The organism is Fortiea sp. LEGE XX443 (assembly GCF_015206815.1).
Lineage (GTDB): Bacteria > Cyanobacteriota > Cyanobacteriia > Cyanobacteriales > Nostocaceae > Nostoc_B.
The window spans coordinates 1-47,272 of record NZ_JADEXZ010000047.1; the positions used below are offsets into that span (position 1 = coordinate 1).

General features: G+C 40.7%; 41 protein-coding genes, 1 tRNA gene and 1 pseudogene. 21 read left to right on the plus strand and 22 right to left on the minus strand.

Going from position 1 to position 47,272, the window contains the following annotated elements; all coding sequences use genetic code 11:
- Nucleotides 1-256 precede the first annotated feature (256 nt).
- Both hrcA and IQ259_RS17275 read right to left on the minus strand, forming a co-directional pair.
- Entirely contained in the window at nucleotides 257-1,354 is a 1,098-nt protein-coding gene (gene hrcA, locus IQ259_RS17270) for a heat-inducible transcriptional repressor HrcA (RefSeq protein WP_193886931.1), read from the minus strand.
- Nucleotides 1,355-1,703: 349 nt separating this feature from the next.
- Nucleotides 1,704-2,063, minus strand: coding sequence for a rhodanese-like domain-containing protein (locus tag IQ259_RS17275; RefSeq protein ID WP_193886933.1), 360 nt, complete (start codon nucleotides 2,061-2,063; stop codon nucleotides 1,704-1,706).
- Between the two features lie 127 nt (nucleotides 2,064-2,190).
- Between IQ259_RS17275 and IQ259_RS17280 the strand changes: the two genes are divergently transcribed.
- The 5 genes from IQ259_RS17280 to IQ259_RS17300 all read left to right on the plus strand — a co-directional run bounded on the left by IQ259_RS17280 (nucleotide 2,191) and on the right by IQ259_RS17300 (nucleotide 7,582).
- Nucleotides 2,191-3,822: a DUF3352 domain-containing protein gene (locus IQ259_RS17280; RefSeq protein ID WP_193886935.1), complete on the plus strand. Its 1,632-nt coding sequence runs from the start codon at nucleotides 2,191-2,193 to the stop codon at nucleotides 3,820-3,822.
- Nucleotides 3,823-4,013: 191 nt separating this feature from the next.
- Nucleotides 4,014-4,505 (plus strand): hypothetical protein, encoded by a 492-nt coding sequence (locus IQ259_RS17285; protein WP_193886937.1) that lies wholly within the window; start codon nucleotides 4,014-4,016, stop codon nucleotides 4,503-4,505.
- 147 nt (nucleotides 4,506-4,652) lie between these two features.
- Entirely contained in the window at nucleotides 4,653-5,177 is a 525-nt protein-coding gene (locus IQ259_RS17290) for a hypothetical protein (RefSeq protein WP_193886939.1), read from the plus strand.
- A gap of 73 nt (nucleotides 5,178-5,250) precedes the next feature.
- Nucleotides 5,251-7,218: a VgrG-related protein gene (locus tag IQ259_RS17295; RefSeq protein ID WP_193886941.1), complete on the plus strand. Its 1,968-nt coding sequence runs from the start codon at nucleotides 5,251-5,253 to the stop codon at nucleotides 7,216-7,218.
- 76 nt (nucleotides 7,219-7,294) lie between these two features.
- Entirely contained in the window at nucleotides 7,295-7,582 is a 288-nt protein-coding gene (locus tag IQ259_RS17300) for a PAAR domain-containing protein (protein ID WP_193886943.1), read from the plus strand.
- Between the two features lie 137 nt (nucleotides 7,583-7,719).
- Here the strand turns inward: IQ259_RS17300 and IQ259_RS17305 are convergent, their stop codons facing one another.
- The 9 genes from IQ259_RS17305 to IQ259_RS17345 all read right to left on the minus strand — a co-directional run bounded on the left by IQ259_RS17305 (nucleotide 7,720) and on the right by IQ259_RS17345 (nucleotide 20,106).
- Complete coding sequence (locus tag IQ259_RS17305) at nucleotides 7,720-9,135, minus strand: glycoside hydrolase 100 family protein (protein ID WP_193886945.1); 1,416 nt, start codon at nucleotides 9,133-9,135, stop codon at nucleotides 7,720-7,722.
- Between the two features lie 346 nt (nucleotides 9,136-9,481).
- Nucleotides 9,482-10,927 (minus strand): glycoside hydrolase 100 family protein, encoded by a 1,446-nt coding sequence (locus IQ259_RS17310; RefSeq protein ID WP_193886947.1) that lies wholly within the window; start codon nucleotides 10,925-10,927, stop codon nucleotides 9,482-9,484.
- Between the two features lie 613 nt (nucleotides 10,928-11,540).
- On the minus strand, nucleotides 11,541-12,716 hold the full coding sequence (locus tag IQ259_RS17315) for a M20 family metallopeptidase (RefSeq protein WP_193886949.1): 1,176 nt from the start codon (nucleotides 12,714-12,716) through the stop codon (nucleotides 11,541-11,543).
- A gap of 260 nt (nucleotides 12,717-12,976) precedes the next feature.
- Nucleotides 12,977-13,540: a pentapeptide repeat-containing protein gene (locus IQ259_RS17320; RefSeq protein WP_193886950.1), complete on the minus strand. Its 564-nt coding sequence runs from the start codon at nucleotides 13,538-13,540 to the stop codon at nucleotides 12,977-12,979.
- 285 nt (nucleotides 13,541-13,825) lie between these two features.
- Nucleotides 13,826-15,583: a protein kinase gene (locus IQ259_RS17325; RefSeq protein WP_193886952.1), complete on the minus strand. Its 1,758-nt coding sequence runs from the start codon at nucleotides 15,581-15,583 to the stop codon at nucleotides 13,826-13,828.
- Between the two features lie 179 nt (nucleotides 15,584-15,762).
- Nucleotides 15,763-17,364, minus strand: coding sequence for a peptide ligase PGM1-related protein (locus IQ259_RS17330; RefSeq protein WP_193886954.1), 1,602 nt, complete (start codon nucleotides 17,362-17,364; stop codon nucleotides 15,763-15,765).
- A gap of 325 nt (nucleotides 17,365-17,689) precedes the next feature.
- Nucleotides 17,690-18,598 (minus strand): vWA domain-containing protein, encoded by a 909-nt coding sequence (locus IQ259_RS17335; protein WP_193886956.1) that lies wholly within the window; start codon nucleotides 18,596-18,598, stop codon nucleotides 17,690-17,692.
- Nucleotides 18,599-18,766: 168 nt separating this feature from the next.
- Nucleotides 18,767-19,288, minus strand: a complete 522-nt coding sequence (locus tag IQ259_RS17340; protein ID WP_193886958.1) for a hypothetical protein — start codon at nucleotides 19,286-19,288, stop codon at nucleotides 18,767-18,769.
- 74 nt (nucleotides 19,289-19,362) lie between these two features.
- Nucleotides 19,363-20,106 (minus strand): hypothetical protein, encoded by a 744-nt coding sequence (locus IQ259_RS17345; RefSeq protein ID WP_193886960.1) that lies wholly within the window; start codon nucleotides 20,104-20,106, stop codon nucleotides 19,363-19,365.
- Nucleotides 20,107-20,718: 612 nt separating this feature from the next.
- Here IQ259_RS17345 and IQ259_RS17350 point away from each other — a divergent pair.
- Nucleotides 20,719-21,657 (plus strand): phosphoribulokinase, encoded by a 939-nt coding sequence (locus tag IQ259_RS17350; RefSeq protein WP_193886962.1) that lies wholly within the window; start codon nucleotides 20,719-20,721, stop codon nucleotides 21,655-21,657.
- A 79-nt stretch (nucleotides 21,658-21,736) separates the two neighbouring features.
- Here the strand turns inward: IQ259_RS17350 and IQ259_RS17355 are convergent, their stop codons facing one another.
- Nucleotides 21,737-22,519 carry an ABC transporter permease gene (locus tag IQ259_RS17355; protein ID WP_193886963.1) on the minus strand — a complete coding sequence of 261 codons (783 nt, stop codon included), beginning with the start codon at nucleotides 22,517-22,519 and terminating at the stop codon, nucleotides 21,737-21,739.
- A gap of 322 nt (nucleotides 22,520-22,841) precedes the next feature.
- Here IQ259_RS17355 and IQ259_RS17360 point away from each other — a divergent pair, with 322 nt between their 5' ends.
- From IQ259_RS17360 to IQ259_RS17385, 6 genes are all read left to right on the plus strand, one after another.
- Nucleotides 22,842-23,465, plus strand: a complete 624-nt coding sequence (locus IQ259_RS17360; protein WP_193886965.1) for an exopolysaccharide biosynthesis protein — start codon at nucleotides 22,842-22,844, stop codon at nucleotides 23,463-23,465.
- Nucleotides 23,466-23,523: 58 nt separating this feature from the next.
- Nucleotides 23,524-24,063 (plus strand): hypothetical protein, encoded by a 540-nt coding sequence (locus IQ259_RS17365; RefSeq protein WP_193886967.1) that lies wholly within the window; start codon nucleotides 23,524-23,526, stop codon nucleotides 24,061-24,063.
- A 280-nt stretch (nucleotides 24,064-24,343) separates the two neighbouring features.
- Nucleotides 24,344-24,604 carry a hypothetical protein gene (locus tag IQ259_RS17370; protein ID WP_193886969.1) on the plus strand — a complete coding sequence of 87 codons (261 nt, stop codon included), beginning with the start codon at nucleotides 24,344-24,346 and terminating at the stop codon, nucleotides 24,602-24,604.
- A 107-nt stretch (nucleotides 24,605-24,711) separates the two neighbouring features.
- Nucleotides 24,712-25,689 carry a sucrase ferredoxin gene (locus tag IQ259_RS17375; RefSeq protein ID WP_193886971.1) on the plus strand — a complete coding sequence of 326 codons (978 nt, stop codon included), beginning with the start codon at nucleotides 24,712-24,714 and terminating at the stop codon, nucleotides 25,687-25,689.
- Nucleotides 25,690-26,009: 320 nt separating this feature from the next.
- Complete coding sequence (locus IQ259_RS17380; RefSeq protein ID WP_193886973.1) at nucleotides 26,010-27,812, plus strand: WD40 repeat domain-containing protein; 1,803 nt, start codon at nucleotides 26,010-26,012, stop codon at nucleotides 27,810-27,812.
- A 393-nt stretch (nucleotides 27,813-28,205) separates the two neighbouring features.
- Complete coding sequence (locus tag IQ259_RS17385; RefSeq protein WP_193886975.1) at nucleotides 28,206-28,436, plus strand: hypothetical protein; 231 nt, start codon at nucleotides 28,206-28,208, stop codon at nucleotides 28,434-28,436.
- Nucleotides 28,437-28,615: 179 nt separating this feature from the next.
- Here IQ259_RS17385 and IQ259_RS17390 read toward each other — a convergent pair whose 3' ends face one another.
- From IQ259_RS17390 to IQ259_RS17400, 3 genes are all read right to left on the minus strand, one after another.
- Entirely contained in the window at nucleotides 28,616-30,328 is a 1,713-nt protein-coding gene (locus tag IQ259_RS17390; protein ID WP_193886977.1) for a diflavin flavoprotein, read from the minus strand.
- 207 nt (nucleotides 30,329-30,535) lie between these two features.
- On the minus strand, nucleotides 30,536-32,254 hold the full coding sequence (locus IQ259_RS17395; RefSeq protein ID WP_193886979.1) for a diflavin flavoprotein: 1,719 nt from the start codon (nucleotides 32,252-32,254) through the stop codon (nucleotides 30,536-30,538).
- 353 nt (nucleotides 32,255-32,607) lie between these two features.
- Nucleotides 32,608-33,129 carry a GNAT family N-acetyltransferase gene (locus IQ259_RS17400; protein WP_193886981.1) on the minus strand — a complete coding sequence of 174 codons (522 nt, stop codon included), beginning with the start codon at nucleotides 33,127-33,129 and terminating at the stop codon, nucleotides 32,608-32,610.
- 460 nt (nucleotides 33,130-33,589) lie between these two features.
- Here IQ259_RS17400 and IQ259_RS27230 point away from each other — a divergent pair.
- From IQ259_RS27230 to psbM, 7 genes and pseudogenes are all read left to right on the plus strand, one after another.
- Nucleotides 33,590-33,811, plus strand: a pseudogene (locus IQ259_RS27230) (IS4 family transposase); the annotation flags it as partial.
- 326 nt (nucleotides 33,812-34,137) lie between these two features.
- The gene (locus tag IQ259_RS17405) at nucleotides 34,138-34,890 is read left to right on the plus strand and encodes a MotA/TolQ/ExbB proton channel family protein (protein ID WP_193886983.1); all 753 of its coding nucleotides are present in this window, start codon (nucleotides 34,138-34,140) and stop codon (nucleotides 34,888-34,890) included.
- A gap of 20 nt (nucleotides 34,891-34,910) precedes the next feature.
- Nucleotides 34,911-35,585, plus strand: coding sequence for a biopolymer transporter ExbD (locus IQ259_RS17410; protein WP_193886985.1), 675 nt, complete (start codon nucleotides 34,911-34,913; stop codon nucleotides 35,583-35,585).
- 252 nt (nucleotides 35,586-35,837) lie between these two features.
- Complete coding sequence (locus IQ259_RS17415) at nucleotides 35,838-36,203, plus strand: phage holin family protein (RefSeq protein WP_193886987.1); 366 nt, start codon at nucleotides 35,838-35,840, stop codon at nucleotides 36,201-36,203.
- Nucleotides 36,204-36,449: 246 nt separating this feature from the next.
- Entirely contained in the window at nucleotides 36,450-36,587 is a 138-nt protein-coding gene (locus tag IQ259_RS17420) for a photosystem II reaction center protein K (protein WP_006195022.1), read from the plus strand.
- A gap of 194 nt (nucleotides 36,588-36,781) precedes the next feature.
- Nucleotides 36,782-37,078 carry a 2Fe-2S iron-sulfur cluster-binding protein gene (locus tag IQ259_RS17425; RefSeq protein ID WP_193886989.1) on the plus strand — a complete coding sequence of 99 codons (297 nt, stop codon included), beginning with the start codon at nucleotides 36,782-36,784 and terminating at the stop codon, nucleotides 37,076-37,078.
- A gap of 121 nt (nucleotides 37,079-37,199) precedes the next feature.
- Nucleotides 37,200-37,304 carry a photosystem II reaction center protein PsbM gene (gene psbM, locus IQ259_RS17430; RefSeq protein ID WP_193886991.1) on the plus strand — a complete coding sequence of 35 codons (105 nt, stop codon included), beginning with the start codon at nucleotides 37,200-37,202 and terminating at the stop codon, nucleotides 37,302-37,304.
- A gap of 90 nt (nucleotides 37,305-37,394) precedes the next feature.
- Here psbM and IQ259_RS17435 read toward each other — a convergent pair whose 3' ends face one another.
- The 5 genes from IQ259_RS17435 to IQ259_RS17455 form a co-directional block, all read right to left on the minus strand.
- A complete protein-coding gene (locus IQ259_RS17435; protein WP_193886992.1) occupies nucleotides 37,395-38,246 on the minus strand; it encodes a universal stress protein in 852 nt (283 codons plus the stop codon).
- Between the two features lie 1,227 nt (nucleotides 38,247-39,473).
- Nucleotides 39,474-39,992, minus strand: a complete 519-nt coding sequence (locus tag IQ259_RS17440) for a plasmid segregation centromere-binding protein ParR (RefSeq protein ID WP_193886994.1) — start codon at nucleotides 39,990-39,992, stop codon at nucleotides 39,474-39,476.
- Nucleotides 39,993-39,997: 5 nt separating this feature from the next.
- Nucleotides 39,998-41,146: a ParM/StbA family protein gene (locus tag IQ259_RS17445; protein WP_193886996.1), complete on the minus strand. Its 1,149-nt coding sequence runs from the start codon at nucleotides 41,144-41,146 to the stop codon at nucleotides 39,998-40,000.
- A gap of 223 nt (nucleotides 41,147-41,369) precedes the next feature.
- Nucleotides 41,370-41,984, minus strand: a complete 615-nt coding sequence (locus IQ259_RS17450) for a DedA family protein (RefSeq protein WP_193886998.1) — start codon at nucleotides 41,982-41,984, stop codon at nucleotides 41,370-41,372.
- Nucleotides 41,985-42,270: 286 nt separating this feature from the next.
- Nucleotides 42,271-43,347, minus strand: coding sequence for a Gfo/Idh/MocA family protein (locus tag IQ259_RS17455; RefSeq protein WP_193887005.1), 1,077 nt, complete (start codon nucleotides 43,345-43,347; stop codon nucleotides 42,271-42,273).
- 496 nt (nucleotides 43,348-43,843) lie between these two features.
- Between IQ259_RS17455 and queC the strand changes: the two genes are divergently transcribed.
- Nucleotides 43,844-44,539 carry a 7-cyano-7-deazaguanine synthase QueC gene (gene queC / locus IQ259_RS17460; RefSeq protein WP_193887015.1) on the plus strand — a complete coding sequence of 232 codons (696 nt, stop codon included), beginning with the start codon at nucleotides 43,844-43,846 and terminating at the stop codon, nucleotides 44,537-44,539.
- Between the two features lie 163 nt (nucleotides 44,540-44,702).
- On the opposite strand, the gene IQ259_RS17465 is transcribed toward queC, so the two are convergent.
- Entirely contained in the window at nucleotides 44,703-46,052 is a 1,350-nt protein-coding gene (locus tag IQ259_RS17465; protein WP_193887000.1) for a hemolysin family protein, read from the minus strand.
- A 110-nt stretch (nucleotides 46,053-46,162) separates the two neighbouring features.
- Nucleotides 46,163-46,861 (minus strand): hypothetical protein, encoded by a 699-nt coding sequence (locus tag IQ259_RS17470; RefSeq protein WP_193887003.1) that lies wholly within the window; start codon nucleotides 46,859-46,861, stop codon nucleotides 46,163-46,165.
- Between the two features lie 195 nt (nucleotides 46,862-47,056).
- On the opposite strand from IQ259_RS17470, the gene IQ259_RS17475 reads away from it, so the two are divergent.
- Nucleotides 47,057-47,129 (plus strand) — tRNA-Ile (locus tag IQ259_RS17475).
- Nucleotides 47,130-47,272: the final 143 nt, after the last annotated feature.

A 47,272-nucleotide genomic window follows, 5' to 3' on the forward strand; every position in this document is an offset into this window, starting at 1 on the left:
TTGGGCGCGGGTCAGATTGCTAGGGTATGCTTTACTCATGTTGCTCTCTCAGTGCTGTCTATTATCTATTCACAGCATATACTGAGAGAGTTTTTTTACCACCTCTTAGACTTTTAAAACAGCCTCTAAGAAAAAAGCATAAATAATGAATCCAATCCAAAGGGAAAATAGTACTATTTTTTTCAACATAAAATTGAAAATAAATCTATTTTAAGGGTTCTTTAAAAATATAAATTCAGTCCAAATTATTGTTACATTAACTAAAAGCTTCTGATAGGTAATCAGCAGCAGCAGTCACTACTGCGATCGCACTTTCGTAATCTAGGCGTGTCGGGCCTAAAACCCCCACACTACCTATTGGTACAGAACCTCGGCGATAGGTAGAAGAAATTAAGCTACAGGTGCGTATTGGTTCTAGTGGGTTTTCTGCGCCAATGCGTACCGTCACCCTAGATTTACCTGTGTCTTCTATCTCCGGTTCTTCAAAAATTAATTGCCACAATTTGTCTTGCTCTTCTTCAAGCAATTGCATAATAGTTTTCACTTGCTGCAATTGCGAAAATTCTGGCTGACGTAACACTTCTGCTACACCCCGCACCATGATTTGTGTTGTAGTTGGCGCTAGACTTCTACGGCTTAATTCGGCAACGGAAATTTTCAAAAATTCTCCATAACGTTGAAATTCTTGATCCAATTGGCTCCAGTCTAAGTTAGCTATTTCTAATAAACTTCGCCCTCGTAAGTGGCTATTTAAAAAGTTAGAAACAATATGTAACTCGCGATCAATTACTTCTGCATCAGGTTGAGAATCTTCTGTTCCTGGGGGCAAATCCATAACTTTAGAATGGGTTTCATAGCCATCTGTTACCACAATCAGCATGATTCTTCCAGCTTCAATTTGCAGCAATTGCAAATGACGTACTAGCGCTGCTGAAGTTTGAGGCATAGTGATCAAGCTAATACAACCACTCAATGTTGCTAAAATCTGTGCGGCTCCGTGGATGAGGGCTTCCAAACTCCAATCGTCCCAATGAAGCCGTTGTTGCAGCGACTGTTCCACCTCTTTTGCTAAGGTTTCCGTTCGCGTAGCGTCTCTTAGAGAAGGTGTTATTAGCTGGTCAACATAGATACGATAGCCTGAATCTGAAGGTATTCTTCCGGCTGAGGTGTGTGGTTGATAGAGTAGCCCAGATTTTTCTAATGCACCCATCACATTCCGAATTGTGGCGGAACTGACACCTAGGTCATACTCTTCGACCAAAACTTTTGATCCAACAGGCTCTGCTGTAGCAATGTAGTGACGTACTGTTGCCCAGAGTATGTGCTGTTGTCGATTTGTCAACTGGACTTCCATAAGGTATTGATGATTGAAGGCAAATTTTAAGTAAACTTTGAAAAATTTTTTTGAGCTAATGCAAAAAATATTAATATTTAGTTAACGACAGATAGTAGAATATTCGGTTTTTTTACAGTTGCCAGTAGCAAGGTTCTGGACTTACTAATCTATAATACTTAAATATTGGTAGCAAATAAAACTTTTTACAATTTAAAGTTTCACTATTTATTCAGTATCTTTTCACAAAATACAGCAGTAAGCTGTATTGTTAGATACTTATTTTTCTCACCATTTGAGATAGATGTCGTCAGGGTAAACGCTGATGTGTGGGAGCGGGGAATAAGAGCTATTGATTATTAACCATTGACTAATATTGCGGAATTGCCGGGTCAACTAATTGGGAATAGGCAGCAATACCACCGGCAATATTTTTAACATTAGTAAATCCTTGAGCCACTAACCACTGACACATTTGAGCAGAACGAATACCGTGGTGGCAGAGTACAAGGGTTTCTGCTTCAGGATTCAACATGGCAAAAATTTGCTGGTTCCAGTCAGCGAATTCACTCAAAGGTAAGTTGACAAACCCTGGGATACTAGCGATCGCTAATTCTTGGGGTTCACGCACATCTACTAGCTGTATACTTGCATTACCAGCAGTCAAACGTCCGGCTAAATCCTCAACACTAATCTGGGTAAGGGGTTGACTAAAAGAGCTATCTGTCATGAAATTTTTGTAAACGATCCTATACATTTATGTTGACAGAAAATCTTTCTCTTAGCATGAGCATCTATTCTCACTAATTCTGGTTAAATGGCTGTGAAACTCAATATTTAAATTGAATAGGTTTATTGTGAATAGACAAAGCTCGTTCTTCGGTTTTATAGTAGCTGGTGCGATCGCACTATTGTTAATTGCGATCGCAAGCTTTTTGTTTTTTGCTAAAAGTCCAGCAAATCTAGTCGCCTCCACCTCCCAACCTGGTGCAGCCATATTCGTGTCCAAACTTTCCCCGGTGATGGTGTCGTTGTTGACAAATCCCGACCGTTTGCAAGTCTTGGAACGGGAAGGGAAAATTTCTCAAATCAAAACCAGTTTATTGGCTAAGAGTGGCATAGATTATCGCAAAGATGTTCAACCTTGGCTAGGGAATGAAATTACCCTAGCCGTCACCACCACCGATATAGACCGAGATCCTGCTAATGGACAGCAGCCAGGTTATCTCATGGCGTTAGCCACCGATAAACAAGAGAAAAGCCGCGAGTTTGTCGAGTTGCTGTTTTCTAAGCGCGTATTAGCTGGAGCCAACTTAGCTGTGGAAGAATATCAAGGTGTCAAGATGCTTTACGATAATCAACTAGCCGCCGCAGTTGTTGGCGATGGCTTTGTGCTATTTGGCAATGATCCTACTGTAGTAAAAGATGCGATCAACAACGTTCAAGCACCAGACCTCAATTTAAACAGTTCTCCCCAATATCAAAAAGCCATCCAGCAATTACCCAAAGCATCTTTAGCTGTGGCTTTCTTAAATCTGCCGATAGTCGCCCAATGGCAAGGCTTAGAACTGCCAGAACCAACCTACGACAGTCAAATTATTTCTTTAGGATTGAACACCAAAGGTTTATTAGCGGAAACTAGCTTATTAACAGCCTTAGAACTTGCGCCGCCATCATCGCCATTATCGAAACCAGTAGGAGCATTGAAATATATTCCAGCATCGGCTGGCTTGGCAATTGCTGGTGCAAACTTGAGCAACTTGGGTAACAGCGATTTAGCCAAATTTTGGACACAAATCAAAACAGCCATATCTGGTTCGGGAACAGATGTGATTTCCAGATTGGTACAACCATTAATCGAGGTGCAGAAAACCTGGGGAATCAACTTTGCTCAGGATATATTTAGCTGGGTAAAGGGAGAATATGCGATCGCACTGTTACCTCGTGAAGAGCAAAGTATACCCGATTGGGTATTTGTAGTTGAGAAATTAGAGGGCGTACCTGAAGGTATTGCTAACTTAGATGCGATCGCATCCTCCAGTGGACTCACAACTAATTCTCTCAGTTTCGATCAACAAAAAGTCTCCGCTTGGACACAGTTAACAGCTAAACAAACTAATACCAAAGATAAACCTGCATTCACTATCGAGGCTAAAGCCCAAGGAATACACACAACCCTAGACAATTACGAAATCTTCACCTCCGACTTAGAAACAATGGATGAAGTTCTCACAGGTAAAGAAAAAACCTTAATTAGCGATCGCAATTTCCAAAACAATATCGCTGCTATCCCCCAACCTAACCAAGGTTATGTATACCTAGACTGGACAAAAAGCCAGATACTTTTAGAGCGGCAAATACCAGTTCTTAAACTAGTAGAAGTACTAGGTAAACCGTTTTTCGACAGCTTGCGATCGCTCACAGTTAGCAGCTACGGTAGCGCAACAGATGCACTTAAAGGTGGTATTTTCTTACAACTCCAAGACTGAAGAAAGGCTGAAGTATGAATATAGTATTCGGTATAAATTTCATCCTTTAGTTTTTTAACTTCAGCTTTCAGGCTTCAGACTTCTTTGTGTCACATCCTAATGTGGCACATGAGAATAAAATTCTTCTGGAATAAATTAATTACAATATGTATATATAACTACAAATTATCTCAGCCCGTTGGAGGGCTACCATGAAGGACTATCGCCCCCGACCTCGTATACAAATCGGTTGGTTTTTAGCTATCCTAGCTGCTATAACGACTACACCAGTAATGGCACAAACAGCAAATTTTGGCAGATTTAGTCTGTTACCGGGCTTTGAACCTGCACAAGGCAAATTTTCAGGTTACACAAATGGCTCTTACTCCTTGTCTGCCATTAGTAACCGCGATCGCAATAAACAAGCTTGTATCGGATTTGCTGACCCCAAACCAGATTACATCATGGTTTTGGAAAAAGACTTTGAACAGATGAGAATACTGATTGATACGGGTAATTCGGATACAACTTTACTAGTTAAAGGCCCAGACGATAATATGATTCGTTGTGGTGATGATACTGGTAAAAGCAAAGATGCCAGCGTTAGCGATCGCAATTGGAAAAAAGGTATTTATCATATTTGGGTAGGTACATTTAATCCTAATGTCAAGCGCAAATACACCTTGACAGTTCAGCAGCAGTAAAGCGGAAATAGGGGTTAGGAACTAGGAGCTAGGAGTTAGATAATTGAGACAAGTTATCTTCATTTTTAATACTCAGCACTTGATAGCCAATCTCCCTCAATTTCCCTACTCCCCATTCCCTACTCCCTACTCCCTGTTTTTACAACCATGACTACTCGTTTAGTAAAAGCAAAATTAATTGCCACAGAACAAGCTGCACCAGATATCGAGTTCATGTTTAACCCCAGCCAGTTAGACTTCTCGCAGCAAATTAATTTGACCAAAAGCAGTGGTGCGCGTACAGGGCGAGGCTTACCGAAAGTGAGTTTTGCTTACCCAGAGCCATGCAGGTTAAATATCAATAACATCATATTTGACACCTACGAAGAAGGCTCCAGTGTCCTCACACACCTGAAAAAATTTGAAAAAGCGGTTAACTTTGCCGAAGCTGGCGCAGGTAAAGAAAAACGTCCACCAGTTTATATATTTACCTGGGGAGATCAGCAGTACATCCGTTGTTTTGTCCAATCTCTCAACTATAGTCTCACCCTGTTTCTGCCTGACGGTACACCAGTACGAGCCAAAGTTAACCTGACTCTAGAAGAAGTCGATGAATCAATTTCCCAACCAGGAATGGGTACATCCAGTAGTGTAAACCGCAATGGTGACAGCAGAAGTAGTCGGGGTGGTTAATTCGACCTTTGGGGAATATCCCACAATCAGGCATCTTCATTAGGCTATTGGCAATCACCTCTTGCCAATATGTATGCCTGCTGTCCTTTATATAGCTGAACCACTATTACAAATTGATGGCACCAATGCTTCTGCTGATTTGCTCAATGATATTTTGCAAATCACAGTAGAAGAAAGTCTTCATCTACCGGGAATGTTTACTTTAGTTATCCGCAACGATTACTTTCCGGGACTGACTCAAGAAGAAACTTGGCGACATCAAAAATTATTTGCAATTGGTAAAAAAATCAAAATCGGTTTTATCTCTAGCACTACGCAAAACGTAGATTTTGAAAATGCAGAGCAGGGTTACGTATTAGAAGGGGAAATTACAGCTATAGAAACCGAGTTTACTAGTGGTTCTCAAGCTCCAATCATAATTCGTGGCTACGATGTTTCTCACCGCTTGCATCGGGGACGTTACAATCGCTCCTTTCAAAATGTCACCGATAGTGATGTGGTGAATCAGATTATTGGTGAAGCAGGTATCGCCGCAGGTACGGTTACGTCTACCACGATTGTTCATGATTATGTCTTTCAAGAAAATCAGACCAATATGGAATTTTTGCGGGAAAGAGCAGCCCGCCTTGGCTTTGAACTGTATGTGCAGGATAGTAAATTGAACTTTCGCCAACCCGCACAAGACCAATCTCTGTCTCTCAAATGGTTGGAAGATATTCATCACTTTCGTGTGCGTGTTAGTAGTGCTGAACAAGTAAGTTCAGTCGAAGTTCGAGGGTGGGACTACACTACAAAGAAGTCGATTGTTTCTACAGCCTCTACAGAGCAGGTGATTACCAGCACAGATAATGGTAAAGGCAGTTCCAGTAGCACTAAATTCAGCGTCCAGCCGAAAATGATTGTAGTTGATCAGCCTGTGTTTAGTACTAATGAAGCCCAGAAAATTGCCCAAGCTTTATGCAATGAATTAGGCGGCGAATTTGTTGCTGCTGATGCCAAAGGTGAGGGAAATCCCGACATCAGACCTGGTAGAGTAATCAAATTGACAGATATGGGCAGCTACAGTGGTAGCTATTATGTCACCGAAAGTCGCCATTTATTTCATGAACGAAAATTTATTACCGAGTTTAGTGTCCGTGGTTTGCGTTCTGGAGATTTGTTAGCTACCTTATCACCCCAAACACGCCTACAACCAGGACAAACTCTTTTGGTAGGTGTGGTTAGTAATAATAAAGACCCAAAAGGTTGGGGTCGTGTGCGGGTTAAGTTTCCTACTTTAACTGAGGCGCATGAAAGCAATTGGGCAAGAGTTGTCAGCGTAGGTGCAGGCCCTGGTAGGGGTTTTGACTGTTTACCAGAAGTCAATGACGAAGTTTTGGTAGCCTTTGAACACGGCGATATTCATCGTCCTTATGTGATTGGTGGTGTTTGGAATGGTACAGATGCGCCACCAGAAAAAGTAGATGACACCATTGTTGGTGGTAAGGTGCGGTTACGGACTTTTAAGACTCGTGTTGGGCATAAATTACAGTTTGTTGAAGAAGACAAAGGCACTAAAAAAGGGGCATATCTACAAACAACCGACGGTCATAATTTGCGGATGAATGACAGTGAAAAATTTGCCGAACTTGAAACTACAGGCGGTCACAAATTTCGCTGTGATGACAGTAATAAAACCATTAGTTTAACTTCCACAGGTGACATTACAGTTAAATCTGGAACAACTGGGACAGCGAATAAAATTAGTGTCAATGGTGGTGAAATAGCCTTAACTGCAACGCAAAAAATTACTTTAACTGTAGGTGGTACAAGTATTGAATTAACACCCAGTGGGATTACGATGAGAACTACTGGTACAATTAGCGTTCAATCTGGAAGTTCCACCAGTGTGCAATGTGGAGGTTCCTTAAGCGCTAACGCTGGCGGCTCACTGTCTGCTAATTCTGGTAGTGCAATTAGCGTGAATGCGGGTGCTACAGTTAGCATTAACGGTGCAGCTTCTGTGGGTATTTTAGGCGGTATAATTCGGTTGAATTGTTAAAAATAAAGTCTGAAGTTTGAAGTCTGAAATTTGATTTTTTGGTCATTTGTTATCCCCCCAGTCTCTAAAAAAAATTATGTTTCCCGCAGCAAGACTAACTGATTTAACTGTTACAGGCGATCCGATTACTGCGCCTGGTGTGCCGAATGTTTTAATTGCAGGTTTACCCGCAGCTTGTGTTGGCGATTTAGTGGCGGGGGCTGTGGTTACTGGCAGTATTGTGATGGGGTCTTTTACCGTTTTAATTGGGGGAAGACCGGCGGCACGAGTGACTTCTCAGGTGGCTGGTGTGAATACTGTAACTGGCGTGCCGTTAACTACGGTTGTTGGGGTTGGTGCGCCGACAGTGTTAATTGGTGGTTGAAAAGCGATCGCAGTTCCACTGAGAATTTTTTTGGGTAGTTCAGAATTCTTCCGAGAGGCGATCAGAATTTGAATGCAGAAAGTAGTACCTTGTCCCGGTTCAGACAAGCATTCAATTGTACCTTTGAACACCGAAAATTACAAATCACAAGCTTGCGAAGCATTTTCTCCATCAAATTCCTCAAAACTGCATAATTCTAAATAATTAGGGTTACGTATTAGTTCTTTAGCTAATAAAAAACCAGTAATTGTCCAGGTTTGATATCTTCTGGCGGCCTTACCGACTAACGCTCCCTTTGTACCATCATAATATTCTGGCCATTCGTCTTCAAAAAGACGAGTTTGGGCTATTTCAATTGCAGTTTGCGCCAATTTTTTTCTACCTGTTTTTTGAGCAGCAGCTGTTAGAAACCATAACAAAACTGGCCAATTACCAGCATTATGATAAGACCAAGGAATATTTTTCGGGTCGCATCCAGTAAAAATTCTATATTCTTCTTTTTCTAAGGCTGGAAAACAAATTTTCATGGGCATTGTTCCTACTAAATCTTCCCACTGCGCTTCAATGAGATTCATAATTGCTTGGGACTGCTGTTCACTAGCTAGAGAAGAAATAATTGCCATCAAATTGCCTAAGGAAAAGAAGCGAGTATCTAGTTGTGAAGGCCCGACGTTACCTGCTAAATAACCGCCATGTTTAGGTAACCAAATAGCTAAATCAGCATAAGGAATTGAGTCAGCATATATATTGAACTGATTAATGGCTTTTTCGCCATATTCTTCACCCTTAAAACGATAAATAGCATTCAAACGCTGCATATCTATCCAATAATGATGACGAATATGATTTTGCAACAGAGGTAATCGCTTATCGATACCGATGACAATCTCTTCATCGCCAGCACAAATTAATAGCTGACGCGCCGCCCGCAAAGCCGTATAAAATAAAACTTGAATTTCTAAAGGATAACCATAAATACCCAGACGACGATGAATCATACAAGCACCATCTGGAACTAACAGTGTTGGGGACATATCAAACCGAGTTGCCAAACAGAGTTCCATAATTAGGGCAATTCCTTGCTGAAACTCTGGTTGTAAGGCAAAATTTAAATCTTTTGTAGCTTTTACATAAGCGTGTAGTATAATAATCCACCATAAACAAGAGTCAACAGGTGTAACTCTGGCGATCGCTTGTTCACCAAAATCTGCTTCTAAATATTCTTGCTCATTTGTAAACGCAACTTTGAAGCTTGCTGGTATTAAACCTTTATTAGGTGTGTAAGCATCAAATAGCTGTTCCTGAGGCTGCAATTTTAAGGTTTCTTCTAGAAAATTACGGACAATATCATATCTGCCTTTAATCAAAAATAATAAAGCTGAAGGGGCAAAATCACGGATGAAACAATGGTCATAATTCAATGCAGATTGTGATCTATCACTAGCAGCTACAGTACCTACAGGACGGTCTTGATAGTAAATAATTGCATCTTCTAGTAGTTTCCATGCCTGCTTTTCGATATTATCAACTATCACTAATTCCTCTCTTTGCATTACAAAAAACCTCCAACTTATCTGGAACTTCGTAGTAAATCATACTATTATTCAACCATGAAAAAGGCTGATTTTATGTTCCAATACTTGTTGATAATGAGTGAATTGCTACTTAAGTTTTTACCACACTTGATGCAAAGCAATAGTTCAATAAGTATTTATTAGGCAAAGGAGTAATTTTTACTTTTACGTTTTCTTATATGATATCTTCTTTCAGATGTGTCCGTAAAAAAGTAGAAAATAAAAAAACCCCATATTAGTCATAAAGGGCTTTTAATCTATTGTTAATCATGGACAATCATTTAACTTCAAAAGAAGTATAATCGCCTTTCATCCAGAATAACTATCAAGATATATAAGGGTCTACACTGCCAATTTCAAATTCACATGCTCTCGAAACTAATTCTAGGGGTAACTTATCAAAACTGACTAGTGGCAGATGGGAGGAGTCATTGATTAATTCCTTTGCTAATAAAAACCCAGCAATCGTCCAAGTTTGATAGTTCCTAGCTTGTTTGCCAATTAGTCTACCTTTCTTGCCATCGTAATATTCTGGCCATTCATCTTCACAAAGACGCGCCTGAGCAATTTCAATCGCCTTTCTTGCCAAACTAGTTTTATCAGTTTTGATAGCTGCTGCTGTCAACATCCACATCAAGACAGGCCAACTGCCAGCATTATGATAAGACCAAGGTATATTTTTGGGGTCACATCCTGTAACAATTCTGTACTCTTCGTGTTCTAAAGCTGGAAAACAGATTTTCATGGGCATATCTCCCACTAAATCATCCCATCTTTCATCAATGAGAGTCATGATTGCTTGTGCCTGTTCTTCGGTAGCTAAATCTGAGATAATAGCCATCAAGTTACCCAAGGCAAAAAAGCGAGTATCAAGCTGTGATGGCCCTACGTTCCCTGCTAGATAGCCACCTTTCCTCGGCAGCCATTTATCTAATTCATAATAGGGAATAGAGTCTACATAGATGTTAAATAAATTAACAGCTGCTTTGCCATACTCTTCACTTTTGAAGCGATAAATGGCATTTAAGCGATGAATATCTATCCAATAATGCTGACGGATATGGGCGCATAAAAGCGGTAAACGATTATCAATTGCAGCGACAATATCTTGATTGCCTCTACAAATTAGCAGTTCCCGCGCTGCCCGCAATGCTGTGTAGAATAAAACTTGTATTTCTAGAGGATGACCATATATACCCATCCGTCGATCAATCATACAAGCGCCGTCTGGAACTAACAGCGTTGGGTACATATCAAAACGATTCGCCAAACAAATTTCCATAATTAACCGAATACCATTTTGGAATTCCGGTTGATAAGCTATGGAAAAATCTTTGGTTGCTACAACGTAAGCACGTAGCAAAATAATCCACCACAGACAAGAATCAACGGGTGTGACTCTGGCGATCGCATGTTCTCCAAAATCTGCCTCTAAATATTCTCCGCCATTATCTGAGACAACTTTAAAGCTGGCTGGGATTAAACCTCTCCCTGGCTTATAGGCATCTAATTGTCTTTCTTTGGGCTGTAACTTTAAAGTTTCCTCTAAAAAGTTGCGAACAATATCTGTTCTACCTTTAACTAGAAAAATCAAGGCTGAAGAGACGAAATCTCGAACAAAGCACTGATCATAATTGAGTGCTTCTACAGAGTTATCATAGGCTGCTACTGTGCCAATCGGTCGCCCTCGATAGTAGAGAATCGATTTTTCTAGCGCTTCCCATGCCGCTTTTTCTGTACTTTCATCTGTTGCTAAATTCTCTATTTGCATTGCCAAAAAAACTCCATGCAGGGTGTAGATTGGTGGTAGATGCGCCTTATTGTCTGACTTTCTGCCATCCTCATCATAACAAAGAGAATTTATGAAACAGCAGAAATAGTGTATTTTAAAAGCCAGTTTTTACCTTTGTAATTAACTGCATTAAAACAATTTCAATCTTAAGTATTTTGCTTTAACTCAATTATTCTTTCGGTGAATTGCAGTTCTCGGTTTTCCACTTCCAGCAATAATATTGTTACCTAAAATAGTTACATAAGATATATTTTCAGATTAATTAATGTTTTGTTGGTGCGTCTAAAACTAGTTAACCAAATCAAAATATATCTCCTAACCTATTTCAATGCTATGTGAAGCTTTAATAGCTTTCAGTATAATTACGTATTAGGATTTAGTTTTGGAAACTTTAATTTTAATTATCCCCTATAGACTAATAATTTATAACTTTTTTTGAGAATGTGCAATATGAATCGCTAGAAAAATTGAGAAGTCAATACACCAAAAGGTGTATAAATCCCAAGCCATAAGTTAGAGTTGAAAAACGAGGAAAATTGAGTATTTTTCCGCAAAATTCACTACTCAAAACCTCGTAAATAGGGTATAAATTTTACAACCAATATTTGTAAGCAGCATAAGCCATTGTTACAACTCCTGTTAAAATTGCAGATTCATCGACTTCAAATTCAGGATGATGTAATGGGTGATTCAGAATCCGATCTTTGTAACCTACACCCAAGCGAAACATAGAGCCAGGAGCATGTTCTAAATAAACAGAAAAATCTTCCGCACCAAGGGAGGGTTCGGGTAAGACTTGGACGCGATCGCTACTCCAAGCTTCTTCTGCTGCTGATTGCAACAACTGCGTTAAAGAATAATCGTTTTGGACGCTGGGTACACCTTGACGGTAATTAACTTGGTACTTTGCGCCGTAAGCATGACAGACATTGGCCACAATATTTTCAATCCAATTAGGCAGATGAGCGCGAGTTTCGGGATGAAGCGATCGCACGGTTCCCAACAACTGCACTTTATCAGCAATCACATTTGGCGCTCTACCGCCATTAATTTTCCCGATACTCAGCACTACCGGACGCAAAGGATTCTGAGTCCGGCTGATGGCTTGTTGCAAGGCAGTAATTATTTGTGAGGCAATCCAAATTGCGTCAATTGCTTCGTGAGGACGCGCTCCGTGTCCAGATTCGCCGATAATCGTAATCTCTAAATCATCAGCTGCTGCTGTCAAAGCACCGTAGCGCACCCCAATGGAACCTGCGGGTATGGAAGGAAAAACATGAACTCCTAAAATCGCAGAAACATTTTCCATTGCCTGATCTTGCACCATCCAGTGCGCTCCTTGGGCAATTTCCTCGGCTGCTTGAAATAAAAATCGTACCTTACCACCCAATTCGTCTGCAACTTGGGATAATACCATTGCCGTGCCTAACCCGACTGTGGTGTGGACATCATGACCACAAGCGTGCATCACACCCTCTGTACGGGAAGCATATTCCAAACCCGTGCGTTCTTGAATGGGTAAAGCATCCATGTCAGTCCGAATAGCCAATAAACGGTTATCGTTACCTGTACCCTCAATTTCACCAATCACACCAGTTTTACCAATACCTTCTTGCACATGCAGTCCACTGGAAGACAAAACGCCAGCTACGAAGGCTGCTGTTTGGTACTCTTGACCGCTAAGTTCTGGATGAGCATGAATATGACGGCGAATTTCAACTAAACGGGGAGCTAGTTTTGTGGCTATGTCTTTAATACGAGTTAGCATCAATCAATTTTCAGTTTACGGGCTTTGTTCCCATGATAAAGAAGTGTTAATGAACAAAATGCTCTTAAAATTAAGTTCGGCTAATTATTCATAACTTACTATTTCTCAGTTCTTGTATCTTGTTGCCAGTTTAATGATCAGTATTACTTAAACCATATTTGAGTAATGTAGGGTGCCATATCTAGATTTTGTCAGGCGTAGCCCTACTTACGTGTATTTCAAAAATCAAATAGGATTCTTATAGCTAAATTAACAGCTGTTTATTCTGCGTAGCAAGTTGTACCGCGAGTATTTCCCGCTTTGAATTTGTTGCATTGTTTAGTATTTATGCGTTGTGATGACCACCAGTAGGGTTTATCAGAAGTTACACTTCCAACAGGCAGGGTTGTTAGTCGGAAGTTTGCCCCCCGAAAATTGGTTAAGTATAAGGTAGCACCTTGGAGGTTTGTAGCGGCCAAATTAGCACCGATGAAACCTGTAAACGACAGATTTGAATTTTCTAGGGATGCGGATGTTAGGTTTGTACCTGTTAAGGATGCACCAGTAAGATTGGCAGATTTCAAGACTGCACTTTCTAGGTTTGCACCAGTCAAATCTGCATTTGAGAGATTCGCTTGAGTTAAGTTTGCTTCCTTTAAGTTAGCCCCGCGCAAATTTGCACCAGCTAAATTAAATTGATTTAGGTCAGCACCACTTAATTCGCATCTGGGACAAGCACCAGATGTTTTTAACTGTTCTAGGTCTTGCGGATTTAGCCCCAAGGCTTTTTCAGTTAACCCCATACAAATTATTAGGGCAACAAGGCTGACAATCTGGAGTTTCATAATTTTTACGGATATTCTTATGGGTGATACGTTAAGTGCCGATATACTGTCATACTTAACATATACACATAGACAGCTTGTTCAGCAAATCCTAGCAATGAAGTGGCGATGAAGAAGCTATAAAAATATTATAAATTCTGATTTTTAGACTACCCAAAACCAAATTTACGTTTTAGAATCGATTTCGTAAGGAACTATACAGAACAAACTATAGACTATCACATATGCGATCCCCCTGGCTAGATGAACAAAGTAGCTGGGGGGATCTTGTTTTGGGGGATTTACTTAGCGCCATCCTAAAAAGCGTAAACCTGGAACAATTAGGTAGTGACTGACCCCCAGCCAAAAGCTCATCAAGATGGCGACAACAGCAAACAAAGCCAAAGGTAAGCTTAATTCTGTCCAAAGTGGCTGAGGTGAGAAGTGAAAGACTGTAGAGGGGAAGCCTAAAAAGAACAAGCCAGAAAAAATGCTTACCGTACCAAAGGCGGCAACTAAAGCATAAACTATGTGATGGCTGCGAAATCTAAAACTGAGGGATAACAAAAATACAGAAACAGCAATCATCGCTATCAAGCCGTCGCGGCTTTGTTCGGATGAAATGAGTAGCCAAAATAACCAGCCGAATCCATAACTGATCATACCCATAATCGACGCTACCAAAAACCGCCGCCGTTGACCAAAACACCCAGATATTGTCAATCCCCAGGCGGTTCCCAAGCCAGCGCTGACAAATACTAAAATGTCTGCACCAAAGGCATTTGGAGAATTGGGAATTAATTCTGGTAGCTGATGTAAGATTAATTCTCCAATGCGATCGCCTAAAATTGTCCGGTAAGCCACAAAAAAACCGACAATTGTCCCTAAACAAGCTCCTATCCCAGATAGCAGCATTGCCCAAACTGTCGCCAGACAAGCTTGAATAATTTTGAGAAATGCTTTAGCTATGAACAAGATTGTCTTGCTAACAGCTTGCAGAAAATCGGCTAAAGTTTGCTCAATCCCTTGGATAACCCTTGTGAAGTTATTGGTAGCTTGGGTTGAGGTTTGACTTGCTGAGTTTTGTAGTTGTGAGAATAACCCTGGCTTTGCAGGTTTGCTAATCTTTGCTAACCGCTTGAGAATGATCGCTGCATTAGTGGGACGCGATCGCACATCTTCCTTTACCATCTCATCAAGTAAATCGGCAAACTGTGAATTTACGTTCACCTGATTCCGCCAACGCAACTCCCCTGTTTGCATATCTTCCAACTCTGGCGGATACTTACCTGTGAGTAATTCAATCATTGTCCGACCAAGGGCGTAAAAATCAGCCGCAGGCCCCACATTCCCCCCAGTTACTTGCTCTGGCGGACTGTAACCAGAAGAAAATAACCGAGTTGAACTTGAACCTCGACGCAGCATTGCAGCATTAATTTGTTTTACACCACCAAAATCAATTAATACTAGTTGTTCCCACCCGGTTCTGGCCTGACTAGGTGGTGCGGTTGATGCTGGTATCCGCAACATTAAATTAGAAGGTTTGATATCGCGGTGAATAATTTGGCATTTGTGCAATTCTTGTAAAATTTTGACAGCTTGAGTAAACCAATTCAGCACCAAATTCTCAGGACATCCTTGAGGATAGTTATTCAGTATTTCATCCAGAGTCGGCCCGTTGATTTTCTCCATCACCAGACAAGCTAATTGGCGCGGTTTCGGACTAGTTAAATTTACCTGAAAAAAACCGTCAGCTTCGACTCTAGGAACACCAGGATGCTGCAACCTAATTAAAACTGCTGCCTCTTGTGTAAACAATTCTTGGGCTTTTGGTGATTCTTCCACCAAAACTTTCAGCACTTTTTCTGTCTGAGTCCTTTCATCCCAAACTGTGTAAATTTGGGCAAAACCACCAGAACCCAATGGCTGGAGTGGCACATAGCGGTCTAGCAGCTGTAGCAATGCGCCACAACTGTTACAAAATTTGTTTCCCCAAGGTTGGGGGTAGGGACGTTGACAATCAGGATTTATACAGTGAACCGCACTCTGAGGGATGTGGGACACAACCGCTACAATACAAACGCTGACTCGATTTTAACCTCTATCCGCTGATACTGAGTCAGTTAATGGTGAATAGTTAATAGTCAATGGTCAATAATCATTTGTCATTCGTCATCTATTCCCCTGCTCCCATGCTCCCTGCTCCTCCGCTCCCCTGCTGTCTGAATTGCTTTTTTAGGTGCTTAACTGTAACCATCCCAAGCGACGGGGAATGTGTAATCAGAGAACAGGGGAAAATTTTGGTTGTCGCTCCGTGTTTCTTCATCCAGAACATTGACAACTTTGTTATAAATATCTTGTGCTTGTTGGGGAGAATCGCCGATGCTGGTTAATCCTAACTTGCCAAACTGAGAGAGACATCCCATCAAATGAAAGACTGTACCTGTTTCAGTGCCACTATCAAAGTGCAACCTGTGATGAGCAATAATGTCCATTAAATCGTTGGGTAATAATCCCCGATAGCGGTCTTTTTGCAGGTTATCAGTGGCAACATAGTATTTGGGACGACCTTGTTGACTGTAAAATAATCCTGTGGAGAGGTCATAGCGCCCATTAGTTAATAATTTTAGGGTCATGAAAGGATGGGTAGTGCCACCTTTCCGCAAGTTAATTTCGATCGCCTGAATATCCCAATTTTTATCACCTTGGTCAACGGTGATAAAATCAACCCCAAATCTTTCTATTGCGCCTTTTTCAGCCAATTTTCCGCCAACTTTTAAGCCTAATTGTTGCAATGGTAAGCGATAACTTTCATCGGCGGGAAAGCGACATCCCAAATAAATTTGACCGTCTGGGCCTCCAAGAATTTGGTCGTGGGTGGAGAGGATTTCGACTTCGCCTGTAGGTGTGATGCGTCCTTGGACACTGGGCGATCGCTTGATTTCTCCTTCTACAAATGCTTCGACAATTGCGCCTAACTCGGTAATCCGTCCCGAAAAATTTGCCCAGGTTTCTTGTTTAGCTTGAAAACGCATCGTAGCAAAGCTGGCGCTGATTGCTGCTACCCTTTCTTCATGTTCAGCTTGCCCTGGCGCTAAATTCATAATCGGTCTTAAATCTAGCAGTGCGTTTCCTTCTCCAGAAATTCCTTCGTTGAGTTTCACCACCATCCGTTGTAATGTCGGTTGGCGTTCCCATAAATCACTAGCAGCAGCTGCTAAATCTCTCGAATTCCAGACTCTTTCACTACCATCTGGATGTGGGACTCCGCTTTCTGCAAAGATTTGCCGACTGCCACTTTTTGTTCCCCAAATTTGCAAATCTGGTGCGGCTGCATATAACGGTACATTTAATTTTAAAGATAATTCTGCTTCTAAATAGGTCGCGTTGTAGCAGACCATAAAGGATTTTTCCAGCCTTAAAGCTTGCTGAATTCTATCTAGCAAGCGGGGGCGTTCTAAAATTTTTTGGCTTAGGGGTTGGAGCGAAGAATCATAAACAGAAAGCAGAAGTAAGCGATTGCGAGCATGAGAAAATGGGATGCCGGGCAACAGTTGTAAATAGTAGTCAATAATACTAGGATGCAGTGGCATTGATGTAACATAAATTAGTCTAGTACGAGGATTACGCAACCGCATCAAAGAAAATAACAATCGTTCTTCATAATGTTCACAACCTTCAATTTTTTGCAGTTCTCGCTGATCGATGCTGAGGGAAGGAACGACAACTATATCTGCTTCACTATTGTCAAATAGCTCAATAGTTTGCCAGCGATCGCGCAAAGTTGACTGCAAGCGGCGAAATTGATCGACCTGATCTAACTCAGAAACATTTAAAGTTACCATAATCCCTGCCCTATCTTGATCCCCAACACTGCTATCCTTATTCGGTATACCGCACAGTTAGCTAGATGCAACTGACCCTTAATACTTCTTGACCACGAATCATGACAAGGCTACTAGTAAAGGTAAATCATCAACGAGCGATCGCTGCTTTTAGTGTTCATAAAATCAGACATGATTCTCATTAGCCTAATTTATATTACACAAGCTAACAAAGTATCTTATTTTGCGTGTGTTAAGTTTTAAATAACTTATCTTATAAAACCCACCTAATTAATTATCAGGTGGGGCTATCAACATATAATTTTTTTAGTCAGTAACTATCTTTTCAATGAGCGCAATCAATTACCTCAGCTTCAACTTGCTTTTTGTGTTTTGATCTAGACAAACTTAGCCCTGCCAAAATTACGGCCAATAAACCAGTTATAGATGAAGGTTCAGGTACACTTTGAGGATTTTCATCATCTATTATGTCATCATATGTTGTATCTGTTACATCACCCGTAATATCAAAAAGTGCGTTAACAATATCACTAGATGAACTAGTTTGATAAAGTTTTCCACCTGTTTGCTTTGATATTTTGGATAAATAGTAAGTAGCACTAGAATCGCCACCAACTATAATACTGTAAATACTTACTGGGTCTACAGCATCATTCGCTATGATTGTATTATAGAGATTACGCGATATACCCATAGCATAAGCTGCATCTACTACATCTTTTGATGTGTAGCCTGTGTGAGGTTCAGGGTCATGCGGTGGTGCATCGGTCATGATAACTACAGCCCTTTTCGCGTTATCTCTCCACGAACCTAAACCTTCTGTATTAATTGTCCTAATTAAACCAGAATAGGCGGATTCTGGAGTATCGCCACCGCCCCAAATATCTCCACTTAGACTATTGATGGAATTAATAATAGCCGTTTTATCCGTAGAAAAAGGTAAGACTGCACGATAAGGATAACCATATTGTTCTGGAAAATCTTTATAGTCTGCAATGGCTATCCGATAATCAACACCCAAAGCCTCTAATTGGTTAAGAATGTCTGTAGCTGCGGTTTGCACTGCACCAATAGATGACCCCATGCTACCAGTAGTGTCAAATAAAAATTCAAGATCAATTTTAAAACAATCGCTGTTACTACCATTGTCACTAATATATTGGACTGTACATTGATCTTGACGGCGACGCTTTGTTTGGTTTCTCCAACCCCAGGAGATGCCATCATAAATCATGGCTGTCTGATTTCCAAGTTCACGAACTAGAAAGAGTTCGGCATTCCAATAATGACTATTCTCAGCATCAGGTCTGTATGGTCTGTCAAAAAAAGTGGAGAAAAAGAAATTGGGGTTATTTGTTGTCGGAAAATAGTATGGACTGTCTGTTCTACGCTGAATATCTATTCAGTCTTCTTTCAAATTATGTGTACCGTATGGAGGTGGCTCCTCAGAATGATTACTCACAACTCGCTGAATCCAATTGAGGCGGTCTGGAAACTGAGGGTCTCCCTCTCCTGAGATAAAGTCCACATCAAACAGCGCACCAACTCCACCAACGACAGGAAAGACTGAAGGAGAGCCACAGTTGGTAAGATTACCACAAGCATAATACTGTTTAACCCTAAACTCACCCTTAAGGCTTTGGTTACCTTCTTTAGGAGGTGCAATCAGGAATGTCCAGTCTGGAAATTGCTCCTGTAATAAGCGTCTCAAGCCAGGTGTTCCACCTCGTTGGAGTACTCTAACATCCTCTTTTACCCATGATTGACCCTCTCTGTTTCCAACTCTATATGGAACTTTATTAAAGTTAATATGGCTCTCTATATCTGTTTCATAAGTTATTGAGACAGCATGAGTAGACTGAGTATAAAATAAATTTAGAAACGTTGTTGCCAACATAGCAATAATATACTGTCTTGACTGCATTTTTATCTCCTTGACATGGTACGTCACCGCACAACAAAAATCTTGTCTGCGTTTCAAATAAATCAAAGTTAAAACTAAAATTCGCTTTTCTGCTGGATGAGTTTAAACTCAATAGAAGGTGTCAAAATCTTACCCACCCAGACATCTTCTATTTTGATAATCTTAAGTGGTAGATAACTGTTTCTTGGCTGCTTTCGCTTTGGCATTAAAGAGATAATTCCATCTCCCCAACTAGCCTGATCCCAGGCAGGATAAGGATTTTCATATATGACCTTAATGGAGTATGTACCGGATTCAAAATTGCCATACCACCAATAGGTAGCATCTTTTCTCATAAATGCAAATTGCAGCCCATCTTTAAACCATTCAAAATATCCTTCTACTAAGAAAGTCACGCTTTCTCCAGGCATAAGTAATTTAAAATCCGATAATTCTGGAGCTGAGGTTGAGTTAGCCACAGGGCCAAACTGTGGCACCTTTTGTTTGTTTGCTTGGAAGAATTCAGGAAGCACTGCAAAGAGTAAGAAATTCCGAGGATTTGTTGTATTGTTAGTAATCTGAATGCCAAACTGAACTTGAGTTTTAGCTTCTGGCTCTTTTGGTGGAATTCGCAGTATACGCTCAGACATAACCGTTTTAAATTGAATTCCATCTTCTTCAACAATGTTGTTGCTGCTTGATTCAAAAAATGTCATGTTAGCTAACCTCTCAAGAACCTTATCTTTCTGCACTGTTAAATTTATTGGCACATGGTTTAATATCATTATGCCGAAAAAGACCAGAGCAAAAGTTAAAGCTGTCACCGATAATTTACGCATGGAATATTTTCTAGCGAAAACTATGTTTCAATTGGAGGTTACAAAAATCAAAAATTTTGCTGCCTAAAAATTCATAAGCATAATAAGATAAAAAATTATGTTTTTAAATCAATAAACATTAAGATAAGTGTAGCTTTCTCGTAAATAGGATTCAACCTAAGATTTACTGACTATTTAAAACAAGTATCTACGTAATTACCAAGCAAAGCTTTATAAAGATAATCTAAAAAGTCATTATCGTACTAGGAAGTTTGACTGTATTAGCTACCAACAACATATGTGGTCAGCTATCTACAGTTTTAAAATTACAAGGGTTGTTTAATTGTTGATGTCTACTGAAGGGGAATCTACTTTTTTACTGTTTTGCATCTAATACTTAAAATATTAATGCTCAATCCCTACAGTCAATCACTTTTCAAACAACATCTGAGGGTTTTGCTGAAAATGCCCACTTACGTATAGTTCACAAATCAAATATGAGTCTATATAAGTTTATGTATAGAGATGTTGCAGACAGGACTTTAATACAAGTTACTTGCTAATTCCCTTCTAAAATAAAAAAACGGTGTCTGCAAAATTTATTACTAAATATGTTCGTGTCGGGGGTGGGTAATGAGCCGTCCAATAATTCTTGGTATTGTGGGTGATAGTGCTGCTGGAAAAACAACATTAACCAGAGGGATTGCTCAAGTACTTGGGCCAGAAAATGTCACACTTATCTGTACAGATGATTACCACCGTTACGATCGCAAGCAACGGGCAGAAATTGGGATTACAGCCTTACACCCTGACTGTAACCATCTAGACATTATGCAGCAGCACTTGTCGCTACTACGCACAGGACAGCCAATCCTCAAACCTGTTTACAGCCACAAAACCGGGACTTTTGAAGCACCGTATTACATTAAGCCCAAGAAATTTGTCATTATTGAAGGTTTGCTTGGTTATTCTACCCGTGCTGCCCGCGACTGTTACGATGTAAAAGTTTACCTTGCACCCCCTGAATCATTACGCGCTCAGTGGAAGGTCAAGCGAGACACTCAAAAACGAGGTTACACTCCTGAACAGGTATTGGCAGAATTAGAAAAGCGTGAACCCGATTCAGAAAATTTTATTCGTCCCCAACGACAATGGTCAGATATAGTAGTAAGTTTCTACCCACCTAACGATGAAGTTGATGAAACGAATGGACACCTCAACGTGCGCCTAGTACTTCGTCCTACCATTCCTCATCCAGATTTTACACCGATTATCAATTTGACCAGTGGTATTTCTGGGTCAGCGATTCGCCTGGGATTAGACAGAGATATGAATAAACCGGTGGATGTATTGGAAGTTGATGGTCACGCAACCTTAGAACAGGTGAATAAACTAGAACATATCATCTGTTCTGATATGCCGCATTTACGGAGCGTATGCGATCGCGAAAGTAACCCGGAATTGGGCAAAATTGCTGGTACAACTGGGGAAACTCTGCAAAGTTACCCCTTAGCTCTCACCCAATTAATTATTACCTACCATATGCTGAAGGCAACACAAACATATCAGTAATCAAAGTTATGTGATTAACGATGAGGTTTTGTGTAATAGCTATATCGCTCTTTCACCAAAACATAAAAAGGCGATCGCTCTAACTAGATGCGCTAGTATAAAAACGCAAAGCAAACAGCCAAAACCTAGTAGAAACCCAAAATAAAACAATTGCTAATACAGATGCACCGATTAACCACGTAAACTGAACCCGACCCAGCATCGCTTCCGCTGGGATAGTAGTTAAAAAAGTGACTGGTACTACAAAGGTGAAGAAAAAGCGGTAAGCTGTGGGATAGGCAACCATTGGATATCTACCAGCTTCCAATAAACCCCGCAGCACTTCAGTAACGTTATAAATTTTCACAAACCAGATGCTCGTGGCTCCCAGCATAAACCACAGGCTATAAAGAATCACCAAGCCAAAAAACAACGGTACAGCGCTTAGTAGATAGTTTTGGATTTCTAAGCCCAGGCGCTTACCTGCATAGCCAATAATCATACTGCCAAAAATTAGATCCGGTAATCCCCACGGCGAAAGAGTATGAGTAGATAGCCAAAATTGACTGTGGATCGGTTTGAGTAGTACAAAATCTAAAGTACCTACCTGGACATGACTAACAATTTTATTTAAGTTAGGAGCTAAAAATGTAGCGGAAAAACCTTGTAGTAAGGTGAAAATTCCCAACACAACTAAAGCAGCTTCCCATGACCAGCCAGCAAAGGTATAGCCAGTGCGATAAAACAAGAATAAGCCAAAAATACTCCCGCCTAAATTACCCAAGCTGCTCAGAGTAGCAACAACAAAGTTGAGCCGATACTCTAGCTCTGCTGCTATGGTGGTACTCCAAAATAGTCGGATTAATTTCCAATATCTACTCATCTTCTACCTGAAACGCATTACATGAAAAATTTATCAACTTACGCAAACTTAATGATATTCATCATGCAGCAATTTTGCTGAACACTAAAACTATTGAAGGAATATTATAGTTATTGCTGCTAATGAACTATAGATTATGCTGTTTTTATCTCAGTGATATGTATTGTGATTAACTGAATCTTACTAAGTAGAAAGGTGCAAATAAACCGAACTATGTAACGGAAAGTAAAGTAGCTTGAAAACCTCTTCCCTTCTGCCCTCTGCCTCCTGCCTTGTCATAACGACAATTTTTAACACCTACCTACTTATTGCTCGGAATTTTATGGCTAGATTGTCTCAAGAATTACAACGTTATTTTTTTGAAGAAGAACGACCAGCAAAAGTTACTTTGGCAGATATTCTGCTTTTAGCACAGGAGAGAATTTTTGGCTTTTTGCTAGTTATCTTGTCTTTACCTTCAGCCTTACCCGTTCCGGCTCCAGGATACTCAACACCTTTTGGTATCCTCATCTTTTTGCTTGCAATACAGCTAGTTGTCGGTGCAAAAAGTCCCTGGCTACCTCAAAAAATGATGAATTATCCTCTCCAACTAGAGACAGTTCAGGGGTTTTTGAAGGGGGGAATTCCTTGGCTACGCAGAATTGAAGCGATCGCTCGTCCTCGTCTAACCTTCATTTGTACTACAACACCAGGTAGGGTGACTATTGGCATTGCGATCGCTTTAATGTCAATTTCCATGATGATTCCGATTCCTGGGACAAACACATTACCAGCAATGGGTATTTTCGTCACCGGTTTTGGTCTGCTAGAAGATGATGGTGCGATTAGTTTAGGTGGTTTAGTCCTAAGTCTGATGGGAGCAATTTTGACGACTTCCATTCTGGTTGCACTGATTTGGGGTGGTTCTAGCCTTCTTGATTTAATCAGAGCTTGGCTAGGTCGTTAACTCAAATCTCTTTCTTCAGGAGAATAAACGAGGAAAGCCTGAGAGTGAGAATGAAGCTATGAATAGTTTGAACATCAATCTCTATCTATTTCTAGAAAATCTCCTGTTTTTTACAGTTGCCACATCTTTTATTTTGATTGTGAGTCGGGGATGGAAAAATGCAAAGCCTTATATTTTGCCTTTACCATTCCCTTGGTGGTACAGGTGGTGGTTTTTATCGGTGCAAGTGCTAGGTGTACTACTGCCACTGCCTGTTATGCTGTTGTGGGGTGTATGGTGGCAATATGGCATTGTGTTGGCGGTATTTGGTTGGTATTTTATTATCCTAGGGTTGCAAATCCTGTTTGAGGTTTTAACTCTACGAAAACTCCAAAATGTAGTTTGGATAATGGTTCCTTATATTTACCTACCTTATCGTTTCTGGCAACTTTACGAGGGTTTGACACTGCTGGGTTCTACACCTGAACTGCTGTGGATACGATATTTATTGATTTTGGAACTGGTGCGATGGATTGTGAACTACGCCATAGACGTATCTCAACTACCAAGGCTATTTCGCTGGGAAGTAAGTTCAGCGTCTGCTACAATAGATAATTGAAAATATTTATCAACTATATTGATAATCTTGATGGTTGTGCTAGAGAGCCTTTCAGTGTTAGTTTAACTTGCGATCGTATATTTATGAATGGAGGACAACATAAACAAATAATCTCAAAGCCTTGTATTCATTATTGACTTCAGTTAGAGTTAAGGCATATTCCTTCGGACTAAACTATTTTACTCAAATTATAATTTGAGAGACCAATAGTATAAATATTTACATTTGGGGAATTTTATTAACTAATTTTTTTAAAATTTTATTGAGAATAATTTGCATTATGCTGCAAAAAAAGGATAGCTTAAAAACTAGTAATTTTAAAAAACTGTTCAAAATAGAGATAGAAGCGATATCTGGCGACAAGCCTCTACGCGTCTACGCCAGCTATAGTAATAATTTCATCAAAAATTTAAAATTTTTCCTAAAAACTACGGCAGCATCTTGTTGGGATTTAGCTGACAATATTGTGGAGACTTTATTAACTGGCCAGATTTTAGCGAGAAATGATGTTATAAAGTGGCAGTTTGTTATTGAGAAATAAATGCACATTATTTCTGTTTATCTTTTGCAGTTGCAAAAATTGTAGTCAAAAACACAATTTTTCTTTACATCCCTTTACCCGTAAAGCCAACAAATGAGATAAGTTCAATGAACACCTTTTTCTGTTCTGATAATGCACGACAAGTAGGAGAAGATTTGATTGGTAGTGCTACCAATTACGAAACATATATTTTAGTTGAGTGTCCACCACCTTGGACTACAGAAGCTTTTAATTCTCGATGGGTTCCTAAAAACTTACATCTTTTGGTAGAGGAAATAAATCGTGCAAAACTACCAATTAGATTTCTCTTAATTGCTAATGATGTATCACATAAAGCAGACGAAACAACGCTGTTAATTTATCAAAAAAAACATGGTCTAAGTTATGGATACAATAAGTACGAATTTCACTTGCCAAATATTGAGCAAGTAGCAGGAGTGGTCAAAAAATGGTTATCCAACAGAACAGCTGACTATCAGGTATACACAGACGCAACAAGAGATATTTTAGTGTGTACTCATGGTAGTCATGATCAATGTTGTGCTAGGTATGGAAATCCTTTTTACTTCCACGCTGCTAACACTATTGCTGATTTAAACTTAGATCATGTGCGGCTTTGGAGATCAAGTCATTTTGGTGGACATAGGTTTGCTCCCACAGCCATAGACTTACCAGAAGCAAGATATTATGGTGTTCTCGATCAAGAGACATTGAAAGCGATATTAACACGTACTGGCGACATTCAATGCTTGGCAAAAGTTTATCGGGGTTGGGGAATTTTATCGAGTCAGTTACAAGTTTTGGAAAGAGAACTAATTTTCCATCATGGATGGAATTGGTTTAATTACAAAGTTGCGGGTAAAATCCTTGAGCAAAGCTTAGATAATCAGACATTTCTTGGGGAAATCAGTTGTGAAAGCCCTAATGGTTCTCTATATACTTATCAAGCAACACTTATCAAGGATAATACCAAGTCTGTTAAACTCAAAAGTGCTTGCAATTCTCATCAAGAGTCAGTGTTAGTTAAATATTCTGTTGCTAATATCTGCCTCAAATCAACAAAGATAGCCACTTTGAGTAAATAACAATTCTAGGCAATACTTCTCGGTTAAATTCGCCTTTATAAATATTACTGTTTCTCCAGAAACAGTATCTCATTCTCTAGTTTAGTTAAAATGATTTGACATCATTTAATTCTATCTACCTCACAATCTCAAAGGAGTCTGCTGATCCCAACTTGGTATCAATTAGATCCTTGCTTTCTGATGTTGAGTGATGTTCACACACTGATTTTTACAGATACATGTTCACAAATGTGTTCTGTTAGACTGCGAAGATTACCGAATTTTTAATTTACTAGAAGTTATAAACTTGAGTAATTGCGTTGGTATAGCTTACCGTAGGTATGCAACATTGTGCCGCTGGAATGCAGATGGATTGGATTAGCTTACTCAAAGCTCAGCAAGCTGATTTCCTTCAACGTGTTAAAAAACCTAAAACTTACGACTTATCTTTGCTGGAGAGTCAAGTTAAAGGTTGTCACAGCGAAATTATGGCATTTTGGGGTGAGTCATTGGCAAAAGTTCGGGAATTTTCGCGCCACCAAGCCGAAATTCTCGGCAAAAATCCGCCGCCTACACCGCCAGAATATCCTGAACCTCCTGATTGGGTAATTCCGTTCCCAAAACACTTTCAACAGCAAGCAGAAGATTATCTTTTGCGAGAGCAAATTGTTGAGCAAGTGATGGGTGAACGTCTGGGTAAGTTGGTGAAGAAGTTGCCTCAAGACCCTATCCAAAATATGGCTTTAGATGATGAAGGCAATTTGCGTGGTGAAAGTAAATTTACATACCTACTTGCCGATAATCCGATGCTGCGTGTACAAGTTTATGCAGCAGATGGAGAAAGTTTTAACGGTATCAAGAAAGATAAAATTAGGTGGTCAGTCACTCAAGATGATTTACAAAACCACCAAGTATTAATTTTTCTGTGTCTGTTTTATCCATCAACAGGTAAATTAGGTTATGAAAAACACGCAGTAGTTGCTGGTTTTTTGCCTAGTAATCAAATCGAATTTGCGGAAACGAAATCCTATGTTACTCCCAGTAACTTGTTATATGCGGGAGGATTAAGTTGGTATTTAGAATCACTAACAGCTAAAAAAACTACTAAACAAGATATATTGCTGACAGTTGGAGAGCAAGCGATCGCAGAAATTATTCAGATTGTCTCATCAGATCATCCCCAAAAGGAAATCATTGGTGATTGGGAATGTTGGCAGACATTAAAAGGACACACTAAAGCCATTCATTGCCTTGATTTTACTTCACGCCATCACAATGGCAAAATTATGCCCATTTTAGCCAGTGGTAGTCGTGGAGAAACGAGACTGTGGGATTTAAGCAAAGGTGAATTAATTGATACATTATCGGAGTATCCTTGGATCGTATCTGGGCTAGTGGATGATGTAAATTCCATTGCCTTTAGTCCAGATGGACATACTTTAGTCAGTGTTGGAGCAGATTCCACCGTTAAAATTTGGCATGTAGGCGCACCAGAATTAATTGATATTCTGCACAAGCATAATGGAGTGGTGCGTTGTGCGGCTTTTACGCCTGACGGCCGAATGGTAGCCACTGGTGGGGATGACAGGAAAGTATTTTTCTGGGATTTGATGCAACGTCAGGTAGTGATCGCTCTATCTTTAGATGATACAGCTGCTCATTCCCTGGCTTTGAGTCGAGATGGAAAAACTTTAGTTACTGGTAGCTACCGCAAAATCAAAGTTTGGCAAACTTCTCAACTTACAGGATGTAAAACCCTGCAAGAAATAGAACCACTGCACAGCTTGACAGGACATACTCACGTTGTACGTTCTTTGATCATCAGTACTGATGGTCATTGGCTAATTAGTGGTAGTTGGGATCACACAATTAGAATCTGGCATTTGGAGACAGGGAAATTAATTCGCACTCTCAAAGGACATACTGATAGAGTATACGCGATCGCCCTCAGTCCAGACGAACAAATCATCGCCAGCGGTAGTGCCGATAAAACCATTAAACTATGGCATTTCAACACTGGAGAATTGCTAGGCACATTTACAGGCCATAGCAATATAGTGACAGCATTAGCCTTCACAACCTCTGGTGAAATGTTGGTAAGCGCCAGCTTAGATAAAACAATTAAAATCTGGCAACGGAGTTAAAAACTGTTCACACCAAAAGAGCATTACATATTTGTCATATATTTTGGTAGTTTTGTGGGATTAGCAATTTGCTTGTCCCACAATTAATTTATTGCTTCGTATCTATCTATAGTATTAAGTTTAATCATATTGATTATACATCTAGTAGGACGATGTATCGTCTACCCACTCATTAAACTACAGTCAATGAATATTCGGGCAAAAAAATACCAATTTAAAAAATGCAATAAATATCAGCATTAGGAGTGTTTTAACTTTACGCCCTTAAAGATGATTTATATTTTGCAAATATTTTTAAATTGGTAGAAATCGCCCAATTTCATAAAGCGTATATTTGTGTTCCGTTACTAATTTCAGAAGTAACTACATTACTCAAAACGGAGGTATATTATCATGAGTAATAATTCTACATTACTCCAAGAATTAGACAATGAAGCAATCGAACTAATTAGTGGTGGGCAACGTCCTAGAACTTTATATGCTTGTTCTAGAGATCGATATGTTACGAACTACAGGGGCGATTTGTGGTTCCGAGGTAGAAGGGCTTGTCGTGAGGTAGACTACGATGAAGCTCCTAGAAGAGTTAGACGAGAACTTGAAAACTTTAGAGGTGGTTTTGACTAATCCTATTGCTTTTTCTCTGATTACTTTTCTGAGAGGAAAACGGTTAGGAGCAGCCAAAGCGTATTACTGAAGTAATCTAAAGTGACGGAACAAAGAAAAGAGCCAGTGCTGATATTTTTATTAGCAGCACTGGCTTTTATTGTAAATGTCCGCACGGCGGTTAGGGAAAAAGAAATTACTTAGTAATGAGTACCTGTTTTGCGATGGTTTATTGCAGTTACCGCATCAGGTTTGATTAATTTACCATTATCAACGGTGGCATAAACTACCCAATGGTCGCCACATTCCAGGCGTTGCTCCACAGAGCATTCCACATAGGCGATCGCATCGGTCAGAACTGTGCAACCATTATCAGCAGCAGTGGTGATAAAGTTAGCAAATCTATCTTCTCCCGGTGCAAAATTCTTGCGAAAATGCTTCATGTATTCTTGTTGGTTCCCTTCTGCCAAGATATTCAAAGCGAATTTACCACCAGGATACATCAGCGATTCGATCGCTCGTTCTTTGGCGATCGCAACAGTCAAACCAGGTGGGTTGAAGGTTGCTTGCGATACCCAAGCACCCATCATCGCGGTAGAGACATCACCTTGCTTGGCCGTGATGACACAAACTGAACCCACAATCCGGCCTACAGCTTGTTCTACAGGTGTAGCAGCTTGTTGTGGTACGCGAATTTTTCTCGCTTTTTTCAGGTTTTGAGCGAAGTCTGTACCGAGTTCTTCACAAAACTTGAGGGTAACATCGTCTGGTTTGAACTTAACTTTTAAGGTTTCAAACCCAAGACGATAGCCAGCATCCCGCAATTTACCTTCAATCATTTCAACGGCTTCGCCACTCCAGCCATAGGAACCGAAGACCCCTGCAACCTTGTTGTTATCACCAACTTTCAGCACAATACCTAGAGCAGTGTGAATAGGTGTTGGTGCATGACCACCGATGGTAGGCGAACCGATGAGGAAACCATCTGATTTTGCTACCGCCGCTTGGATTTCATCAGGGCTGGCAAATTCGCAGTTGATGGATTGAACTTCAACGCCACCCTTAGTTAAGCCGAGTGCGATCGCCTGGGCTAAAGTCGCTGTATTACCGTAAGCTGAAGCATACAATAAGGCAACAGAAATCTCTCTGTCTCTGTGAGAACGGCTCCAGTCTGCATAGGCTTTGGTCAGTTCAATTAAGCTACTGCGAACAACAGGCCCGTGACCAACAGCATACATTCTTATCTGTAAGTCAGAGATTTTCTCCAAGGCAGCTTCGACGTGTTGCGCCTGAGGAGCCATTAAGCAGTTGTAGTAGTAGCGTTGGTCTTCTTTGATTTGTTCCCAATTATCATCAAAAACTTCATCACCGCAGATATGTGCGCCGAAGAGTTTATCGGTGAACAGAATTTGAGTTTGCTGGTCGTAGGTACATAGTCCTTCCGGCCAGCGAGGGCTGGGAGTAGGGAAGGATTTCAACACATGGCCTTTCCCTAAATCGAGAGTTTCTTTCCCTCGCATCACCAAGATATTTAAACTGTCATCTGGGAAAGCCGCCCGCAAATTAGCCGCACCAGGAAGCGAACAAACAAAGGTTATCTGAGGAGCGAGTTCTAGCAGTGCTTTAAAAGTTGCTACCCGGTTGGGGCTAAAATGACCAAGGATAACATAATCCAATTTTTTCAAATTGATGGTCTGCTGCAACGCTTCCAAGAAAATTGTGGTGAAGGTTTCAGCTGGTGCGTCAATAATTGCTGTTTTATCAGCTTCAATTACATAACAATTGGAAGTAGTACCTCTTTCCAAAGCATATTCAATTTCAAACCGCAGACGTGACCGACTACGCGCTCTAATAATTTTGGTGTTTGTAGCAATCGGAAGAACCTGTACGTCACGAGGTTTGGAATCGCTCATAGGTGTTGGATGATGTTGAGATAAGAACGGGAAAACCCAAGCTTTAACGGATTGGATAAAGCGGCTGAAAGACATAGGAAGTATGAAGTGTAAAGTATGAAGAGTGAAGTGTAAAGCTTGAAACAGGAAAAGTCTTTTCAAGCTATTACCTGTAACCTGTCACCTGTTACCTATAACCTATAACCTCTACCCTCCTTCAGACTTTATTTAGTAGTAATTGCCTACTTTGCGATGACGGACGGCTGTCAGTGCATCGGGTTTGGAAACACGACCGTCTTGGACGGTACAGTAGACGATCCAGTGGTCACTGCACTCTAGGCTGCTTTGTACTTCACATTCCATGTATGCGAGAGCATCGGTTAAAATTGGTGAACCGTTTTTCGCAGTTTGGGTTTTCACACCAGCAAATCTGTCAGCACCAGGATGCAAGCGCTTGAGGAAGTGCTTCTTCAGTTCTTGATAATTGCCTTCTTCTAAGACATTGAGGACAAAGCGATCGCCTACCTGCATCAAAGCATCAATGGCGCGGTCTTTGGCAACAGCAATTGTAAATCCTAAAGGTTGTAAGCTGGCTTGACTTACCCAAGAAGCTAACATGGCGCTGCTAATATCACCTTTTTTAGTGGTGACGATGTACAGTCCGTTGCTAATCCGTCCCAGGGCTTTTTCCATGTTCACATCAAGGGCTTTGATTTGCTTGATGTTACGTTCGCGGGTAACTGCTTGTCCCAAATCTGTACCAGCTTCAGCACACAATTGATATGTGGATGCAGTGGGAGCTTGTTTAATCCGAATTGCTGGGAAGGCTTCTTTCACACCTGAGTCGAGAAATTTCCGTCGTAGGGTATCGACTGGTTCATCATCCCCACCAAAGCATTCAAACAATCCAAAGAATTGTTTGTCTTTGGCAACGGAAATTAAAGAACTAATACCAGCTTGAGCCGCAACAGAGGTAGATGGAGGCATACCAATGATAATGCCAGCTGCTCTACCTGCCAGTTCTTGAATTTCTTGGGCTTCGGCGGTGTTGATGTCGAGCATTTCTACACCAACGCCAGTTTTTTGAATGCCTTCGGAGATTGCTTGACCGAGGCGATCGCTATAGCCATAGTCAGAAGCGTAGAATAAACCGACGGTGGTTTGGGCTGTGGCTTGTCTTTGGCTCCAACTTTGATAGCACTCAGTCAGTATATCTAGATGATGATAAAGTAAAGGCCCGTGACCGTTTGCGATGATTTTAATCTTGCCCAATTCGCCCATACGCTTCATCGCATTCAGCAGCGATCGCGCGTTTGGCCCCATGAGACAGTCATAATAAAACCTAAAGTCAGCTTCGATCGCTTCTAAATCTTCATCAAAGGTGCGATCGTCACAAAAGTGCATCCCAAAAGCATCGCAGGTATAGATGGTTTGGGTTTTGCGATCAAAACTAAAGATGGTGTCAGGCCAATGCAAGTTAGGCGCACTCACAAATTCAATTTCGTGACCTTTGCCAATATCAATGCGATCGCCACTTTTCACAATCCGCTTGGAGAAGGGATCGTGTACCAAACCTTCCAAAAATTGCAGCGCGATTTTAGAAGCTAAAACTGTGGCTCTTGGTGCTAATTGCAGCACATCTTCTACTAAGCCACTGTGGTCTGGTTCTGTGTGGCTGACAATAATGTAATCAATAGTCTTGGGGTTTACCAGACCCTTGAGTGTGTCTAAATACAGTTGGCGAAACTTCTGGTGGGAAGTGTCAATCAAAACTGTTTGTTCGCCCCGAATTAGATATGAATTATAAGTCGTACCGTTTTGCAGTCCGAATTCGATATCGAAGCGATCGCGATCCCAATCAAGACAGCGAATCGCCGTGGTGTTAGGGGCAATTTCTACAGTTTGGACAGTAAGCCGATGCTGAACATTTTCTGCGACCGCTACCATTATTCGTCTCCGAGCGCAAATCTTTAGTAATCTTTCTCTGCCCCCATTGTGACGACTAATGAATTATAAAGTTGTAATGAAGACTATTTTTTCAAAATTTAAACTTGTATCAATTATTACTGTTTTCCAGCATTATTTTTAACTCAAAAAATTCCTTATAAATCATTCCCAGTCCAGGTATCACGTTTTAAATATTGATATTTCTTGGCATAATTTAAAATCCCAGATATATCATACATAACTTATTTTTTTGACAAGATTTCCGTAACAAAAAGCATAGATTTCATCATCGCTATATTTAAAATAAGAGTATTTTGTACTTATAATTTCGTATTTACTTCTCAGCTATCTTGTTAGTTATCATGGTTGAAATATAATGCGAGATGCTCCTCATCGAAATATGTACCATCAATAAATAAAGCATCACGCTCTAAGCCAAAACGCTCAAAACCTCGTGATTTATAAAGAGAGTAGGCTGCTAAATTGTTTGTAGTAACCGTGAGGATAATCTGTCGCAGACCATCAAGTCGTTGGGCATGGGATAATGCCTCATCGAGAAGCGTTGCGCCAACACCTCGTCTGCGAAACTCAGGCAAAACATACATACTCCAAAGAGAAGCAATGTGAGCGCGTTTCAAACGGCTCTCGCGTGAGAAGCCAAGCATACCAATAAGTCGATTTCTGTTGCCGAAAGCACCGAAAATGCCGTTAGCAGAATCATTGTGAAGGCGAAGTCTAGCAGCAAAGTCAGTCAAAGACAACAAGGATTCCTGTTCATAACTGGAACCAAAAGCCGTCGGTGACTCTCTCAATGCTTGGAGACGCAACTCACGGTAAACGACGGCATCCTGGGAATTTAGAAATCGGATTTCCATTTCAAAAGCTAGAAAGAATATCTAGAATTTTTCTGGGTACTGAGCAACAAAGCATCATACCCAGGTTTTTTATTCAAATACTATTTGTGTATTAAAGCTACATCATTTTGTGTCTATTCCAAGATTGCTAAATAGCTAACAAACTCTACTGCTATGCGATTTGCAATTATTCCGGATATTGCTAGCGTTCCTATGCTTATAGGAATAGTAGTAGATGCACCCTTATTAATTTACAGCCCTCAGCGAATGACTGAGGGCTTTTATTTATTTAAAAAATTTATTCTTAAAATCAGATCGATTGAGGCATTTGTTCTCAAACAAAAGACCTATTCCTAAGCTCTTCTGTATCACTAGAATTTGGTTCAACTCTAAGGTGATAGAACCAAATAAATATCTCCAAAAAGAAAATATGCTTTATCCAGAAATCTTGTAGAGACTGAGCAACGCTGCATCTCTACATTTAATTGATTTAGCAGACGTTGTTGCTGATGAGTTATCTCTACCATTTGACCGCATTTCTCTAGAAATGATCTTTCGTGGTTTGTATCATTTTAGTGTCGCTTACGACAAAGGGAAGGCGGATGACCCAATTAAATACTTTGCTGCCAAATAAAATCAAGATTTAGGAGTTGTCAAAGCCTTGCGAAAACCAGTCTCCAGACTGGTTTTATCCCCTTTTCCTGCACCCTCTTGACAAATGTGCAATTACCTTAACCTCTCACAGATGCCGACTGCCAAACAACGAACTGACCAAGGAATTGCTCGACTATCGTGACTCACTTACAGCTAACGTTACTGAGCAAGGTGAGAAACTGCTAGGCGGTAAACACATTCAAGGTAAGTTAATGAGTAAAGTCACAAACTTGCTTTTTGCTGAACTGTGTAAAATGACATCAACCTGATGTTTAACCCTTCATGATCATGAAGGGTTAAACATCAGAAACTTTCAGTTACCCTGAAAATGCTTTGGGATAATGGCTGTAGAAACGGAGGGAGGAAACTTAAACAGTGGATATTTTAGACCTGTTTCAAAAGGGTGGGCCAGCAATGTGGCCTTTGGCAGTTTTGTCAATTCTGACTTTAAGTGTAATTTTAGAGCGTCTTTGGTTCTGGTTGCGGATTTTAACTCAAGAAAAGGAAATAGTTAACCGCGTGTTAAATGCGGCTGAGGAAAATTGGGACATAGCGACGGATATTGCCAGACAATTCACAGATCAGCCAATTGGGCGGTTTCTCTACGCCCCTTTACGCTTACTAAAAATTGATTTGGAAACCTTTCGTTTAGCCCTGGAAGCCACGGCAGAAGATGAATTAGCTGGGATGCGTCGTGGTGAAAAACTCTTAGAAGCTGTGATTGCACTCTCCCCTCTGCTGGGATTGTTAGGTACAGTTTTGGGTTTGATACAGTCTTTGCGATCAATTCGGATTGGTGATTTAGGAACGGAATCGACAGCTGGAGTCACTACTGGGATTGGTGAATCGCTGATTAGCACTGCTGCTGGGTTAATAGTTGCGATCGTTAGTTTGATATTTTATCGCCTGTTTCAAGGTTTTTTAGTTAACCAAGTCAAAGTTTTTCGGAAGGCGGGTAATGAGTTGGAATTACTTTATCGCCAATCTCCACCAGAATTTAGCAAAAGTACATCAATTGTGCATGAAGCTTCACGAGAAAGCTTTAATCCACCCCGCAAACAAGCAAAAAATCAGTTTCCTAAATCTCCAGAATCACCGAATGTTAATGATTCATTAGATCCTGAGTAATAAATACAATTTCCAAGACAATGAAAGTTAATTTGCATAATCCAATTGAAGAAGTACAAATTCAAATCATTCCTTTAATTGATGTTGTTTTTTGTATCCTGACGTTTTTTTTATTAGCAGCTTTGCAATTTACTCGGCAACAAGCTATTAATGTTGATTTACCTAAAGCTGCTACAGGTACAGCAGCTAGTGTGGCAGGGCAAAGTGCTAGTCAAATTGTGACTATTGATGCTATTGGCAATATTTACATAGAAAAACAACCTGTAAAACGGGAGGAATTAGCACAGAACTTAAAGCAATATCTCCAAGAAAACCCTAACGGTATTTTGGTGTTGAATGCTTCACGAACTGCAACTTACAACGATGTCGTTGAGACGCTAGATTTATTGCGACAAGTAGGAGGCGATCGCGTTTCTTTAGGAATTATCCCAGGGCCAAATCAACCTTCTCTTTCTCCACCTAATCTGCCAACAGAACCCTATTTCCCAACTAATCCTGGAATTCCAGCAGCACCAGTTCCAGAAATTAATCAACCAGGAAATTTTAATCCCAACATTCCTTTAAACCCCAACCAAATACCGACAAATCCTGTTCTACCCCCAACTGGAGAAGGTGTTACTCCTACTGTACCTAACACGCCAGTACCCCAAGTCCCGGTAGCACCAGGAACAACTAATTCTGCTCCTCAAAGGTAAATTTGAGCAGAATTTTTAGACATAAGGATGTAGCGAGGGGAGATGAGGTAGATAATAGTTCCTTATCTTCCTGATGCCTAACTTGCTTATTCTCTGACTCGTTATCTAAACCTAAAGATATAAAAAATAAATTATGGTTAGAGTAAAATCATCTGCTAATTTACAAGTAATTGGCAAAGCTTCAAAGATTCTGAAATCGGTTGCTTAGATAAGCGATCGCCAATCGCTATTCGCGTTTCAAGGATTGTGGCAATGAATGCAATTGTGACGCTTTTAATTGTTTGGGTAGTAACATCTATCAGCTTGCTGATTATTAGTAAACTCCCCCTAGGAGTTGAAGTTGACTCTCCCAAAAAAGCCTTTATTTCCGCAGCAGTTCTAGGTATTGTTACGGCGATCATCAGACCAATTTTACGCCTGATATTTGCAGTACCAAATTTTATCACTTTTGATTTGTTATCCGGCATTTTCACCTTTATGATTGCCGTTGTTTGTTTTAGTATTGCTGCTTGGTTAGTAGAAGGCTTTCGGTTACGTTTCGGGATCTGGAGTGCTGTATTAGGCGCACTTGCCCTCACTTTCATCAACAGCTTAATCTACAAGTTACTAGGTGTTTGATACCCCAGAGGCTGAGAATGATCATATTGGGCTATTAGGCCAAGCATGAGCAAGCCTGTAAGTAGATGCTATAAACTACGTACACTAGGACGAATCAAAGTCTACTTCCCTGCTTTCTTCTACACCCCTAGACCCTTTTTTCAGCTAGGGGAGAGAATCACTAATGATTGATTACCAGTGACTAAACCATGTTAAGATACATCTCAATTATGAAAGCTGTGTTGGATAGATTGGATTAAAACGAACATGGAAGCCGCACTGTTATTAGCTAAATTGCCTGAAGCTTACCAAATTTTCGATCCTCTGGTAGACGTTCTTCCAGTTATTCCTGTTTTCTTCTTGTTACTTGCTTTCGTATGGCAAGCAGCTGTCGGATTTAGGTAAGTTAACTAAATTTTCAATCAATAGGATAGGTGTTTTACCTATCCTATTTTTTTGACCATATCTTCTTGTTAAAACTTGATGTTTCTTAATTATTTGTAATAATTAGTCAGAAGTTAAGTAAAATAGTCCATAACAGCCTGATTAAAACTTAGCCTTTCCAGTCGAATGTACAGTCAACAAGGAATTAACTAGCTATGGGTAATATCAAATTTATCAAAGAGAACAAGGAAGTAATCGCAGCAAATGGTGCTAACTTGCGGCTGAAAGCGATGGAAAACGGCATAGACTTGTACACATTGTTGGGCAAAATGACCAATTGCGGCGGCTATGGTCAGTGTGGTACATGTGTTGTGGAAATAGTCGAAGGTTTAGAGAATCTTTCCCCGCGCACCGAAGTTGAAAACCGGAAGTTTAAGAAAAAACCAGACAATTACCGCCTAGCCTGTCAAACTTTAGTACATGGCCCTGTCAGCGTGGTAACAAAACCTTAACTTTTGAGGGTTACCCGCCAGCGCATTGGCGACATAGAAAGTAAAAAAATAAGGCTAACACGGGCATCTATGATGCTATTCTAAAGTTGTTGACTGGAAATTATAGAGAGGCTTTCGTGCCATGCAAGTTAATGACTTAGGGTTCGTGGCGAGCATTCTGTTCGTATTAGTTCCCTCTGTGTTTTTAATAATTCTTTACATCCAAACCGCAAGCCGCGAAGGTTAAAAAGATAGTTAATAGTTTGTGGATAGTATAAAGAACCCCTACGCCATTGGTATAGGGGTTTTTGTTTATCAACCGAAATCTATTTAGACCTTATGCAACTGTCCGCGCCAACAATACTGGACAAGTGGCGTTAACTCGAACATAATCAGATAAAGAAGCGCCTATGAGTCGGTCTATATCCACAAAACTCTTAGCTACAGATGGACGACGATCTGGAGATCCTAGTAGTAGTAAGTCTACATTCAAATCCTCTGCCAAGCGACAAATTTCTTCACCTGGTTTACCGCTACTAGTGTAGCAACGAGCTTGTACACCGTATTTTTGGGCTTCGGCATATGCTGCTGCAAAAATTGGATTTTTGTCTGGGATAATTTCAGTAACTTCTGATATTTTGCCGCGCAAATCGGTATTAACATTAGTTAATACTAACTGACTACCGGGGATATCTCGCAGCAAGAACAGAGCTAAATTTAAACAATGTTTTGCTCCATCAGAGTTGTCCATCGCCACCATAATCCGCTTAATTCTTTTGACGTAAATATCGTCTTTAACCAGCAACATTGGGCGAGAAGACAATTGAAAAACATACTGACTTACAGAGTTTGACAAAATTGACTGCAAACGCTTGAGTCCGCGTGAACCCATGATGATTAAGTCAGCATCAATTTCATCGGCTACTTGACAAACTACATCTTTAGGATCACCTTGCCGTAAAATTGAAGACACCTGACTTGGATCTAAATTCAAAGACTGAATGGCATTGGCTAAAATTTTACCACCTTCTTCCCATTTATCTGTCATTGCGGAAGCAGTACTTTGGGGAGGAACAACATGTAAAACCGTAACTTTTGCATGTTGAATTGATGGTATTTCTTTCAAGGTTTTGAGCATTTCTTCTGCATGACCTAAGCCCGAAACCGCCAGCAAAATTTTTTCTATCATTGTCACTTCTTACTTGTAAATGTTGCTTTAGTGTTTGCTCTGAGTAATTGGCTCAGTTGATTTATCAACTTCTTGCCCTATAACCTAGTGCTACTACGCAGAAATTCAAAATTAAAAACCTTGTTGAGTTTTATCCGACTGTTACTTATTTCTGCCTAACTACACACCCTAAGTAAGTTAGTACACATCAAATTTAAATCACTAGTATTTTGTTATTAAATACATCAGAAAAACTAGTGAATATTTAGTTTGATTTGTATTTGTTTACCTAGATTTTGAATAGGCTTCAATAATTAAGCTTACTCCCAATTTAACTTAGCCAACTTTATAAAATATGATGTTATTTATTATTTTTAATCTATATTAACTTTTGTTCATTAGAACAAAGTTAAGTATTGCAAAGATTGTCTATAAAATCAGCGGAATTATACCATTGTTTTTCTGGGCGATCGCCCACTTTAAAAAAAATTAGATTTATTAGGTAATTAGCCTTTAATTATAACTTCAGTTATGTTTATCGGAACAATAAAATATAACTATTTAATTGTTTGGAAAACTGTGCATATGCAACTTCCTAAAATTACTGCAACTATTTTGCTCAGGACTTACGCAACTGGCACAACGCGATGCCTGCGGCGGGCTACGCCTACGCTAGTTGATAGTACATAAGTATTAATTAAATCGGATTTTGGTTGTTGCATAAATGCGGGATGATTTTCTTAAGTAGAAAGGTGCAAATAAACGGAACTATGTAACGGAAAGTAAAGTAGCTTGAAAACCTCTTCCCTTCTGCCTTCTGCCCTCTGCCTCCTGCCTTGTCATAACGACAATTTTTAACACCGACCTACTTATATTTATCTCTCAAAATCTCTTCTTCTCTACGAGACGCTGCGCGTTGGCGGAAGCCTCTCTTAGAGAATGCGTACTTTGCGGTTCATTATTTCATCCCTAAATTCAGCAACGCCGGATTTTGAAAGCTTTGCCTTCGTAATAGAAGTGGCTGTCTTGGAAGCAGTATAGAAAAAATAGTCAGAAGACAATCTGGGTGCGGAATGTGGGATAAAAGCTTAGTGCGATCGCATCTTAAAGTTGGCAGAAAACGCAGATATTGACAAGGCAATCAATAAAGCGATGAAAGCGATTGAGGATAAATATTAATAATCCTTAATAGTCTTCACTACTAAGGATTTCCAAAAAAATAACAATACTCACAATCCAAACCGTCTCTTAAAAATCATCAAGAAACTGACTGAGACGACTAATAACCGGGTCAACATCTTCGGGAGGTGTAGCAGCGTAGGTAGTGTTAACCATTTCCATTGCTGGTAGGGGTGACACTACTGGCGCTGGTGCTGGTGAAGTTGGAGGCTGATGGTGAATAATGGGTGGTCGCTCTGTTACCAAAATTGCCAGATGCGCCATTTGTTGCGTGAGTTGCACAATATGGCGTTCCATCGCCTCCAAACGATTCGATTCCTTCGCAAAAAAACGTTCCTCTAGGTCTGCCACTTGACGTTGCAGTTCATCGATTTTCTGTTCAACCGACTCTGCGGCTATTATTTTTGAACCAGGTTTTACAGATTCCGGTACACATAAAAATTGCCATAGGGCTTCTTTGCAGAGGTCGCTAAAAGTCTTTTCTGGTTGAGGCTCTAAATGGCTTTCTACCAGGGACAACAAGCTTTCGTCTGCAACTTCTGGGTTGAACGTGACCGATTTAACTACTTTTTTTGACCATTGGAACATTGGCTTTAAGACCTAGCAGCGCGAACGGCGGACAATTGCGCCTCTCCATAAATATACTGCCCCAAGGCGTTAGCTTGGCGAGATGGTGCAGCTAGATGAGCGTTGATTTTAGCATCCTTCAACAGACGTTGCACATCTTCCCAGAAGAATTCACCGCCGCCGCCAGTGATAATCACATCAGTCACACGCTCAGGTAGCCAAGCGAGGACACGGCTGCAAATGTCACGAGAAAACATCTCAATCAGGTTGGGGAGGAAATCATCAAGGTTAGTGGGCTTACTAGCGCCTTTAGGACGATAGAAACGTTCTCCCTTGGCTTTGTTAACAGCAGAAATCAGCGCCAGAGATTGGCTGTCTGCACCTTCGATTTCCTTGGCAACCATTTCATAAAATTTGCTCATCCCGAAGTCTTCACTCTTAGAAGCACCTCGTGCGAAGCGGAAGTTATCTACCATCAGCAAATCGATGGTTTGATGCCCAATATCGACAATAGCCGCCGAGACTTTGGTAAAGTCGGGAGTTGTGCCGCTTTTCTTGGGTTGAGCTTCACACCAGAGAAGGCTACCGTAACCTTCAGGCATTACCCAAACTTTATTGATATTCAGGGAGACGGTTTCACCCCGAAAGTTCATGATGTGGGGGCCAGTCAGCTGACTGATGATTTGAGCCTTTTCTTTTTCAAACTGCTCTAGGGAGAGGAAGGGTAAACCCAGCACTATAGAAATTTCGTCTTTCAGTTTGAAATAGCCAGCACATGCCAAGACTTTAGCGAGTGCGTCTTCTACTTTAGATTTTCCGACTCCCAGATTTGCGCCAAAATCTGCTGCTAGTTGACCGACAGCATAGCCACTGCCTTGATATTCCATCCACAAATCCATGAGAGGATCTGTAGCGCGGGCTTCAAAAATGCCTCCCCGCACTTCTTCCATTGACATTTGTTTGACATTGGCGGGAATGAAAACCACATTGTTCGGTTCGCGGCTGACAGAAGTCTTGGTGGAAGTTCTGCCTAAGTCCACACTGAGAATGGATTTGCTCGAACCGCCATTTGACTTAATAGCAGTACCAGAATTAATTGGGGTAGATGCTGAAACCCTGTTGAGAGGGATAGCAGCAGCATTCATTGGGGTAGCGGCGGAAGGTTGGTCTGTCATGAAAGCTCCTAGTCCTTTCTTAACTGTCAAAATTTATCGTGCTCATCTTACAAACAAACATGCGAGATACCAGAAATTCTAGGTTTCGTCAAGTGTAGCTACGAATACGCCTAATGCTGAGTTAGGCGATCGCAAATTCAGCATTATTTGGCATAGTGTAGGCGAATTTTTACCAGATGTAACCCCCTAACTTTAAATCAAATTTAAATTAGGGTTGTGTATTTTAGCGTCTAGTACTTTTTCGCCTGCGTTTGAGTATCCAGGCCACAAATGCCAAAACCAAGCAGCCAAGCACGATTTTGGATACCGGGGCTAAGTACTTATCCACAAGTTCATACTGGCTACCCAAAACGTATCCTGAGTATGTTAACAAACCTACCCAGGCAGCACTACCCAAGGTTGTATAAAATAGAAATGGTAGCAAATACATGTTGCTAATGCCTGCCGGCACGGAAATCAAAGTGCGGACTCCCGGTACAAGACGACCAATTAACACTGCTTTGCTACCTTGAGAATCAAACCAGTGCTTTGCTTTGGTGATATCTTTGCTGGATATAGTCAACCATTTGCCGTATTTATCAGCCCAAATTTTTAAGCGCTTTTCGCCCAAAAACTTACCAGGATAGTACCATACAAGTGCGCCAGCTACAGAACCCACAAGTCCGGCACAAAAGACTCCAAAGATATTTAACCTGTCTGGAGTTGCCCTAGCGGTAAATCCTGCCAGTGGCATAATCAGTTCTGAGGGAATAGGGGGAAAAAGATTTTCTACAAACATCAATAATGCAATTCCTACATATCCCAAGGAATTGATAGTATTGGTAATCCATTCAAGCATCAAATCTATTCCTAAAATTGCTGCACAAGTCTTGTTGCCTAATGTAGCGTTAATCTCCCCAAAACTTTACTGATGATCGCGGCTCGCTATGGTCAAAATCATCCAAGTCTGGATATGAAAGCTAAATTTTAGGGGCGCAATCCTTACGCCCCTAAACATGTAATGTATTCAATTGAGACTGCCGTATTTTTGTATTAGGTAGCTAGAGGGCAGAGGACGGCGGAAGGAAGAGTATCTTGCCCTTGCTCCCTGCTCCCTGCTCCCCTGTCTATCTCCCCCACCTCTGTTAGATTGTTGAGGTTAAAGATTGTACTCTGGATTCAGATTGCCAGTCTAATGGATTGAAAACCCGCTCTTCTAGAGCCATTTGCTCAATTAAACTTGCTAATCTTAGGGCTTTCAGAGCCTGTTCGCCACCGACGGAAGGTTGATTACCACCGTGGACACAGGTGACAAAATGCTCTAGCTCTGCGCTAAGGGGTTGAATATTGGTGGTGTAGACTTTTTCAATCAAACCATCTTGCCTGTAAAGTACCTGCCGATGGTCTGTTAAATTTGTGGTTTGTCGATGAATCAGAATTTCATTTTTGAGAAAATCTGCTTCAGTGAAGGAGTTTTTGCAATGGGAAACAATGCGGCGAATTTTTCGGTGAGTGACTTTGCTGGCTGTGAGAGTAGCGACAATACCATTGGCAAATCCCAAGGTGGCTGTCACGTAATCTAAATAACCAGAGTCTAAAGAACGAGTCCCACTAGCAGTCAGCTTTACCACTGGAGAGGAGGCTAATTCTAGCATTAAGTCAATGTCGTGGATCATTAAATCCAGTACGACGGAAACATCATTTGCCCTATCTGAGTAGGGACTCATGCGGTGAGCTTCCAGCGCCAGCAATTCTTCTGTTTTCAGGACTTTGCTCAGTTCCCGAAATGCCGGATTGAAGCGCTCAATGTGACCTACTTGCAAGATGCACTGGGATTCAGCCGCTGCATTGACAAGGGATTCTGCTTCAGAAATACTAGCAGCGATCGGCTTTTCAATTAAAACGTGAATTCCAGCTAACAAACAATTAATCCCCACAGCATAATGCAAGCGGGTAGGTACAGCAATACAAACTGCTTCCACATGAGGTAGCAGGTCACAGTAATCTTCAAAAAAACGTACCTTGTATTTGCTGGCGGTTTCCAAGCCTCGTTCAACATTGATATCTGCCACGCCGACTAGTTCAACATCTTTCATTGAACTCAAAACACGGACGTGATGTTGTCCCATGTTACCCACCCCAATCACACCTACGCGAATCGGTCTTGGCTGATTGCGCTGTGTGTATGAATTTGATTCTGCCACTGACATGCTATTTTGCACTATTGTTCTCTCCTCAACCACCAAATTTAGAGACGCTGCGGCCGTTGGCATTTATACTGAACAGCCAGGTATGATCCGTCTAAAACCATCCAGATGGTAACATAGAGGCTCTGTTTATGAAGAATTTCAAAGTTTGGGATCAGTTCCCGCAATCTGGCTGTCTTTTTTAGGTTCAGTTTTAAATCAATCAGTTTTTTGCTCTTTACACAATAGGTAATATGTTTTTTTATTAACTTTAAACACTAACTAAGACGTAAGTAAAAATTTCTAGATGCCAGTCAGGCAATTGGATACCAGGAAATTTCCCAACTAAAAACCTTGTAAATAAATAATTTTACTGACAATAAAATTACAAAAATAGCTACAACGACACTGAGACGTTGGTACAGTTTATAAACTGGTACAGTATGAATGAAAAAAAAGACTGGTGAAGCTGACTTCTACTTTTTTAATATGATGATTTGGCAATTTGAAATCTAAAAATTTTGCAGCCGAGATGAAAGCCGTAATTTTGTTGTCTGGGGGATTAGACTCTTCTACTGTACTGTATCAAGCTAAAGCTGATGGTTGTGCGTGTTACGCAATTTCTTTTGATTATCAACAGCGACATCGCAGCGAGTTAAACTCAGCTATGCTCGTCGCGCAAACATCTGGGGTAGTAGAACATCAGGTGGTCAATTTTGACTTACGGCAATGGGGTGGTTCCGCACTGACCGACGACAAAATTGACTTACCCCAAGAGCGTTCCTTGGATGAAATGTCGCAAAATATTCCTGTAACCTATGTACCTGCACGGAATACGATCTTTTTAAGTTTTGCTTTGGGCTATGCAGAAGCGATCGCAGCCGAGCGGGTTTACATTGGCGTTAATGCCTTAGATTATTCCGGCTATCCTGATTGTCGTCCTGACTACATCCAGGCAATGCAAGAAGTTTTTCGACTTGGAACCAAACAAGGACGCTTGGGTAACCCAATTGCGATCGTCGCCCCCTTGATTAATTTGAAAAAAACCGAAATTATCCAGCTTGGCAACAAGTTAGGTGTTCCTTGGGATTTAACTTGGTCTTGCTATGCCGGTGGTGATGTGGCTTGCGGAGTCTGCGATTCTTGTCGCTTACGGCTGGCAGCTTTTGATGAATTAGGATTAAAAGATCCGCTTGTTTATGAACAGGGAGTGGGGAGTAGGGAGTAGGGACATTCATTTACACCCTCCCCATTTCCTTATACCAATTCTCTAAAATTAGGCAACACATTCAAACCCCACAACCCAGACCAAATCAGAGTTTCTTAATTACGAATTACGTTAGCGCAGCGTTAGCGAGTCCGCGAGCGTCATTACGAATTACGAATTGGTATTATTCCCTTGGCAAGCGTTGCACCTGAATTTGGTGCAGCCTTGGCCCGACAACTGAGACTATGGTGAATTGAAGATTGTCGTAAAATAAAATTTCGCCTTTTGTCGGCATTTTCTGTAATTGATACAGTAGAAAGCCTCCCAAGGTTTGATATTCCCTCGTGACAGGTAAATTGAGATGCAACACCTCGTTGAGGTCTTCGAGATTAATCTGTGCTTGGATCAAAAATGTTTCTTGATCGACAATTTCAATCAACAATTCGTTGCTATTTTCAGGTTCCCCTGTCTTGCCAATAATTTCACCAATCACATCTTGGATGGTCACTAACCCTACAGTCCCGCCAAACTCATCTACGACGATGACCATAGCTGGTTTTTCTTGTTGCATCATTGGCAATAGTTCACTCAAGGGTGTGTGTTCTGGCACAAATCGAGCAGGACGCATCCAAGGCTGGATATGTGACGTAAAAGTTAGTTTCTCCATAGCCAAAGGTTGCGCCAAGTCCCGAAAGTAAACAATGCCGCGAATATCATCCAAAGATTCGCCAATGATGGGATAGCGAGAGTGACCAGTAGTTGTCATTTCCTGGAGTAAGGTTCCGAAGGTCGCATCGTTTGGTAAGGCGACAATACCAGTCCTGGGAATCATCACATCTTGGGCGGTTACATCCCCAAACTCAAAGACATTGTTGAGGAGTTTACGTTCTGAAAGTTGTAAACCCGTGGATTCCCGTTCTGTGGAGATGATCATCTGCAATTCTTCTGAGGTAACTGGTGGTCTCCAGCTTTGACCTGTGTATTCAATACCAAAAATTCGTAACAAACAACGATTTGATTGGTTAAGAATCCAGATGAAGGGACTGAAAAAACGGACGATCGCTTTAACTGAGGGGCCTAGAAATCGCGCTAGTTGTTCTGAGTACAGCAACGCCAATGATTTCGGGCATAATTCCCCCAACACAATTTGCAGATAGGCCACCAAAAAAAAGGCTACGGGAATTGACAGCGAATGAGCGATGAAGTTAGTTGTTGTTTCTGGTAATGGCCAGGATTTTAGCCATGCACTTACCAGCACCACAATTGTACTTTCACCAATCCATCCCAGTGCCAAACTAGAGAGGGTAATACCTAACTGAGTTGTTGATAGCAGCCGATCAATACTTCGTTGCAGTGTTTCAACTGCGATCGCTTGTATGTCCCCAGCCTGAACTAGCTGATGAATTCGTGATCGCCGCACTGTCACCATCGAAAACTCTGCCGCCACAAAAAAGGCATTGATGGCAATCAGCAGTAGTACTGACAATAATCGCAGCCCCACATCTGCCCAAGTTAAACCAGGAAAACCAATCACTACCAAAGCTCGTGTAAATTCACGCCCCTATTTTTGTATTGGATATTGGGAAAGCATGAAGTATCAAGGATAGACTTCATACTTCATACTTCATACTTCAGTTCCAGTCCCTATCTTGCTACAGGAATATTAGATACATCTAACTTGAGTTTTTGTGCAGGATAATCTGTCAGAGACAGGGATACCTTATTCACATCATCTAGTAAAGCCGTAGGAATAATCACTGTACCGGAAAATGTGGGGCCATTTGCAGGTAATTCTCCTGGTAAGCCTTCTGTGCTGGCGCTTAAGGTTCTACCTTTGTCGTCTGTAACATCTAAAAAACTATACAAAAAGCGTACAGAATCTTTACCCTTGTTCTGCATTTTTACTTTTAGGAGTAAATCGCCTCCAGAATAACGCGCCGATTGCACGCCAAAAGTTACCCCTTCACTTTCGGCATTCACTGGAAATCCTGGTTGGAGTTTTTCTTCAACTACTTCCTGAGGCTTTTCTGGTGGCTTCTGTTTGCTTTTATTGATTTCGTCGTCGTCGTCTAGTTTTTCTGATTTAGCGGCTTTGGTCTTACCCTCGATTCGAGATTTAACAATTTTTAATATTTCTTCTTCTTTTAAGAGTGTCACCCCTACCTGTTGGGAGTTACTTGTTTTAGCGCTGGCAAATTTGGTTGTAGGGCGGCCATCTGGGGTTGAAACTCCTTTGAGAGCCAAGCTTCCCAAATTAAACCCTAAGAACGCGCTTACAGACCCCGCGCCCAACATCAGGATTAACAGAATCAACGTCAGAATTACAGTAGAATTTATTTTCATCGCTGATAAGCTGTTGCTGAAGAATGCTGGTCTATGTTAAGAGCATTGAAGTTATGTACCTCAATCCTTAAAGGAACTTAATCAATAAATTATAGTTTGCACTATTTCATAATTAAATTATGTAGTATGAAAATCTGATAAACTGTCATTCAAGAGGTAGACAAGCAGTAAATTTGAGATAAAATTAGTATTCGACCAGGGTTGGCCGAGCGGTTGAGGCAGCGAACTCATAATTCGCCCAAGGCAGGTTCAACTCCTGCACCCTGGATTTTTTTAAGTGCTGAGGGACTTCCAGAGAATAAGATATACAAGCCATAAAAATGATAATCATTCTGAAGGGGGAAAGAGCAGTTGCCGTCGGCAACTGCTCTTTCCTCCCAAATATATGCAAGATAAATGTCTGCACTCAAC

Coding starts and splice junctions, on each gene's coding strand:
- hrcA (WP_193886931.1), bottom strand. CDS start 1,354: ATGGAAGTCCAGTTGACAAATCGACAACAGCACATACTCTGGGCAACA.
- IQ259_RS17275 (WP_193886933.1), bottom strand. CDS start 2,063: ATGACAGATAGCTCTTTTAGTCAACCCCTTACCCAGATTAGTGTTGAG.
- IQ259_RS17285 (WP_193886937.1), top strand. CDS start 4,014: ATGAAGGACTATCGCCCCCGACCTCGTATACAAATCGGTTGGTTTTTA.
- IQ259_RS17290 (WP_193886939.1), top strand. CDS start 4,653: ATGACTACTCGTTTAGTAAAAGCAAAATTAATTGCCACAGAACAAGCT.
- IQ259_RS17295 (WP_193886941.1), top strand. CDS start 5,251: ATGCCTGCTGTCCTTTATATAGCTGAACCACTATTACAAATTGATGGC.
- IQ259_RS17300 (WP_193886943.1), top strand. CDS start 7,295: ATGTTTCCCGCAGCAAGACTAACTGATTTAACTGTTACAGGCGATCCG.
- IQ259_RS17305 (WP_193886945.1), bottom strand. CDS start 9,135: ATGCAAAGAGAGGAATTAGTGATAGTTGATAATATCGAAAAGCAGGCA.
- IQ259_RS17310 (WP_193886947.1), bottom strand. CDS start 10,927: ATGCAAATAGAGAATTTAGCAACAGATGAAAGTACAGAAAAAGCGGCA.
- IQ259_RS17315 (WP_193886949.1), bottom strand. CDS start 12,716: ATGCTAACTCGTATTAAAGACATAGCCACAAAACTAGCTCCCCGTTTA.
- IQ259_RS17320 (WP_193886950.1), bottom strand. CDS start 13,540: ATGAAACTCCAGATTGTCAGCCTTGTTGCCCTAATAATTTGTATGGGG.
- IQ259_RS17330 (WP_193886954.1), bottom strand. CDS start 17,364: ATGGTAACTTTAAATGTTTCTGAGTTAGATCAGGTCGATCAATTTCGC.
- IQ259_RS17335 (WP_193886956.1), bottom strand. CDS start 18,598: ATGATTTATGATGGCATCTCCTGGGGTTGGAGAAACCAAACAAAGCGT.
- IQ259_RS17340 (WP_193886958.1), bottom strand. CDS start 19,288: ATGCAGTCAAGACAGTATATTATTGCTATGTTGGCAACAACGTTTCTA.
- IQ259_RS17345 (WP_193886960.1), bottom strand. CDS start 20,106: ATGCGTAAATTATCGGTGACAGCTTTAACTTTTGCTCTGGTCTTTTTC.
- IQ259_RS17350 (WP_193886962.1), top strand. CDS start 20,719: ATGAGCCGTCCAATAATTCTTGGTATTGTGGGTGATAGTGCTGCTGGA.
- IQ259_RS17355 (WP_193886963.1), bottom strand. CDS start 22,519: ATGAGTAGATATTGGAAATTAATCCGACTATTTTGGAGTACCACCATA.
- IQ259_RS17360 (WP_193886965.1), top strand. CDS start 22,842: ATGGCTAGATTGTCTCAAGAATTACAACGTTATTTTTTTGAAGAAGAA.
- IQ259_RS17365 (WP_193886967.1), top strand. CDS start 23,524: ATGAATAGTTTGAACATCAATCTCTATCTATTTCTAGAAAATCTCCTG.
- IQ259_RS17370 (WP_193886969.1), top strand. CDS start 24,344: ATGCTGCAAAAAAAGGATAGCTTAAAAACTAGTAATTTTAAAAAACTG.
- IQ259_RS17375 (WP_193886971.1), top strand. CDS start 24,712: ATGAACACCTTTTTCTGTTCTGATAATGCACGACAAGTAGGAGAAGAT.
- IQ259_RS17380 (WP_193886973.1), top strand. CDS start 26,010: ATGCAACATTGTGCCGCTGGAATGCAGATGGATTGGATTAGCTTACTC.
- IQ259_RS17385 (WP_193886975.1), top strand. CDS start 28,206: ATGAGTAATAATTCTACATTACTCCAAGAATTAGACAATGAAGCAATC.
- IQ259_RS17390 (WP_193886977.1), bottom strand. CDS start 30,328: ATGAGCGATTCCAAACCTCGTGACGTACAGGTTCTTCCGATTGCTACA.
- IQ259_RS17395 (WP_193886979.1), bottom strand. CDS start 32,254: ATGGTAGCGGTCGCAGAAAATGTTCAGCATCGGCTTACTGTCCAAACT.
- IQ259_RS17400 (WP_193886981.1), bottom strand. CDS start 33,129: ATGGAAATCCGATTTCTAAATTCCCAGGATGCCGTCGTTTACCGTGAG.
- IQ259_RS17410 (WP_193886985.1), top strand. CDS start 34,911: ATGAAAGTTAATTTGCATAATCCAATTGAAGAAGTACAAATTCAAATC.
- IQ259_RS17415 (WP_193886987.1), top strand. CDS start 35,838: ATGAATGCAATTGTGACGCTTTTAATTGTTTGGGTAGTAACATCTATC.
- IQ259_RS17420 (WP_006195022.1), top strand. CDS start 36,450: ATGGAAGCCGCACTGTTATTAGCTAAATTGCCTGAAGCTTACCAAATT.
- IQ259_RS17425 (WP_193886989.1), top strand. CDS start 36,782: ATGGGTAATATCAAATTTATCAAAGAGAACAAGGAAGTAATCGCAGCA.
- psbM (WP_193886991.1), top strand. CDS start 37,200: ATGCAAGTTAATGACTTAGGGTTCGTGGCGAGCATTCTGTTCGTATTA.
- IQ259_RS17435 (WP_193886992.1), bottom strand. CDS start 38,246: ATGATAGAAAAAATTTTGCTGGCGGTTTCGGGCTTAGGTCATGCAGAA.
- IQ259_RS17440 (WP_193886994.1), bottom strand. CDS start 39,992: ATGTTCCAATGGTCAAAAAAAGTAGTTAAATCGGTCACGTTCAACCCA.
- IQ259_RS17445 (WP_193886996.1), bottom strand. CDS start 41,146: ATGACAGACCAACCTTCCGCCGCTACCCCAATGAATGCTGCTGCTATC.
- IQ259_RS17450 (WP_193886998.1), bottom strand. CDS start 41,984: ATGCTTGAATGGATTACCAATACTATCAATTCCTTGGGATATGTAGGA.
- queC (WP_193887015.1), top strand. CDS start 43,844: ATGAAAGCCGTAATTTTGTTGTCTGGGGGATTAGACTCTTCTACTGTA.
- IQ259_RS17470 (WP_193887003.1), bottom strand. CDS start 46,861: ATGAAAATAAATTCTACTGTAATTCTGACGTTGATTCTGTTAATCCTG.